This is a genomic window from Rubripirellula tenax, from assembly GCF_007860125.1.
Classification (GTDB): Bacteria; Planctomycetota; Planctomycetia; order Pirellulales; family Pirellulaceae; genus Rubripirellula; species Rubripirellula tenax.
This window is the reverse complement of record NZ_SJPW01000003.1, coordinates 982,136-1,039,806: the sequence shown is the minus strand read 5'-3', so window position 1 is coordinate 1,039,806 and position 57,671 is coordinate 982,136. Positions and strand designations below refer to the sequence as shown.

The following is a 57,671-nucleotide window of genomic DNA, read 5'->3' as shown; positions in this document are numbered from 1 at the left end:
AGTCCAGGTGCCCCGACGAGTCAACGCGGTCGGTGAGGTCAACGATCGAGTCTTGTTGAATCCATGCAGCGGCGGACTGCTCGGGCGGCGCGGCGCGTTCCAGACTGCGAAGCGCGTAACCGGCTTGACCTCGCCAATCCTGCAAGCGCGCGGCGGTGGAAAGGCGAAGCTGCGAAAGCTCCATTGGCCGGCGGTTGTGAAAAGCGATTCGGTATCGAACGGACTTCGCATCGGGAACCGCCAACACAAGCGGCACATCACTCTGGCGGTCTTGCCAGTTGCCGCGTGGGACCACGTGCGTGATCAATTCTTTCCAACCGCCGTCATTGGAAACGGAAATCGTGATGGTTGCATCGGGATCGAAATTGAATCGTTTCATCATCAGTTCGATCGGCGGCAACTCGATCGATCGAAGCGTGATTGGATTTGCAAACGTGAAATCCACCCAAGTCGGCTCGTCGCGGGCGACCGGGATCTGAACAGCGACCTCGTTTCCGGTAAGCAGTTCGTTCCAGGGTTCATCGTTCACGCTGCTCTGGACTGCATCTGGAACAATCCACGTCCCCGTATCATTCGCAGGTGTTGGGAACGCCAGCACGGCAACGTCTTGATAGTCACGCCAGTCTTCGTTGCTGGGCTGTGGGACTTCTAGGTCGATTGAAACCTGGCGGCCACCAGCAATGTCTTGGCGACTGGTTACCAGGTGCCGCATCGCATTGTCCGGCGTGATCCACGGTCCACCCGACATCGCCCAGCCCGGACAGTTCTGCATCGTGAACTTCAGTCCCAGCCGATCGGTTTCGCCAGCCACATGGCTTATCAACGAATCCCAAGTCGGGCTGAGTGTTTGAATCTGTGGCTCCACTCCGGGCCACGCACGGCCTTTGCCGTGGAACAACTGAATCCCACTGATTCCCGCACCGGCAACCGCTTCCAAATCAGTGCTCAGCGCTTCACGATCGACATTCCCACCAATCAAGTGGAACCAAGTTTCGGGGTACGCTTGCCTGGGCGGTGCCCGAAACTCGTCCGCCAACTTATCGGTCGACGCCGTTTGAGCGAGGGCATGACTTTGCACCAACGCCCAAATCAAGATTGCAGCGAGTGACAACAAACGGAAACACAGTGACTTCATGGATAAACGTCTTCGTCAGAATGGAGTTGCTGCTTCATTTCGCTTTCGGTCGAGCCACCCAAGTTTCGGGCGCGTCGAGCATCAGCGGTTCATGGAATACCGTAAGCCCGTCACCCTGATCGCGAATCCACTGTTTCAACTCTGTCGCTAGGGCCTGCTCGACGGACGCTAGCTCCGCGTGACCGGCCAAGTTGTTCAGTTCGTGCGGGTCTTGTTCAAGATCGAACAGTTCGTATTCCGGTCGCCCGTGGTGGTGAGCCAGCACGTCGGCGGCGTGCGAGTCCGTCTTCGCCGCTGTCATCCACTCTTTGAAATAGTCACCCGACGTCTCCCGTAACAACAGATCGATGTGTGTCGTGAACGCGAACTCAGGGTGCGGGTTCCAAATCAGCTTGTATCGATTCGTCCTGACGCTGCGACTCAGATACACATTCATCATCCGGTCGCCGCTATGCGTCGTAAAGATTCGATCGCGATGCAAATCGGTTTCACCGCGAAGAACCGGCGCAAACGAACGACCGTCCAAGTCGTCGGGCACATCGCCTCCACCGATGTCAATCAGCGTTGGAAAAACATCGACCCAACTGACCATCGCATCCGTCCGCGATCCCGCTTGGATCTTGCCCGGTCGAGAAACGATCAGCGGCACGCGAATCCCTTCGTCATACAGAGTCCACTTGCCGAAGGGAAACTGCGCGCCGTGGTCGCTGGACAGCACAAACAACTTGTCATCCGACATGTGCTTGTCGGTCAATTCACGCAGTTCTGCCAAGTAGGCATCCAGATTCTTGACCTCTTGCAGGTAACGCGATCGCTGGACTCGCGTGCGTGGCGTATCAAGCAATTGGGGCGGCATCGTCATCGATTGCGGATCGACCGTTGATTCGCTGGGCCAAGGTACGTGCGGATCCGAGACACCGACGAACAACGCTAGAGGGCGATCATCGGTGCGATTCTCGAGAAACTTTCTTACGGTCCCTCGCAAATCGGAAATATCTGACTTCAGATCGAAAGTATCGAAGTGATAGTCGACTGCGCTTCGCAGGTGAGCAACTTTCCCGAAGGCGGCCGTTTCATAGCCAAGCTCACCAAGCACCTTCGGCAAACGCGGAACGTCCTCGCGAGGATAGCTGTGGTTCTCTTCAGCACCGTTGCGGGCCGGCATCAATCCAGTAAGTAACGCCGCGCGGCTGACCGCACAGGAAGGGCTGGCAACAAAGGCACGGTCGAACGACATTCCCTCCTCAGCCAATTGATCAATCGCCGGCGTCATGATGTTTGTTCCGCCATACGACGAAACATCCGCCGCCGACAGGTCGTCAGCGAGGTAGACAACGATGTCGGGCTGACGCCGTGGTTCGACGGCATAGGCCGCCGTGGCAAAAACGAATCCACACGACCACAGAAACAAAAGTACTCTCGAACGTTTCATTTGCGACTCGAACTTACCCGATTGAAAATTTACGACGCCATCCGGCTCAGCGCACTCAGGTCGTTTCCGCGGCCGTCGCGACCATTCGCTTCCACTGGATTTACAGCCTGTTGAAAAAGGGGTCTGACCCTTTGGAGACGTTGCAGAAACATTGTGAATTCGAAACGTCGGAGAGGGTCAGACCCCTTTCCCCCCTTTTTCAACAGGCTGTTAAACCAATTCAGGAACTTCAAAACCTTTGCGGTATTCTCGTTTCAAGAACGGATTGCCGACATCGGCATGGTCACCGACGAAACGTTCGGTCGCTGGATCCAGTTCCAGCATCGGGCTCAGCCGAATGCTGTCACTGTCCAGTCCCAGACCGTAAGACTTCAGGTGTTCGCCCATCGCTGAAAGCACATTCTGCCACTCGTCCACTGCGATGCTATTGGCGGTGTCCTTGTCGAACGATCCGCTAGCGCGGAAGGCAACGTTGGCGAGATTGCACCAACCCGTGCTGTCGTTCCCAACCGATACTTCCGCGTTCAAAATTGACCGGTCGTGGCTCCGCACCGCGTCGATGAAGTTTTGTTGATGCAGCACGTCACCGCTATTACCCTTGAACTCTTTGATGACCTTACCATCGGCGTCTTTGGCAACCGCACGTTTCCGCTGACCTTCAAGTCGCCCGCCTTCACAGTAGGCAATGTAGCCGCTGCCAGGCCCCAAATGTTCTGGGCTCTTCTTTGCACCGGGTTGGTCCGGCAGATTTGTCAGCCCGATCACCACCGGAATCGAACCGGTGTCAAAGTAAGCGAAATGTAGGTTTGGAGTTTGGCCCGCATCGTCAAAAGCAACGCGTCCGCCGCCCGCCAAAACTCGCTTCGGTAACGCGACGGAATCTTGGAAAAGATTGTTGCGAACGTCATCCAAAACATGCACGCCCCAGTTGCCCATGTCTCCGGAACCGGTATTCCAATCCCAGTGCCAATCGTAGTGCAAGTTATCACGAAACAGTGGTGACTTCTGAGCGGGGCCGCACCACATGTCGTACGCCAGGGTCTTGTCGATCGGAAGCGGCGTGTCACGTTTGCCGATCGGCCTCCGAATGAAATAGTGATTCACTCGCGCAGTTTGAATTTCGCCGAGAGTCTTATCGTCGTGCAAGAACTTTTTGATTTCTGCTTGCATCGGGTCGCTACGCTGCTGTGTTCCGACCTGACAGATACGATCGTACTTTCGCACCGCGGCCACGACCTGCCGTCCTTCCCACTGGGTATGGGAAAGGGGCTTTTCAACATAAACATGGTTGCCGGCCTCCATCGCCCAAATCGCGGCCAGACAATGCCAATGATTGCATGTCGCAATCACGACCGCATCGATGCTTTTGTCGGCAATCAGTTGGCGCATGTCTTGATAACTCTTCGCCGCCGGGAAGCGTTGCTTCACCGATCCCAAACGGTTTGCATCGACATCGCAGAGCGCGGCGATGTTGACGCCCGGAATAGTCTCGAACTGGCTCAACAGCTTTTCAGCACGACCGCCACAACCGATGAATCCGAGGCTGACTTCTTCATTCGCATTTGCCGCTCGCAGCGTTCGCGCCGCCAGTGAAGTGGTTACCCCGGCAGCAACAACGGTGGAAAAGAACTGTCGTCGAGTAGATTGGAACATGGTCATTGCTTCAAAGGGAGGGATTGGCTGGCTGTAATGCTTCAGCAAAGGCATCAGCGCATTGGTCTTACTTGACTTCGATTTTGACGGAACCGGTCATGAGCTTGTCGAGAACCCAACGATCACCCACCTTTGTCGCATCCACGTCTTTTCCGTCAACGAAAACGCCTTTCGATGCATCCGTTGCGGGCAAGTCCACTTTGGCGGTCATGCCATCGGGAAGTGCGAGAGAAATCGTAAACGTCGATTCCTTTTTCCAATCGATTTCAACGGGCCCAAGCGGCGTCGGAACCCGGCCACGAGCGTGCTTTAGACCGCCGGGGCACGGACGGATCATCGCGGTCGACCAGCCAGGGGCAATTGGCTGAACGCCCAGCACGCATCGTGGCAACAGGTTTGCGGGCGCGGCGCCCCACGCATGGTTCCAGTCTTGATTCGGTTTGTACTTCAAATCCCACGCTTCCCAACTGATGGTTGTTCCGCTGTTGAGCATATGCTTCCAACTTCGATCACCGTCGGCGATCATCAACTCGATTGCCTTGCGATCGCTTCCGTTATCAAAGAGTCCATCTAGGAAGTACTGTGCCGCGTAGGGGCTACACTGCATGTCTTTCGCTTCCAGCCACGCAAGCACGCCGGCGACCTTGTCCGCTGGGACAAGCCCGAACGCCAAGGGAAAGAAGTTCGCATGGATACTGCTGTGATCGGTACCCACGCCATCGCGATAGATCCCTGCGGCGGCGTCAAACAACGTTTCTTGGAACGCCGCTTTCGCAAGCTCCACTCGATCGCCAAACGCTTTCGCGTCGTCATCTTTCCCGACCGCCCGCGCCATCTGGGCCATTCGTTCAAGTGCCTCGATATGAAACGCGTTGACGACCGTGTTGATCTCGGTGAACACGAACTTGTCACGTTCCTTTTGCGGCCAGTCAACGATGTCGGTCCGCTTCTGATCCACTTCGGAACTGCGTACCAAACCGTCCTCACCACTGCGGTGCATCAACGTCTTGGCCTTTAGCGATTCGTAGCGATGTGCCAGCCAGTCGACGTCACCCGAGTACATCCACTCGGCATGCGCCATGAACACCATGTGCGGCGCCCACTCGGTTGGCCACGTGCCATTTTCCATCAGCCAATCGAAAGACCTTGCCGCCATCTTCACGTTGTCATCGGTGGTGTAGTGGCTGAGTTGATTCAAGTAAGCATCAGCTTCGTACGGGATGCGTTCACGGTCGCCGTCGACGTACACGCCGGCAAACGTTGTGGCCTTGATACTGTACTTACACAGATCCCAAATCTTGTTCAGTGATTCGTCCGAGCACTCGAACGAACTCGCGTCGTCATTCCAAGTTGCCGAAAACGCCGCTCGCCGACGAATCAGTTCAAACGGAAAGTCATCATCGAGCCCTTCAATCTCGATCCAGCGAAACGGCATGACGGAACCCCAACTCGAAGGCGTCAAGACCGCTGGCGGATTCGCGTTCATCAGCCCGGCTTGTTCGACGTTTCGAGCGTCAACGGGCGCTGGCACAACCCAGTTCCCAAGCTGCTGCCCATTGCGAATCGGAGTGGTTCCATACCGAACGGTCCCGGGCGGACTGCGATCGATGCGACCCTCTTTTAGCTTCTCGCCGAAATGCACGCTGCCTGTTCCGCTGCCGGTGGCGATCGGCATGGCAAGGTTTCCGAAAGCGACCTTGCCGAAATCAAGCTGAGTGACTTTGTCGCTGATCCGCTTGATCGAAACAGGCTCCTGCTGTACCAGCGAAACATGTTGTTCCGCCGGAATCTGTGGCAGTTCCTTGATGAACAGATTGCGGAATCGATAGGTCTGGCCTTTTTCACCGTGATGTTGAATTCCGATGAATCCGCTTGCGTCCGTGGCGTCGCGAAAGCGAACGGTTTGAACGCCATTGAGCTCGATCGTGATCACATCCTTCACACAGGTAACGACGTAGCGATTCCAGCCGTTTCGATTCAGCGCATTGGCGACCGCTGGTTCTGCAAAAGAGGCCTTTGATTCCTGTTCGTGATTCAGGAATTGATCTTCCGATCGCCCCTTCGTGCTTGGCCAGATCCAACCTCGTCGCGACTCGTCATAGAAACCGCCCGACCAGCGCCGATCCGATCCGTCACACTCGGCTTGATAGCCGTAAACTTTTTTCGCCGCGTCGTCGTCGACATGACATCGAAACATGACACCCGAGTTGGCATCACCTTCGGGCAGATGAATCTCCACACTGACGCGAAAATCAGCGTACTTCTTGTCGGTGACCAGAAAAAACTTCTGATCCGCAAGCAGATGGATTTCTCCGCCAACGACCTTGGCTTCACCGTACGGGTACGGGTTCCGCCAACCGCCCAAGTCCTTGCCGTTGAACAAAGGCGTGTACCCGCGGCTGACCATCGATGCGAATCCGGCGGAGCCATCTTGTTCGAATGCCGGCTTAGCGATTGAGAGCGATATTGATTCCTGAGCCCAGCAATGCGACAGAAGCAAAAGTGGAAGCCATGCCAAGGCTGCGAATTTTTCGAAACGGAATTGAAATGTCATGATATGGGTCCAGCAACGGGCGGAAACACAAAAGAGGCCGACGCATCGCGCACGTCAGCCACAAAGTGATCTGATTCGTCAAACGATGCAAACGTACCCTACTCGACGAGTTCCCGATCAACGACCGTTGCCTGCCAAACAGGGAACTGCGAAGCCACATCAAGGCCGCTCGCAGATCCGTTGCGGAAGCGATCCGCTGACCTTGGTAAGACGCGGAACGAGAAGATTGCTCGCGACTTGCCAGATTCGTTGAAAAACGAAAAACCCTGCGGCGACGCTTCACCGTCTCGCAGGGCTTCGGTATGGCTTTGCGACGAAACTATTTTTTCGGCTTCTCAGCCGACTCGGCTTCGGAGGACGAATCGGCTTCGTCCAGAATCATACGATTATATTCGGCAATCTTATCTTCATCGGCGTTGTCCATGACGTTCCGGTTTGGCGCGTCGCCACCGCAACCGACAAATGCGGCGGTCAGCAGGAGGGCCATCAGCAGAAAGCGAGCTTGCATGGTAAAAATACTTTTTAAGCGTGGAAACGTTCGGGTTGAAAAAGAAAAGACTGCCCCGGAAACGTTTCCGAGGCAGTCGAAGTCAACTTGAAAGTGATCGTGAACTTAGAGCTCTTCTTGAATCACTTCCTTCGATGCGCGTGTGCCGAGCGAACCCCACAAACCGTAGGGGCTTGCCGATCCAGGCGATGAAGTGCCTGTCGAGCCGTTGCGAACCATCGGGGCCCGCGAATTGCCGGCTTCGATCGAATCGGTGATGAACTTGACGGCTCCGTCACCCAACAACACGTGAGCACCGCCTTGGTGACGGCTCGAGTTTGACGCCACCAAGTCACGGTCGAGACTTCCCATCGAACACAACTCGGTGTTCGGCGGCAGAATCGTCGTCATCATCGTGAACAGTGGGAACGAATCGGCCCAGCGGTAACCACGTCCGCTCGCTGCGCTGCGGACGTTGGTGGTCGCGTCCCAGAATCGCGGACGAAGTGGGTCGATGAAAGCACCCGGCCCGGCCGTTTGCTCGCGACACCACGACGGGTTGTTCCGCAAATTATTCCGATTGTTGGAGGTCCCGTCGGTAACCATTGTCGTAATGTCTCGGTCGCCAAGGTCGGTCGAGATCTCGCCCATGGCGATGGTGTTGGACAGTCCATCCAGAATGTCACGGAATTTCATCCCACGGCCGGCAACGAACACGCCACGGTGCGCCGCGTTCGAGTTTGCCGCCGAACCGGTCGTCGCCACATACGGCAATGGCTGACCCGCACGAACCCAGTGATAACCGTCGCGAATCCAGTCCGTGGAATCTCCCGCACACGCGGCGTAGTTCGTCCGACCAAGTGCAGGCAGACCAAAGCCAGGGTCGCTTGGGCAGCGAAGCGTGGTGACTTCGGTCGACCACGGTGTGTACGCGATCTGGTCAGGCGTCGGACCGAATGCGTTCCAAATCGCCGGCGTCCCACCATTGTTATCCAGCGGGTTGGAAATTTGTTCCCAAAGTGCTTGCTGCTCCATGAATGGCAACATCCCCACCAACAGGCTCAATCGCATGTTGTTGGCGTGGGTGTTCGCAGACCAATTACCCGAGTTCGACGGAATCCAGATATTAACGGGCTGGTCCGGATGGGTACCGGTCCCGTGCTGGGGCAGGCGTTTGAACGCCGAATGGTAGTTGTGCATCGCCAAGCCAAGCTGCTTGAAATTGTTGCTGCAGCTCATGCGGCGTGCGGCTTCACGTGCGGCCTGAACGGCGGGCAGCAATAGCCCCACCAAAACGCCGATGATGGCAATCACCACCAAAAGCTCGACCAACGTGAACGCGGATTGCTTACGCTTCATTTGAAAACTCCGAAACGAACGAAAAAGAAAAGACAGAGATTTGGGATGCCGCACCGACACAGTGGCACCTCTACGGGTATTTACCCGCCGCCGTCACGCTCTTTTGCGCTAAAACTCCTGATTTTCTCCGAAACTTCCTGGATATCTCCATTTTTTGACAATCCGTCCAGAAAGCGCGCGAAATAAGTTGCCGCCGCTGGGTTGTCTTCTGCACGACGGTGTCATGATCGTGCTAGAACTTGGCATATTTGTGCTAGTCCCAGCGAGCCTTTTTGGACTCAATCATCGAAGACAAACTCTCACAAGACGAATTTGTTCGGCTTTTGGCTGCACACTCAAGTCAGATCATGTCTTTCGTGCGGGTCATTGCGATGAATCGCCATGACGATGCGGAGGAAGTGTTTCAACGAACGTGCATGGTCCTATGGCAAAAGTTCGCTCAGTTCGATGGGGGGGGGAACTTTACGGCGTGGGCCTGCCGGATCGCGCACTTCGAACTTTTGAAGCTTCGAGAATCCAAGAACAAAATCCAGATCCTCAGCGACGAGGCCATCGAGCAGTTGGCCTTCGCTGCCGAGCCGATCTCGGCAGAAATCAGCGAGCGTCGAACGGCGTTAGCAAATTGCATGAAGAAACTGTCGACGGCGGATCACGACCTGATTCGCCAAAGATATTTTGAGTCGGTGAGCGTTAGCGAGATTGCCCGTCGCGTTGGCCGTTCGTCCCATGCGATTTACCGAGAACTGAGTCGTGTCCACGGTTCATTGTCCAAATGTGTCGACCGGTCCGTGCGAGAGGAAGCCTGATGAGAATCGATACGAAAGAAATGCTAGACCTGCGAACATTGATCCTCAAGTCGTGTTCGGAATCTCTGGATGAAACGGAGACTGCCCAGCTCAATTCGCTGATCCTGATGGATGGCGGGGCGCACGAAGCTGCAGCTTTGATTGATCAACTTGGCGCCTTTACCGATTCTGGAAATCTAGACTCGATGGCGATGGCGGAAGTCTTCGCTGAGGCACTGGGCAGGGCCCCAGAGCGGACGCTTGCTCGAAGTGCCGATTCGCAATCAACGCTGGCTCGCCAAAATGGCGACGCGCCCGAAGACCGGTTCGCTGGATGGATGAAGAACCCGTGGTTGTTGGCGCTGGTCGCTAGCAATTTGCTGATCGCGTCGTTGGCTTGGTCCACCGCAAATCAATGGCGTTCTCAGCGCCCTCCCGTCGACATCGCGTCGGTGGCAGTATCGCCACATTTGGTCTCGATGACCGCGTGTGTTTGGAGCCCTTCGATTGAATCGGATCCCACGGTGGGGCACCCCATTCAGCAGGGCGAAAACTTGGAATTGATGGAAGGCATTGCTGAGATCAGAATCGGCGAAGGGACCGCGGGCGAAGCCTTGGTGCGAATCGAAGGGCCAGCGGGCATTTACATTGGTGCCGATGGCCAACTCCAACTCCGTCATGGCATCCTGACGGCGAAATCGCTTGGGACCGGCAGCGGGAACGTGATGGTCGATGGCCCGATCGGCGAAGTCTCCATCGATGGCCTCAGTTCGATCGGGCTGGTTTCCAACGGCATGCAAAGTGAGCTGCACGTTTTCTCGGGCCGTGCATTGGTGAGGCCCGCTACCATGGCGGCCTTTAGCGAACTTTGCTTGGTGGATGGCGAAGCCGTTCGCTTTTCGTCTCAGCCCAACGGTGACCACCTTGCCGTCATGTTTGAAGCGTCGATGTCCAGCTTCGTGTCGGCTCGCTCCTCTGCATTTGACCCGCTGAGGTTGAGTGACCAATACGCTCAAGTCGTACGCGAGTCCAAACCGAGCGTTTACTGGCGGTTTGAAGGGCTCAGCGGTGAATCGCCGTATCATGTCGCGAACGAGGGCAGCGCCGCGAACATGGACGCGGCATTGATCGGTGAACCGGGCTGGCGTCAGTACGGCAACAATCAAGTGTGTGAACTGGGACGACTGGGGAGCTCGTCCGGTTTTCGCAGCACGGGCCTTTGGCCGCCCAAACCGCTGGATGAATACACCATCGAAATGTGGGTGAAGCCGGAACTCTTTCATCACGGCGAACTGCTTTGCATGCACGAACAGCTTCGAGAAGATGATGGGCGATACCCTCACTCGGTGATCCTAGAAACGCTAGCGCAGCACTGGAAAAATGATCTAGAAGGTCTTCGCCCCAACACCCTTCGATTTGTCCATCGGACACCCGCATCGGGAGTCGTTCTTGAAGGCAGCAACGTCGTCGCGGACCGACCCTACCAAGTTCGCGTTTGGCAGCACGTTGCAGCGGTCAAGAAAGGGGATCGGATTTCAGTTTGGCTAGACGGGGTTTTGACCGCGCAGCATTCCGATGCCAGCGTGCTAGAAAACAACATGCAGATTGTGATTGGCCAACTTTATCTATCCCGAGCCGAACGTCGCTTCGTCGGCCAGATTGACGAAGTCGCGATCTACGATCGATGTCTAACGCCGAAAGAACTGCGAAGCCACATCAAGGCCGCCGGTCGATCGGTTGCACCGGAGTCGTTCGTCGACTCGAAGTCCGAGTAAGGACCGAGCGGTTTTTTAGTGTCGTCTTTCGCTCCGCGAAAGCAACGCTTTACGCAACTTTTGCGGAGCGAAAGGCGACTATTATTTCCCGCTCGATCCTAACTAGACAGCGCCACTTCGGATGGATTGTCTCGTGATTTGCGGCGTTTGCGAACGCATTAGCCGTTTTGGCGTTAGCCACGGTTCTTATCGCAAAAACCGTGGCTAACGCCAAAACGGCTAATCCAAAGTAGCGCTGTCCAGCTAAGCAGCCTGCGAAAGTCTAGGAATGAGCCGAAGGACGCAAGTAGCGCCAACAGACCCGACCGCTGACGCGCCGGCGGCTCGCAAAATCGGCCGACCCGTTGCGAACAAACGCATCATCGTTCCCGATACGAACGTCGACGACGTGCGTACTTGTAACCCGGAACAAAGAAGCATGCCCAGGCGACCAATCCGAACCAAAAGTGCGCAAACCCGGGCTGCAGCGCCATCAAGGCCGATACTGCCAACAGCGCCGCTGCCTGCAAGTAAAAGGTGCCGTTGAACATCCCCGCCTTCACGATGAAGACCATCGCGCTGACGATACCAAGCATCGGCGATAAACTGAGCACGGGCATCTTCAGCCACCATTCCAGCGGGAACAGCAAACCGATCGCGATCATGCTGGCACCCCACACGTGCGCGACTTGGCGTTCGATGAACGTGACCGGCCCCATCCGTTGTCGCATCGACCAAAACACGGTCGCCCAGGCACCCAAACCGACGGTCCAAACTGCCGCATAGATCCAACGTTGTTCGATGCCGTTGTAGTCCAATTGCCATGTCAACATGCACGCGACCAACAACACGATCGAATGCCAAATCCACAAGATGCCCCAGTTTTCTAAGACGGCTGCATGATGGGTTTCGCGAAACAGACGTGCGACGACCTGGCCGAACCGACCGCTGCGGGCGGCCACTTTTTCGTCGGCAAGGTAGGCGTCCAGGTCATTTGCCAGCGCATCGGCCGACTCGTATCGCAGGTCAATCGGTTTTTGCAGACACCGAATCGCGATCATTTCCAAGTCGCGATCCAAATTGGGCCGAATCGCTCGCGGCGGCGCCGGTTCTTGCTCGATCACCAACATCACCAACTCCATTGGCGACTCGGCAACGAACGGCGGACGTCCGGTCAGCGCGAAATACAGCACGCAACCGAGGCTGTACACGTCGCTGGCCGGCCCCATCAACCCGCGGCGTCCGCTCGCTTGCTCGGGTGACATATAGGCAGGCGTACCCAACAACATTCCGCTGCGAGTCAGTTCGTCGCTATCGGTGATCTGCTTGGCCAAACCGAAGTCCGTCACCATCGCCGTGCCGTCGCCCGTGATCAAAATATTGCTGGGCTTTAAGTCGCGATGCAACACGCCGTGGCGATGTGCGAATCCGATCGCCCGGGCGATCTCGGCGACAATCTGAGCGGCTCGCCGTTGGGGCAACGGTCCGTCGGCGACCAGCTCGGCCAACGTGGCGCCGTCGACCAACTGCATGCTGAAGAACGGTCGACCATCGACGTCGCCGACTTCATAGACCGGCACGATCCCGCTGTGTTCTAACTTTGCCGTGGCCGACGCTTCCGCCATGAAACGATTCAAGTCGGATTCGCTGGCCAACCGCCCGCGCAGGATCATCTTCACCGCGACTTCGCGATTGAGGCTGATTTGTCGCGCGCGAAAGACGACACCCATGCCACCCCGTCCGAGTTCTTCGATCAGTTCATAGTCGCCGACCGTGGTTGGCAATTGCAAACTTCGCCACCGCTGTGATGCCGCCGAGTCGTCGACGATGCCCTCGTCGCGAGCCGAGCCGGCCGTGTCGGTCACCAACACAGCGCCGAGCAAACGCTTCAGTTCGCCCGATAGATCCGGGTGTTCGACGTAGACTTTCTGGATATCGATGATCTCGCCGCGACAGATCGCATCGGTGACTTCCGACAAGATATCGGCTAGCCGCTGATCGCGATCATCACTCACGCGTCACTCTCGTCATCCGCAGGATTGATCTGCTGTTCTTCCAACAATTCGCGAAGTCGCCGAACGGCACGCAGATATCGCATGCTGGCCGCGGGCGGATTCAGGTTCAAGACCTGGGCGATTTCCAAATTCGTTAAATGTTCGTAGTGCCGCATCAAAATGATCTCGCGATCTTGATCGGGCAACTGCTCGATCACGGCTTCGACCTGGCCGGTAATCTCTCGCTGGGTCGCCGCCGCCGCGGGCGTCAGCGCGGGGTCGCAAAGTTGGATCGCAAGCTCCATCGTCGAATGATCTGCACCGGCCGGAACCGACATCGGTTGTTCGCGATCCATGTTCCGTTTGGCGCTGACCCGGTGTCGACGGTACGTGTCGATGATTCGATCCCACGCGATTTGCCGCAGCCACAAGTGAAAAGCCATGACGGGGTCGTCGAGATACTTTTCCAAACGATTGTTGGCCTCGATCATCACGTCTTGGACCACGTCGCTCACGTCGACACGGCGTTGGACCTTGCGGTCCAGGCGCATTTCGACCAACCGACGAATCGGTGCCCGATGTCGCTCAAGTAGTGTATTGACGGCGTTGACGTCACCCTGGCGTGCGGATTCCAGCAGGGTTTCAGTACGGTCGTCGCTAGGCCAAATCGATTTTGCCACGTTGTTCTCCTGACATCATGTTAGATGCCAGTAAAGGAAGATGCGATGGCGGGCCGTTCCACCAGCGGGTTAGAGCTTGCGAATCTTGATGTTTTTGAAACGAACCGTCATCGCCGGGCCTTTATGCAACTGCAACGCGATGATGCCCGACTTGGCCGCTTTATCGGATTGCTCGTCGATCACTTCGCTGGTCATGGCACCGTTGATGAAGTGTTGAAGATGGTTTCCAGCGGCAACGACGCGGAAGTCGTTCCACTTGCCGGGGTGGATTCCGTTGCCAAGTTTTTCGGCATCGCCGAAACGAACCTTCGTCTTTTCGCCGTCGGCGCCGATCGTCACCGTTTCGCCACGCAGCGCCAAAATCCCTCGCGCCTTTTCTTCATACAGAATGCCCGCGAACTTATTCGCGTCGTCAATGTCGGCTTGGTATCCCGACACGACAAACTTGTCCTCGTCGATGACGCGACTGCGGTACTGGATGCCCGAGTTGCCGCCTTCGATTTTGAACTCGGCGGTCAGTTCGAAGTTGCCGAACTCTTCCTTTTCGTAAATCAGGAACGTGTTTCCATCGATCGGTTTCTCGTCGGTGGTACGGCCGACGATTTGCCCATCCTCGGCCGACCACAGGTCATCGCGACCGACCCAACCAGCAAGATCTCCACCGGCATACAGCACGACGGTGTCGGCGGATTGGGCCGTTGCGGTCTCCTGAGCACACGCCGTGGCACCGAAGATCAAACAGTTCAATAGCGATAGCGTCAACAGAATCTTCATGGCAGGGAAACTCGAGAGGGAGATTTGTGGGGAAGCAAATAGTGTAGTCAATCGGTGCGTTGGTAACGTCAACACTTATTCAGCCGGACCGATCCCGTTCATCGTGTTCCAAAAACCGCCACGGGAATGGTCGAACTTAAGTTTGGCGCCGCGGAACGTTTCGTCGAAGCCGGCTTGATCACTCCACGCGACGACTCCGCCGACGTACGTTGCCACCGGCCACCCGGTCAACGTTTCGCCATGCCAGGGACTCCATTTTGTTTTGGTGTGTTGTTCTTCATCGCGAATCGTTCGCTGTTTTTTCAAATCGACCAGAACCAAGTCAGCGTCATAACCGGTTTCGATGCGGCCTTTGCCGACGATGCCCCAGACACGGGCCGGCGCGTCACACATCCATGATGCCACTTGGTTGATGGTGCAAGCGCCGGACGCCACTCGGTTCAACATCAGCGCCAACGAGTTTTCCACGGCGGGCAACCCCGAGGGGCTGTCGGGGTAAGGCTGTGCCTTTTCTTCCAACGTGTGGGGCGCGTGATCGGTCGCGATGACCTGAATCGTTCCGTCCAGCAGCGCTTGCCAAAGCCCGTCGTTGTCGGCCTTGGTCTTGATCGACGGATTCATTTGGATCCGGCTGCCCAAACGCGGATAGTCGTCGACGTTGAAGAAGATGTGGTGCAAACAAATTTCGGCCGTCAAATTGGGCGATGGGTCGGCCAAGATCGACAACTCGGCCGCGGTCGAAACGTGCAACACGTGAAAGCGGTGCTTGTGCCGTCGCGCCAAATCCGTCGCCCGTCGAGTTGCGATCATGGCGGCCGCTTCATCACGAATTCGCGAATGGTCCGCGATATTGTGAGTACCCGCCAACCGGGCCGCGTTCGCTTGCACCGTGGTTTCGTCTTCACAGTGCGCGCAAATCGGCAACGTCGTTTCGCCGAAGATACGTTCGAGCGCCGCTTGATCATCGACCAACAGATTGCCTGTGCTGCTGCCGATGAAGATCTTGATGCCGGGAACTTCCGTTGCCGCTTTCAACTGTTCCACATTGTCCGGCGTTGCACCGATATAGAAGCCATAGTTGACACGCGATTTGGTGGCGGCGATCGCATCCTTGGCTCGCACGCCCTCGACGGTCACCGCAGGCGGTTTGGTGTTGGGCATTTCCAAGAACGAAGTCACGCCGCCGGCCGCGCAGGCTCGCGAAGCGGTTTCGAGGTCTTCTTTGTGAGTCAGACCGGGCTCGCGGAAGTGAACTTGGTCATCGATCACGCCGGGCATCAAATGCAACCCCGAACAATCGATCACTTCATCAGCTTGGATGTTGGGTGTGCCGGCGACGTCGACGATGCGTCCATCTTCGACCACGATGGTTGCAGTTCGGACGGCATCAGGAAAAACGACTTCGGCGTTTCGAAACACGGTACGGGTCATCGATGGATTCCGGTGGGCAAAGGAAGGGTCGCTATTCCGTTTAACCTAACCTACTTTTGCGATCCCATCGACCGACGGAATGCGTCAAAAGCGTCGCGGTACGCAGCCGGTGGCGGCTTACGATTTCCCGAGTCGCGAATGCCTCGCATCGTGTCGGCTTGGTCCTTGGTTGTGGCCCCACGATCGGTCGACGGTTGCCGTAGCCCCAGGCTTCGCAGAGACTCTTCCAGCTCTCGACCGGTCGCCCCATCGCGTTGGCCTGCGGGATCCATGTCGCGAACGTCTTTCCATCGATCGCGGAAATGTTGCAAGTCGGCTTCGGTCCAATTCAAACGCTTCAGCAGGTCGGCGTCTGGCCGATCTCGGGTCTGTTCCAAGTAGTCCAGCACCAAGTCTGTCGCCTTTTTGGCATAGTCGGTGTTGATCGGATCGGGCGGTAGAGTCGCATCGCCATCCTCCCCTTTTCCATCACCGCCGGACCCCGTGCCCGGCATCGCCTCACTGCCCGGTTTACCGCTATCCACAGCGGCGTCGCCTTGAGGTTGTGCCGCGCCGCCGGCCGACGAAGGCTTGGGTTCGCCGCCACCCGATTTTCCGTCGTTGGCCTCCTCACCCGCTTCCCTGCCGGGTTCGCCGGACTCAGGATTTGAATCACCAGCTTGATCGCCACCGGCTTCTCCGCTTGATCCATCACCGGATTTATCATTGGACGAATCGCTCATCCCTTCGCCAGCGTCGCCTTCCGCAGAACCGTCCTGTTCCGGTGCATCGCCTTGTTTTCCACTTTCGCCACTCCCTTGCTGACCCGCTTCCGGATTTCCCTTGTTTGAACCGTCTTGACCGGATGATGGATCCGCGTCGCTTCCGCCAGCACCCTGTTCGCCGTCGCCCTGTTCACCGGCCCGCCGTTCTTCGGAACCTTTTTCACCTGAACCAGATTCGCCTTGCCCCTTTTCGCCAGCGCCCTTCTCGTCTGATCCGTTTTCGTCGCCCTGGTCGCCCTGCTGTGACGAAGCATCATTTTGGCCAGCCGACGATTGCCCTTGGTTTTGTTTTTGGTCCAGATACTCTTTGATTCGTTCGAACGCTTCGCCATCGTGTTCGGGCGACGAACCATCGGGCGAACCTTCACCAGCTTCTTCGCCTGACTTACCACCGGTGGAGTCGTCACCGACGGATTCTCCTTGATCAGTCGAACCATCCGTCGACGATGCGTCTCCTTCCGAGTTCGAGTCTTGGGGTTTTGACGTCGATTCGGGACGATCACCCGCGTCTTGCTGACCACCTTCGGGCGATCCGCCATCCTGCGGTTGACCGCCGCCTTCTTGCCCTGGATCGGACTGTCCGGGCTTGCCGCCCGCTTCGTCACTTGCGTCACCACCCATTGCACCTGAGCCCGGATCGTCGCCACCATCGTTGCCGCTCTCGCCGCCTTGATCGCCCGACGAACCGCCATTGGGATTGGGGTTCTCACCCGCGTTCTCACCCGATTCGGATTCGCCGCTGCCGGAACCGCCCTCGCCCGAAGACTCGCCTTCGTTGCCGCCGCTGTCGCCGGACGATTCGCCACCGGATTGGCCTTCGCCGGGCTGTTGCTTCGATGCGCCTTCGCCACCACTTCCGCCACCGCCAGATTGCGGATCGCTGTCGCCGAATGAACCGTCTTTGTCGTTCGCATCCGTCGTCGGTTTATCGTCGGGCGCCGACATGCCTTCGTTCTGTGGGTCACCAGCAGGCGGCAACGCGTCGGAGGCGACAATCTTCAGCGTGATCGGATCGGTTCGAGTCACATTCGGTTCGACGGTCGCGTCGCCTTCAATCACTCGACTGTCTGTTGCGATCGCTACCACTTCCACGGTGTCACCAACACTGAGCCCCAATCCATCGATGGCTTTGTGCCCCGGTCGAAAACGGTACTCGGCGATTTTATTGCCCGAGCCACCCGTTTCGTCGACAGAGATCCGCCACAACACAGGCTGGTCGATCATGTCGATACCGCTGCGGACTTCCAAACGAATGTCTTGCAAGGCGAAATCTGGATCCGCAGCGTGAACTTCGATGATCTGCTGCGCATTGATGGGAACGTTCTTCGGCGTACTCACCGGCATCACGATGGCGACTTCCGGTGGCAAATCGGCGATCACCCGAATGGGATAGATGATCGGATCAGGATTGGATTGCCCCGATTCATCCCAGACTTCGATGCGATAGCTATCCAGTTCGACCGCCGACGATCGACCTCGAGCGCCCTTGATTTGAAACGACGACGTCAACATCGAACCGTCTTCGCCGATCTGCATTTCGGCAACCCCGGCGGTCGCACGAACGACTTCGCCGAGCGGGCGGGGATTGAATTGGATCGTCGCACGAGCGACCGGTCGATTGACGCCGGCGCGAATGGTGATGCGGGTTCCATCGATAGCGGTGATCGCGCCGGCGCTGCGAGTGTAGTCAGACTGGCCGGTGTACTTCGGCGGCGAGTAGGCGACCGATTGGAGTGCGACGACCGGAATATCGCGAACCTTCAAACGAAAGGGGCCCACCGTCGCATCACCCGCGACGACGCGGTACTCGACAACTCCCGACGCGGAATGGGGAAGCGGGATCGATCCGACGTGACGTAGGAAACCGCCTTCGGTATCGGGTTGTAAATCGACACCGTTACTGACGCCGTTCACGTCCCACTGAATCGTTGCCGTTTCGTCGGATCGCATCCCGCGGATATTCGCGGCAACGTCCGTCGAACGTCCGGCGATCGCTTCCGCGTCGCCGGGCACCACGTCGGTGATGGATACTCGCCGTGGCGGATCAATCGACGCCAACGGCATCACCAATCGGGCCGCGGACTGCAACGTGTTCTTCGGTGACACGACGGCATACACCACGATCACAAGCGACATGATCGCTGTTGCGACCCACCAACGCAGCGTCCCCGTCGCCTCGATCGGCAACGCGTCGTGCTTTTTCAATCGACTTGCCGTAGCGACACCGATCGAGCGAACGACGCGGTCGGAAAGCGCAGGTGGCGACGCCGATTTCGAGTCGCCTGGTTTGGGGCTCAGCATCACGTAACTGGTCAACGATTGACGCAGATCCGGCAGATCGTGTTCCAACGATCGCGCGGCGTACTGAGGCGAAATTTCGCATCCGATCAGCGGATAGATTCGGTAGTACACATATGCGACTGCGGCGATCATGAAAGCCGCGCCGACAACCATTCGGGCAGTCGTCCCCAACGTGAACAACCACTGGTCCGCCACCGCCCAACACAAAGCCAACCCCAAACCGGTGATCACAGCCACCAACGATCGCCGTGTCAGCTCGGCCCACCACAAGGACGCAGCCGCCTCCGCGATTCGGGTTCGAATCAGAGAATCGGCCGAGGGGGCCGAGGCGCCCGCTGTCGTTTTACGTTTCGACGTCGCTACCGACGTGGGGTTGGGAGGCGACGGGGGCGAAGCGGTCGACATTGTGCTTCCAAGCGAATAAGGACGGGCCAAGCACCCAAGTATAGATCAGCGGGTTCGATTCGCCGCCAAGGCCAGCCCGCAATTCGATCGCTTTCAGTGCGGAAACGGCGATTGCACCGGCAACAAAGGCGTATTATTTCACTTTATTTGGAATTGGGTTCAAAAACCTGGACCTAAAGAAATACACTGCTAACATCGAAAGTCGTGGATAGCAAACGGTTTACCCAGGCGGGTTGCGGTCAAAAACGGCAACGGGAACCCGAATCCCAACATGACAGCCTGCTACACTACAGGCATCTCGTTACCCTTAGCCCTTTTCCCCCACCCATTTAGCGGCCTTCCATGAGATACGCATTCCGTTTGGCGGAACTTCTCGGGCACACACCCGATCGACGCAAACGACCTGGCACGATCAAGTCGATCGTCGAACATACGGGGCTGGACCGACACCAAGTCGCGTCACTTTTGAAAAACGAAGCCAAGTACATTCCGCTGGATGCATTGTCCCGCATTTGCGACTACTTGATCGACCACGGATACGCCCCGGCCGACCAATTGCCCGGTGCCTTGTTCGCCGTCAATGCAGAAAACTTTTGGGAATTGCTGGCTCGCCGTGGGGAGATCGAAATCGTCCTGGGTGTTCGCGAGAACTCGGACACCGCGTCGCCCGACAATGCGACGGTCGTGGCCAGCGACGCCGTGCTGTTCGGCGAACTGCTCAACGGCGTCTCGACGCTTGGTGGTGCTGCCAAGCACCACGGGTCGGCCGATGGTGAAGAGAGCACTGCCCAAGCAGTTCCCATGCCCGACCGATTGCAACAAACATTGGTGTGGAGCCCCGGCCAAGTCTCGCTCGAAGATGCTCGCAACCGAGCCACCGAAGTCTTCGAAGGCTTTGTCGAAGCCCAAGGCGACCGCGGCATGGTCTGTATCGGCAGTGTGAAAAGTAATCCCGTCGTCGAACTGTTGTTCGCCGACGCGTTCGGATGCACACCGTTCGTCACCGAAGACGACGTCGACGACGTTTCGGCCCGGTCATGTCCGTTCTTTTTGCGTTACCGTGACACCGACCCGCAACCGGGTGGCGCCTCGGCAGGGCTCCGACTCAGCAAGAACGAAGACGCGCCCGAGCCCGGTTTCTATTACGAAAAAGACGACGGCACATGGGCCTACGTCGGCGGCAAGAACAAAGACACTGCGTTGGTTTTCTATCTGTTCCGCGAAGCCCTCGGTCGCTTGGACATGGTGCTTAGCGGATTCTCGGGACGAGCAACACGATTGTTGGCCAAGACGCTTGCGATTCGCGGCGAAGAATTCTGGCCACCGGTTTACGAAGAAGCCGGTTTGCAGATCGGTGCGTACTTGGTCCAGTACGACAACACCGACGCCAAGCCGACTCGCGAAGACTTGCTCTTCAACTCCGGTGGTGCAGCCACGATCATGCCGCTGTCGCGTGAAGCGATCGCTAAGCGTATCGCCCGGCGATAACCTCGGCTACGAAATTTCGTAGGCCTTGCGCCAATCACGGCAGCCCTTGCTGCCGACTTCAAAATCGCGGCACACGCTCGGCCGCGCGTCGTGGTGCTTGCAGCGTCGGCTTTCTAAGTCGAACCAAACGCACGGACCATCCAATTCGCCCTCGGCAACCTGGTAGTTCTCGACGTACTCCAACCACTCGCGTTTCAGTTCGGGTGGCATGCGAGTCCAATAGACTTCGACGCGGCCACCATCTTCGCCTCGCAGGTAGGGCGGGTATCCCATGTGCATGCAGCACACGCCGCATCCTTCGCAGTCGTCGACCGTTGGCAAGCGAGTCATCTGAGTACGGTCTTTCATTCTTTGAGCTTCCATTGTTCATCGAAGAATCCGTCGGCCGCAATGTGACCGGCAAAAATCGTGTCGTCTTCGGCAGTGACGTCGATGACAGCCCAGTCCGGCAACATCGCAATTTGGCGTGAGTTGCTGGTGTTCGAAAACTCACGGAACGTCATGCCGCTGTTGACGACCACGTAACGATGGGGATTTTTCGGATTCGGAAAGCACATCGCCACCGCATGATTCACCGGATCAAAACTCTTGCCGCCGACGGCGATCGTTTCCTTATTCCACTGGATTGGCAAACCACCAGCGATCCCGGCCAAGTATCGGTTGCTGGTGAAGTCGCCAAAGCAAACCAAGTGACAGCTGGCGATCATTTCTTCGGTCACGTCGGTGTCTTTCACAAACCTCGCTTCGCCACGCATCAACGTTTGCCATCGCTGCGATGCGTAGGCCATCTCGCGATCAATCCATCGTTGGACATTTCCGTGCACGGCCGGACGACTGGGCGACACGAACACGAACCGACCGCAAAACGCGTCGTCGATCGGTCCTTGCACGCCCGGTCGTTTGCGAAGCGTCTTCGCGAAATCGCGTTCCAATTTCCAATCGCCATCGCGATAGAGTTCGCACTGTAACCCCTTCGCTTTTCCGCCATCGACGGCCTCCACCGACTGACCATCAATGTCAACGCGAACCGGAACCGCATCACCCGGCCAACCCGATTTGGCAAAGTTCAATCGCAAACGAGTGACGCCGTCGGTGGTGATCTTGACGGAGTGATCGTCGACCAATTCCGCACCGACGCGTCCCGGCGAGAACTGTTCGGCCAACCCCTCGACCGACAACCAATCGGCCTGGTGATAGCGTAAGTGGTAGGTCACAAAATCGATTTTTCTTCGCGGGGACGGCGGATCGGATTTCGCCAACCGCTGCAGCAATCCATCAATTTTCTTGGCCGACGGTGGATCAATTTTGTGGCCCATATCTTTGCCAATGATGTGTTCGTATTCGATGCCTGCCGCCTTGGCCGCGGCAGTAACCCGCTCGGCAGCTTCACGCTGCTTGTCGACTTCGCCGCTGTACGCGACCAGTGATGTATTGCGAAGATTCGTGACCCAAGGCAGTACGTCGTACCAATTCAACAGCTTCGTTCGCGTCGGTGTCCACTCGACCGGCGATTTTTCGGTCCAACCTTGATAGACGATCGTGTCGACGAATCCGGCACCCGGGTTGGCCGCGAACCACCGTGTCGGATCGTGAACGGCCATGTGCCACACGCCGGCGCCGCCCATCGAAAATCCTCGCATCGCCACGCGGTCACGATCGACGGATACCAATTCGGCGACATGGTCGATCGCTTCGTAAACATCCGTTTCACCCGCGAACTTGAACGCCACACAGTGTCGACCGAACGGATGCAAAACAAACGTCCCAGCGGGCGCGTACTCGCCCACCTTCGTCATGCGTTCTTTCAAAAACGGAATCTCCGTCTTCGTGTCACCGCGGCCGTGAAGCCAAACGTCCAACCGATGCGGACCTCGACCGCCTGAAAAATTTTCCGAAAACGTTGCTGGAACAACCAATCCGTAAGGCTGGACCGAATCATCGATGTCGGACGTAAAACCACCGACCAACAACGTCGGTTCTTTCGATGCCTTTCCGTTCCAACCCAGCAACTTCAAACCGCGGTCGCCCGACTTCGCTGCCTTCAGTCGCCGCTCGGCTTCGTCCAACAAACGCGACGCATCCTTGACCTCTGATTCTTTGAAGAACAAGTTTTGCTGCAGCGCCAATCGCACCGCCCGCACCAGCACTTCAACGTCGGGCGTCCAATCGCTGGCATCCGTCGCATCGCTTTTTTGCGAAGCGATTTCAAGATCCAAGTCCGCGACTCGCGTCTTCAGTTTCTGGGCAACGGCTGCATCGATTTCAATGCCGGTCGGCGGCAGCGACTTGTACACTTCGGCCACCGCCCAGGGCGAAGCAACCAGGCAAGCCAGCAACAATAATAGACGCACCTTGGCATACTCCTAAAGTCACACATCCGATAACGCCGCGCGTCGCAACGATGCCACGGCCAACTCTTCGCTATCTGAATGCACGTGAACACACTCCGCAACCTCGTCCTGGTTTTGGGCGACCAACTCAATCACGATTCGGCCGCGCTGGAGGATTTCGACGAGCAACGCGATCGAGTTTGGATGGCTGAAAACCAGGACGAATCGACCCACGTTTGGTGCCACAAAACCCGATTGGTCGCCTTCTTTTCGCCCATGAGGCATTTTCGCGATGAGCTTCGTGGTTCGGGAAAGACGGTGCTGTACCACGAGTTGCCCATCGATGGCCGGAAAGCTCGATCCACCAGTTTTGCGAGCTTGCTTGCCGAAACGCTCGCCGAACAGGCCTTCGAAAAAATCATCCTCGTCCAACCGGGTGACCATCGCGTTCTGGCGGCGTTGGAAACGACCACACGCGAAGCCGACGTCGCGATGGAAGTACGCGAGGATCGACACTTCTATTGCTCGATCGATCGGTTTGCCCAGTGGTCGGACGGTCGCAAGTCGATGGTCCTGGAAAATTTTTACCGCGTGATGCGAGAAGAGCATCGAGTGCTGCTGGACAGCGATGGCGCCCCCGAAGGCGGCCAATGGAATTTCGACAAAGACAACCGCGGCAAGTTCGGCAAAGGTGGCCCCGGTGACGTCCCCTCTCCGCCGACATTCCGACCCGATGCGATCACGCGCGACGTCATCACGATGGTCGAAGCCCGGTTCAACGATCACCCTGGCAAGTGCGACCAGTTCGACTTACCCGTCAATCGCAAACAGGCACTCCGATACCTCGCCGACTTCATCGAACACCGGCTGGCGAATTTCGGAAAGTACCAAGACGCGATGTGGACGGGCGAAACGTTCCTGTACCATTCGCGATTGTCCAATGCGATCAACTTGCACTTGCTCAGCCCCCGCGAAGTTGTCGACGCCGCCGTCGCGGCCTACCGAAATGGAACCGCGCCGCTGGCTGCAACGGAAGGATTCGTTCGACAAATTTTGGGATGGCGTGAATATGTTCGCGGCGTTTACTGGACGCGTATGCCCGAATACGCGACGCTCAATTCGCTCGATTGTGATCTCGATCAAGACGTGCCGAGCTCCTATTGGGATGGGCGAACCAACATGGCATGCGTCGCTGATGCAATGCGGTTGCTGATCGATACTGCGTACGCCCACCACATCCAGCGGTTGATGGTGCTGGGCTTATTCGCCCAGTTGATGGGCGTCCATCCCGCCAAATTCAATGAATGGCATATGGCGATGTACGCCGACGCAGTCGATTGGGTCAGTTTGCCCAACGCATTGGGAATGAGCCAGCACGGTGATGGTGGTGTGATGGCGACGAAGCCGTATTGTGCGAGCGGCAATTACATCAACAAAATGAGCAATCACTGCAAAACGTGCCGATACAAGTACAACGAAGCCATCGGCGACGACGCATGTCCCGTCACGACGCTGTACTGGGACTTTCTGGATCGAAACCGAGAGCGATTCACCAAGAACCATCGCATGGTGATGCAGATCAAAAACCTGGAGCGAAAGTCACCGTCCGAGATGGACGAAATTCGTGATCGCGCAAACAAGATTCGACGCGGCGACATCTCGGTCTAGACTCATTCGAGCACCATCTACGTTTTGCCCTCGGTGTCCAACTGCGTGCATCTGTAGCTGCGTTTCTTCAAACGCAAGCGACTCGCTTGCAATGTCTGCGAATTCGATTCTCAATACTCCGCAGTCGTTTTTCCCAAGGAATCGACCTTTCTGCACCCAGAAATTGGTGGAAACGGGACATTGCTGCAACTATGATCCCACCGCTGGTCAATGTTTATCGTCGGGGAATCAATATGCGAATGTTCTTAGCTGCTTTTGTGTTTTTGATCTGCCTCGATACGGCATCGACGCAAGCTGCGATTCTGATTCAGATGCAGGAAACGGCGGGAAATGTCGTGTTCGCCTATAGTGGGAGCCTGGACGTCAGCGGAGTTGGCTCACCTGGCCTTTCGTTCAGCTTTGGCGGCATCACTCCGTCTGGTGGCGACATTAGTTTGGCGTCACCAGGTGGCACGGCAACGGAGATCTATAGTGCCGCAATTGCGACATCTCAGATATTCGGCAGCGGGGGGAGAGCGCCGGGAAGCCAGTTTCTAGGTGATCCATTAAGTGTCTCTAGCTCTGCGATTACGATGCCGCGAAACTACGTCAACAATTCGCAAATTTCGGGCTCGCTGACATTTCAAGGACAGACTTTTAACAGTCTCGGCGTGGACAACGTTTCGGCTCCGTATGTTTGGACCGTCAATGGCAGTGGAGACACGATTACTCTGTCGGCAGTACCAGAACCTTCTTCGATAGCAGCGTGCTTCTTGTTGATCGGTTGGTTCGCAGTCCGGCATAAGCGTCGCCATCGGTCGCTCGGAACGATGGTGCGTTAGAGTCTCAAACAATCGCTCGACCGAGAAGAGCGAACGTTGTGGCTGATTGCCGCGGTTCGATGTTTCCGGATATCTTTTCAAGGTCTTGAATCGAGCTAGTTGCGGAGCAATGATTTTCACGAGAATCGCTACCGGTGTCTCCGACCGAAAATTCCTCGCGCGTCTCGCAACTTCTGTTCGAACACTGCTTTGCAGTATCCATCCCGCGAGCGGAGCCGCGGTGCCACATCGGGCCACCGGTTACCGATGGAACTCTTCGATCAAATTCGCATCGACATTCGCCTTTGAATCGACACTTTTAGATGCGCCGGCGGCCTTAAAAACTTGCTCGACGAGCACCGGCAAATCTCTTTCGCCGATGACCGTCAAACGGTGCGGGGCGCGAAGCGCGAGAATGGCTGGCATGTCTCCGTACTTGACTGCGCCGGGGACAAAGTTTGCGTCTTGCCAATCGTCGATCGCTGCAAAACGAAACCCCTGCGTATCGATGATTGCATGATCGACGACGTTACCGGCAATCGCAGCCGCCAACGCCGCGTAAGAGGCTGAACCGCCGGTGGCGATCATCACGACTTGGTCGGCACCGACTTGCTTGGCGTACTTGATGATGGCCAGCAAGTCACTACTTCGATGGGCAACCAGCGTCGGGTTGTAGCCCAACGTGAAAGCCGAATAGGCTCGTGCATCGTCGACGCGGCGCTGTCGATCCAGAGGCACGCCGTCGTCGCGAAATTCGCCTTGTTCGAACAAGTCCGGCAACAAAACGGTGTCACCCTTGGCAACGATCTGGCGAAGCAACGAACGCGAGTCAGTCAACTGTTTTAAAATCGCCGACTTGCCAAGCCCGTCTGTCCACACGACCACTCGACCGGTTGCCGATGCCCCCGATTCGCTTCGGATAATGACCACCGGCAACTCGACGCCCCGAGCGGGAGCGGTCACCAACCCCATCGAAAAATTCAAACCGCCACGCTGCTGCGAACGGACTTCACGATAGCGAACGTCGATCGGCAGTTCACCATCGATCATCGTTTGCCATGCGGCGCCGACGACCGATCGAAACTCGCTCAAGTTGTCACCCGCTATCGACATCCCAATTCCCGGCATGGTTCTGGATTGCTGATCCCACCATCGACAAATGGCTCGTTCGTGCTGGGGCCCAACGGATGTGGGCGCCCGATGTTCGTCGTCCCAAACCGTCGTCTCGGCGACGCTTAGCGGAGTGAAGTCGCCCTCGACGATCGGTTCATCCAAGCCCAGCGACAAGTGTCGATTGAACCACGAATACATCGTCGCACGAGTGACGTAGTTATAGTTGTGGGGAAACTGCAGCAGCGGTCGACAATGAACATCGTCAGCGTTACCGACCATCGCGTACAACCATTTCAATTGCGGATAGCCGTCTGTCATCATCGCCGATGTCCAATCGTTGGCGGCCGTCATCGCTTGGGGACGAGGCGCCATCAGCGCGGCTAGCTCAACGTTCCCCGTTCCGATCCGCAGCAGGTTGCAATTCTCGCAGTAACACCCGCCCTGCATCGATGTGGAAACCATGCCGTTGGGGAACGAGACTTTGATTCGATCATCGATCGCACCCAACAGGATCGATTGGGTGCCACCGCCGCTGCCGCCGGTGACGGCCAACCGATCGGCGTCGACGTCCGGCAGCGATGCTAGAAAATCGAGGGAACGGATCGCGTTGAAAGTTTGCAGCCCCATGACGGATTGCAATCGCAGATCCGCTTGAGGACTGTAGAAGACCCACGCGTCGTCAGTGCTTTCGGTTTCCACCGGCCGCACGTCCGCGTGACGATGGGCGACCTCGAATGGGATCTGCACCGAATCGCAATAGCCAAGCATGTCGAAGATGAAGGTCACGCACCCCATCCGAGCCAACTGTGCGCAGCGAGCCAATTTGGGCGTTCGGCCCGATGCGGCGAAGTGCTCACCGCCGCTGTTCAATTGCGTGGCCAGTTCATCGTCAGTGAATGCTTGATTGCGTCCGCCATGGCCATGAGGCGACAAGACCCCTGGGCGTTTCGCGAGACTGGAATCCGATGGACGAAACAACAGACCCGTTACGAAATGGCCGGGCAGGCTTTCGAAGGAAACTTTCTCGACTGTGAATCCGTCGCGTTGGACCTTGCCGTAGATGGTCGCGTGAATCGGTGCTCGCTCCGGCATCGGCCACAACCCCGTCGCCACCAAAACCCGGCGACGAAGTGACTCGGCCCGCGAATACCACTGGGCGGGGTTGGCCGGTACGGCGAAAGGAAAATGCCCATTGAGCGTTTTCAGTTCGCCCAGCCGAGCATCATGGGGACGCTTTCCCGATGGCAAGACTCGGATCATTCCGCCGACACTTTCAGCGGCATCCGAATGGGGTTCATCCGCACAAAGCGTCGCAAGCGAACACCATCCCAATGCGAAAACTATTAAGATCTGACGACTCATGCTTCACCTATTTCCGTACGATTCCACCACATCGAATGACCTGACATGCAAACGATTTTAACGAGCAACCGGGACACGATGGGGCGTATCGTGGCAAGTCGCGCAGCGGAAGACCTGCGATCCGCAATCCAACGCTATGGATCGGCGAATCTGATCGTCGCCACCGGAGCCTCGCAGTTCGAAGTGCTTTCGAACTTGGTTCAAGCCACAGACATCGACTGGACACGCGTGTACGGATTCCACTTGGACGAATACGCGGGTCTCTCGCCCGACCACCCGGCTTCGTTCTGTCGCTATCTGAAGGAACGATTCGTTGACCTCGTCAAGCTTGCCGATTTTCAGTTTCTCTACGGCGACCAAGACCCCGCGGCAACGATCGCAAGAGTCAGTCCATTGATCGCAAAAACTCGTATCGATGTTGCCCTTGTTGGCATCGGTGAAAACGGGCACCTAGCGTTCAACGATCCGCCCGCCGATTTCGAGACGACGGAACCCTACCTCTGCGTCGAACTGGACCAACCGTGCCGAATGCAACAGGTCGGTGAAGGTTGGTTCGCTTCATTGGAAGACGTTCCGACGCATGCGATCAGCATGTCCGTGTCACAGATTCTAAAGTCAGCAAAGATCTACTGCAGCGTCCCCGATTCGCAAAAGGCCGTCGCCGTCGCAGCCACAATCGAAGGCCCGATCACACCGGATGTCCCCGCGAGTGTCCTGAAACGGCACGCAAACACGATACTGGTGATTGACGAAGCGTCTTCGGCGAGTCTCCGCTCCGACACCCGATCCGAATTGGAACGTGTCGCATGACCGGCTATTTCGATCTTCAAGTCAACGGGTACGCGGGCGTCGATTTCAATGCCGATTCGTTGGACGATGCCGATTTTGTGCGGGTCTGCCGACGACTCGCCAACGACGGCGTCGACCAAATTTTAGCGACCATCATCACCGCGCCGATCGACACGATGATTGCCAGGATCGACCGCATCGCGCGAGCGATGGATGAAGTCGATGAAGTCAGACGTATTATCGCGGGCATTCACATCGAAGGTCCCTTCATCAGCCCCGTCGATGGTTATGTCGGTGCTCACCCGAAGTCCGCTGTCGTCCCCGCCAACGCGGACGTTGCCGATCGACTTGTCGGGGCCGGCCGTGGCCACATCAAAATGCTAACGCTTGCACCGGAGTCCGACCCGGGCGGCGGCGTCACGGGGCACTTGACCGATCAAGGCATCGTTGTTGCTGGCGGTCACTCCGACGCATCCGCTGAGGAACTTGATGCGGCCATCGATGCTGGATTGGCGTTGTACACACATTTGGGCAACGGATGCCCGGCATCGCTGCCCCGCCACGACAACATCATCCAACGGGTCCTCGCTCGCAGCGATCGCTTGTTCATCTCGTTCATCGCTGACGGACATCACGTCCCCGACTTTGCCCTGGGAAACTATTTCAAGTGCGTTCCGGACGACCGGATCATCATTGTCACCGACGCCATCAGTGCGGCCGGACTCGGCCCTGGAAACTACTCACTGGGCGACCAAACGGTTGAAGTCACCGACGACGGCGCCGCATGGTCGGCCGACCGCACCCATTTTGCAGGCTGTGCGACAACGATGCCCAAGATGGGGCAGATCCTGATGCACCGAATCGGCGCTTCAGAGACACAGGTGAAACGATGGACGCAGGACAATCCGCACCGCCTGCTTTTCACCAGATAACATCATACAAACTGCCCCCGATTCCCATAGCAACCTGTTGAAAAGGGGCCTGACCTTTGGAGACATTGCTGAAACGTTGTGAATTCGAAACGTCGGAGAGGGTCAAGCCCCTTTTTCAACAGGCTGATAGACTCGAATGCCCAGTGCCGAACGGGGCATCCGAGTTGTACAGGGACGCTTTCTATCGAGCCGTCACAATCAAACGCCGGCCAGTTTGTTGATCATCGATTTGTCGGTCAACGAAGGTTGCATCGGGTCGGCGCCCAGGGTGCCGACGAGCGACTCCTGATATCCCGGGGACGAGACTTCGTTGATGCGGTCACGGACGAACTGCAATCGTTCACTCATTTCCGCCGTCTCTGCTTTCTCCGCCGCTGACATTGCACCGTCGGACAATTCGGCGATCACCGCCGTCAGGCGTTGCTCGAACGACTTCCAATGGCTGAGGTCGCGATCCTGTTTGGTGACGAGCCGACGTTTGTACCAATCACTCTGCAGCATTGCGTCTCGCGAGAAAAGGCTACGAACTTCGGGGTCCGTGATCGATTTTCCTTCGTATTCGCCATACGCCATGATGCTCAAAACAGCCTGCAGCGGCGGGCACGCCAATTCGTATCCACCGTCGGACATGTATTGCAGTGCCACGCGTTTTTGAGCCTCGGCGATGTGCAGGATTCCGTCCGCGAACGATGCGGGATCTTGCAGTTCGGGTTTCAACAATTCATCGGGGAACACTTTGGCAGGATTGTCAAAGATCCGCCCCAAATAGGTTCGCACGAACTTGCGAGTGATTCGGTAACCCAATCGGCTGGCAGGGATCGCGACGCCGTCGACTTCAAAGTCTTCGACCTTTTCCATCATTTTGGATTTGATCAAGGCTTTGGGATCGCGTTCCTCGGGTCCCATTCGACACCACACTTCGGGAATCAAAAGCGAGATGTCGTGTCCGATGGCGAACTTGGGTCCGATGTGACCGGCCGGCGTGCTGAAACCGGCAAGCTCGGTCAAGATCATCGACACAACCATCGAGTTCAAATCGATCGATGGCATCAACGCGTTGAACGGCCCCTTGGTCAACGCTCCTTCGCTGCCCGCACCCGTTGTGCTGGGGCTTTTGCCGGTCAGCGAACAGACATAATCCATCACCAATTCGGGAAGTTCCTGATAGTGCAGCGGCGAGTAAACCGCCAGCGAACGAATTCCTTTTTCCGCTTCGGGCGGATTGTTGCGACGACCGCTCAAGACCGATCCGACGGGCGCATGAACCGGGGCGCCTTCGGCTAACTTCCGGTGCAACTGCATACCACGCATCGCGACATAGGTATCGCGGGCGTTGACCATGTCGGGGCGGTTTTGCAAATAACGTGGATTGGTCGTGCGCGAACCGTCGGGCAAAAGGCGTGGGTGCGCGGTGCTGACGACGAAACCGTCTTTTTGTTTGGCAGCACGAAGCAGCAAGTCTTTCATCGGCGGACTGTATTTGTCGAACTCGATCGCGTCTTCGACCAAGTCGCGAGCCATTTCCGTCGGCAGTGCTTGGAAGTTGCTAATGAAGCTGCCCGGTTGAGACAAGTCCCATTCGGTCTGTTTGTCCAAACCGCGGTGGATGGCATCATCGGGACGCTGGAACAAACGAAATTCGCAGTTCTCGACAAACTTGTAGCTGCCCGCGACGGGCACGCCCGCACCGACTTGATCGACCCGACTGGCCGGCACGACGACGCTGCAGCTGATGTCGTCTTCGCGTTGGACTTTGTCGGCCGCGATAAAGTCCTGACGCAATTTGAACGTTCGCCATCGTTGATCATCCAAGCCGATCCGTAGGTAAGTACCCACAAGCGTACGGTCACCGATTTTCAACTCGTGGCCCGGCGAGCCGTTGACGATATCGACACCAAAATAACTACGCCAATCCTTTTCCATTCCGGGCCTGATGAACCGCTTGATGATCAGCGCCAACGCATAGACGTTGTCCGGGATGGTCGCCAACCAAGCGTTGTATTCGGGGCTGAAGTTGGGCTGTGGTGTCAGCAATTGAATCATGCTGCCGAGGCTGCGCTCGGGGCCCAGCACGCTACGGCTTGGTCGATCTTTATAGACCGGCTTGTCGTCGGTATTGGGGTCCCATCGATCTTGGTAATTGCGATCGAAGATCTCGTCCAGTTTAGCGAAATCCTTTTCGTGATCGGCGACAAAAATCGGACCGTACAACATGTAGTCGCGGAGACTCTTGCTGATCTCGCTTTTTCCGCCGCCGCTGACGGTACAGGGCTTGTGGCAAAAGATGCCCTCGCCGACGGTCCCGATCAATCGCCATGACGGAGCGTTGGGGTGTTTTTCGAGTTGGATTTTGTAACCGCTTGGCGCGATGTAAATATTGCGAGGCAACAGCGGAATGCGATGCTCTTCACCGTCTCGTGTCCATTGGATGCACTTATCAGCCAGTGAAGCTTTCGCGGATTCGGGAATGTAGATCACCGACGGATCGTTGCGATCGATGCCGTAGCCGTTCGCTTGAACATCGATGAATGAAGGGTACTCGGCCGCCATCTCGTCGAACGTGCGACCGTTGTAGCGTCGGCTATTGACCTGGAATTCCTCACCAAGTGAATAAGACGCGAACGCGAGAGCGCCACCGGCGTGCTCTTCTTCGGTGTTTCCCATCAGATTGGTGGCGAAGCTGATCTGTGTCTTCACCTCTTTCTTGCAGTACCCGTAGTAGTTGTCCGCGATCAGCGTCAACATCGTGCCCGATGCATCGCGGCACGTGATCTTGAACGCGCCGCCGTCGTTGTACTTTTCGCTTTCATCTTTCCAGCACATCGAATCACGGCGTTGTCGATCAGTGGCTTCGTCATAGTGCGGCAGACCGAGTTCTTTCTTGGTCAGCGACGTCAAGTGAGTCGCCAAAATCACGCATCCGGTATGGCCGCTCCAGCCGTGGACGTCGACGCTGGCGTCGTTGGCGGCGATCAACGGGTCCCCGGCATTGCCAAAGATCGATTCGACGAAGTCCAGGTTGCTGACCAGGGTACCGGGGGCAAAGAAACGAACTTCTAGCGACTTCGATTCACAGTAACCCAGTACTTCGGGGCATACCGACGGACGCAAGAGCAATGACACCCAGGTGTGGGCGGGCTGATTGGTCTGCGACGCGTACGGTAATTCCATCAATGAGTCTGGTGGATTCATCGCGGCGCGGAACAGATTCACGAAAACGTTTTTCGGAACGGCTCGCTTGTCACCCGGGATCGGCAACCCGCCCTCGGCGACGTGGAACGTACCCGCCGTCGTGCGACGATCGGCGCGAGGGTTGTTGAGCACCCCGTTGAGACAACGATGTGACTCGACCAATTCGTTTTCGTAGTGGTTGGCGCCCAGTGGCAAACTCAATTCTCGCGCCATGCCGTGACGATCGAGCGTCAACGACCGACTTGGCAAACGCAACGGTTCGTCACCGACTTCGTCGCGGAAATAGTCCTGCAGGAAAGATTCGATACGACCATCGACGGGAGCCCTGTGCTCGGCCAGCAAGCGGTTCTTTTCCTTCAGCGAGTCCAAAATACCCGCCGAGAACGCGGCCATGGAGTCCGAGTTCGAGTCGTCCGGCGGCGTCAATCCCGCGGATGCCATCTGGAAAGCGATATAGCTGTGCAAACGTTCCAGTTCGGCCGGATCGGACGAAAGTTGCGCGTCCCAACCGACGCGTCGTTGCAGGTTTGCCGAATCTTGAACCAAAGATGACGATGACATAGCTAGAAGCTCCCCGTGCCGCATGAATTGGACGCTTTTTGACCCCGACAACATAACAAATCGTGACGCGATCGCAGCTACGGCAGAAAGTCGCTCGCGTTTTATGTTTTTGAATTCAACAGCGTTGGAGCAGACGCCCGTATGCGGTTATCATCGGGACGCATCCCTCCTGTGAACCCACCCCCTGAAACGTAAAGGCCTATCGCAGATGCGATTTTTCTTGTCTCTGTTTTTACTTGCCACGGCATCCGTCGCGGCCTGCACCGCCATCGCCGGTGGATTGGGCGTCACGCCCGCCGATCAATTCAGCTTGCCCGAGGGCTTCCAAATCGAATTGGTTTACGAAGTCCCCGGTGAGCAACAAGGATCTTGGGTCAGCTTGACCGTCGACCCGCAGGGCCGTTTGGTGGCATGCGACCAGTACGGTGGCTTGTACCGAATCGATGTCAGTGGCGAGACGCCTCAGGTCGAAAAGCTGGCGATCGAGTTCGAGGGCGCTCAGGGTCTGTTGTGCGCGTTCGGCTCCCTTTATGCGAACGTCAACTCGCGTGATTTCCCATCGGGCGTCTGGCGATTGACCGACACCGATGGCGACGACCAGTACGACAAGAAGGAACATATCATTCCGCTCAACGGCGGAACCGAACACGGACCGCACGCGATGATCCTGTCGCCCGATGGTCAGCGGATCATCATGTGTGCCGGCAACAACACGACACTTCCCGAAAACATCACGCGCAGCCGAGTGCCTCGCAATTGGGACGAAGATCACTTGCTCGGCCGGATGCCCGACGCGCGAGGTCACAACGCAGACCGTTTGGCGCCGGGCGGATTCATCGTTTCGTTCAACGAGGACGCGACCGACACGGAACTGATCGCGACCGGGTTTCGCAACGAATACGACATCGCCCTCAATCGTCAAGGCGAACTGTTCGCTTATGACGCCGACATGGAATGGGACGTCGGCACACCCTGGTATCGCCCCACACGCGTCAACCACGTGATCAGCGGTGCCGAGTTCGGATGGCGTAACGGCACCGGAAAATGGCCCGCCTATTACCCCGATTCGTTTGGCGCCGCGGTCGAGATAGGCCCGGGATCGCCGACGGGAATCTGTTTTGGCTACGGAGCAAAGTTCCCGGCCAAGTATCAAAACAGTCTGTTCATTTGCGATTGGAGCTACGGCAACATTCACGCTGTCGAATTGACACCCGACGGCAGCTCGTACACCGGTTCGTACGAAACGTTCACGACTGCAGCGCCGCTTCCAGTGACCGACATTTTGATTCACCCCACCGACGGCGCGATGTACTTCACGATCGGTGGCCGACAAACGCAAAGCGGCTTGTACCGTGTCAGCTACACCGGAACACCAGACGCTGCGGCGGCACCCGTGGTCGATCAGGAAGCCGCGAAACTTCGCGACATCCGGCACCAACTCGAAGCGATGCACGTCGGTGAAACGTCGGCGGATTCCGTTCCCATGGTCTTGGAACACTTGTCGCACACCGATCGAGCCATTCGTTTCGCCGCTCGGATTGCGCTGGAACATCAACCTGTCGAACGATGGCGGGATCGGATCGCCACCATGACGGAACCTGACGGCAAGATTTTGGCGGTCATCGCGCTGGCTCGCTCAGGCAAAGCTGACGACAAGGCAAACGCATTGACCGCACTCAATTCGATCGATTGGGAATCACTGGCACCGAGCCAGAAAATCGATCTGCTGCGTGCCTACGGATTGGTTGGAATGCGGTTGGGGAAAATCAAGGACGACGACGCAAACCAGATTCTGGCGAAGATCGAAAACCGATTCCCAACCGGCGTCAACGAACTGGATCGCGAACTGGCTCAAATGCTGATTTATTTGAACGCTGGTGACGCGACGGCGAAGATCGTGGCCGAAATGAAAGCCTCGCCCAGCCAAGAAAACCAGATCTACTACGCGATGGCGCTGCGAGGAGTCAAAAAAGGCTGGACGGGGAAACTTCATCGCGATTACTTCACTTGGTTCAGCGACATTCAATCGGCGCGAGGCGGAATGTCTTTCGGCGGTTTCATCGACAACATTAAAAAGGAGGCTTTGGAGCGGTTGCCCGAAAAGGCACAGAAAAGGCTTGCCTCGGTGATCAATCCACCGCAAAAAGCTGGCGATGAACCCGAGGCTGCTGCGCGACCGTTCGTCAAGCAATGGACCGTCGACGACTTGCTCGCGTCGTCAACCGATGACTCGCATGTGCCCAACTTTGAACGCGGCAAGGAAATTTTCGCGTCGGCACAGTGCTACAAGTGCCACCGCATGGGATCGCAGGGCGGCATCCTGGGCCCTGATCTGACCGCGGCAGGCGGCCGTTTCAATGTTCACGACTTGCTGGTTTCCATGATCGAGCCCAGCAAGGTGATCAGCGACCAGTATGGCGCCACGCAATTCTTGACCGACGACGGTCGCGTCATCATCGGACGCGTGGTCAATATGCGCGAGGACAGCTTGGCGGTGATGACCAATATGCTTGATCCGTCGTCGCAAACGCAAGTCAAACGCGACACGATCGAGGAAACTCGCCCGGCCGAAACCAGCATGATGCCGGCCGGATTGCTAGATACATTCCAGCCCGATGAAATCGCCGACCTGATTGCCTACCTTCGTGCTGGTGGCCGTTCGTCGCACGCTGTCTACCAAACGTTGACGTCGACGGAGTCGATGGACGATCGATGGCTGACGTTCCCGGGCGGCGATGGGCCGGGTGCCGGGAAGCACATCGTTTTGGTTTCGGGTGATCACGAATACCGCAGCGAAGAAGCGATGCCACAGTTGGCAAAAATCCTGTCCCAGAACCTTGGTTTCCGGTGCACCGTCTTGTTTGCCATCGATCCAGCGACGGGCGAAATCAATCCAGACGATGTCACGAACATCCCAGGGCTCGAATCGCTGGCGTCGGCAGACTTGGCGATTTTGGGACTGCGGTTCCGCAACCTAGCCGACGATCAAATGCAAATGATCCTCGATTACGTGGAAGCCGGTCGCCCGCTGATCGGCGTTCGCACGTCGACGCATCCATTCGACATTCCCGCCGATCGACAATACGCCAAGTATTCATGGAACAACAAAGAAGGTGAATTCGCCGGCGGTTTTGGCCGCCGGGTGTTTGGCGAGACCTGGGTTGCCCACCATGGCAACCACGGCCATGAATCGACTCGCGGCATCATCGCCGACGCGGATCATCCGATCGTCCGAGGCATCAAGCCAGGCGAAATCTGGGGACCGACGGATGTGTACGCGGTAACGTTGCCGCTATCCGGCGACGGCCACGCAGTCGTTCAAGGCCAGATTTTGACCGGAATGAACTCCGATGACGCTCCCGTCACCGACGAACGCAATTCACCGATGATGCCGATCGCGTGGACGCGCACCTACAACGGTGGTCGCGTCTTCACGACCACGATGGGTTCCGCCGACGACTTGCCTAGCGAAGGCGTGCGGCGAATGCTGATCAACGCGTCGTTCTGGTGCATGGGAATGGAGAATCAAATCAAACCCGACTTGAATGTCTCCATCGTCGGCGACTATCAACCGACACCGTTTGGGTTTGGAAAGTTCATTCCCGGGAAGCGGCCGAGCGACTATGCGATCGGTGAACTGACCGAAGCACAATGACGCGTCGTCGTGACACCTTTTCGATGCCTCTATGAGACATCATCGACCAATGCGAAGGCGGTCTTCATCGCCTTCGCCGTTGCCGCCGCAGCGGGCTCGTCGTCCATCGCGGCGAGTTCTTGATTGAATGGTTCGGCGCGGATCGGCCCGTCGTATCCGATGGCAACAAGCGATTTCAAGAACGACTTCAAGTCGATCACGCCGGTGGCCAGCGGCAACTCGCGTTGGTTGTCGATTTGTTGATCGACTTCAAGGCCGGTCGGTGCGTCATTCAAGTCGCATGCCACGACATCGTCGTTGGACAGTGCCAAAATAACCGCCGCGGTTTCGCCGGCGGTGTACCAGTGCCAGCTATCAAGGACCAATCCGACATTGTCCAAACCGATCGCCGATATCAGATCTTTGGTTTCGGCCATGGTGTGAAGGAACGGATATCGCTTGGACGTCCATAGCGTCTTTGGCCCGACGTATTCCATTCCGAAACGTTGGCCGTGATCGCCCAAGATCTTCGAGCACTCGCGCAGCCGATCGGCATGAACGCGGAAGTTTTCGGTGTAAGTCAGGTCGTCGCTGCACGGCATCAAATACGTTCCGACGCGAGTCACGCCGGCTACCTGCATCGCAGCGGCAAGCCGGGGCAGTTCCTTCAAGTCGTTTTGATAGGTCGTCTCGTCTTTGCGAAATTCGACGGGCAATCCGGCGGCGCCCCACCTGAGGTTCGCTTGCTTCATTCGACCGAGTCGCTGGTCACGTTCGTCCGTCGACCACTTCGCCAAATCATGAGATTCGGGCGTGACCGCCTCGAATCCATTTCGAATCGCCAAATCGATCGCCGTGGCTTGGTTCACGTTCACGCCCACCGATCCACACCGCAGCGACATCGTAAACTTTCGTTTCGTAGGCGACCGGGCAGATGCGGGCCGAGGCGTGACCGCGGCCGCGATCGTGGCGACAGACGCGGCGAGAGCGGCGCGACGATTCAGAAGCATGGTGGTATCCGCAAAGGAGGGAAGTTGATAGTCGACCCATCAGCATAGCTGGTAAGCGGAGTCGCAGCGTCACGAAACGGGCAACCCTATGTGGACCCGCGACTCAGCTCGCGGGACGTGAACTGCAAAGCAGTTCAGCAAACACACCGTACACCCCGCGAGCGGAGTCGCAGGGCCACGAAGGGTGGTCCGAAACGGGCAACCCTATGTTGAACTGTGACGCTGCTCACGTGGATAAGCCAGCAATCGTTCCTTCATTCGATCAAGTTGCTGATCACGTTCGTCCTTGAACTACTCACTTGGCACTTGTTGCTTGAGGTACACGTAGTCCAGACCAAACATGAATCCGGGCGAAGCTTGCGGGTTCTTCCCCTCGATCGAAACGTGCAGCATGTTGTCGCCTGATGCCCATTCGAACGTGCCCAATGAGATCGGCACGGTCGAGACGACCACGGGGCCGTTGAACAGATCGAATTTCTCAGCCACTTGCGAATCGTTCACACCGAAACGGATGATTCCATAGTCGTGTGCTTGCGTCATCGCGACGAACACTTCGTAACGCCCGGCCTGCTTCACCGGAATGGTCAAACTCAGTCGGTCGCCCACCTTCCCGCCAGTCCACCACAGTTGCGAATTACCGCTCCACGTGCCAGCCTTGAAACTGCTCATTTCCTGCGGCTTGGCGCGGCCGCCGGTGATCTTCGCGACGACCAGCGACTCACCCTCGATCGCACCTTCGACGCGTCCCGTTGCGTCGCTGAAGTAGGGGCCGTCGCCGGGCAGTGGCACTTGCGTTCGGCTGGCCAAGTAGGCGATCAAGTCGACCACTTCATCCGGTTTCAGTTGATCGAGTTGCCCGTCGGGCATCATCGAAACTTCGGTCAACTTCTGGGCCTCGATGTCGTCGCGATCGATCACCAAGCGTTCGTTTGCCGTCTGAATCACGATCGCAGTCTCGTTCGTTTCCCGCACCAGCCCGTTGATCGTCCGGCCATCGACCGTCAAGACCGTGGTGGTTTGATAATCGCGACCCACCAACGCACTGGGGTCCAAGATGTTCTGCAGCGTGTATTCCAAGTCGCCACGGTTGCTGCCGGTGATGTCGGGACCGATTTTTTCGCCCTGCCCAAACAACTGGTGACACTTACCGCAAGTTTGATTGTACAGCAGACGGCCGTGCGATCGATTTGCCGATCGAAGTGCTTCGGCGTTTAGCTTCTGTTTCCAAAACCCGATCTGTCGTTTTTTTTCATCCGACGTTGCACGAATCGATCCCCAAGTCTTGTTGATCCGTTCGGAAAGTGCTGCGTCATCGAGCAGTTGCATTTGCCGGATGTTGAATGCGGATAAGTCTTTGCGGTCGACGATGCCCCCTTCCAATGCGCCCAGTAACCGAAGTGCCCACGCCGTTCGAGATGCCAGCGTTGCCACCGCATCCGCTCGCTCGGCCGGTGCAAAGGTTTGATAACGAGTAAGAATCGCATCGGGTATCGCTGCGTCATCAAAGCCTGCCGAAGCACGGATCGCCGCTGCCCGCATCGCATCATCGTCTAGCAGCGAAATCAACGTCGGCGCAAGCGCGCTGTCCTTGCCGGCGATCAATGCTTGCAACGCACTGGTGCGTTGATCGGCAGGCGCCGAAGTGTCACTTGCAATCGCCCGCAACGCCGGAAAGATCGACGCGTCGCCGAACTTGACCGTAACCAGTTGAGCTTGCTGGCGGATTTTCGCGTCCTCGCTTGCTGACAGCATGGCGTAGACATCCGGCCACGCCTCGGGCATCGTCAGCTTGCCTTGATCCTTGATCGCCGCAACGACTTCACCCAACATGATCGACTGCGTTTCCACTTTGTCGGTCTTTCCGAGCGACGTTAGCAGCGGACCAATGCTGCCCGCATCGGCCGCGGCACGACGAAAAATGAACTGACTAACTTTTGGAATTCGGCAACCGGATGCTAACGCGAGTGCCCGGTCCGTGTCGGCCGGTACAAGCGGTTCGATGCCGTACCAATCCATCAAAGGCAAATTCGGATCGTCCGCGTCGTCAGCGTGGCTGAGCAAACCCGCTGCGATCTCCCATCGTGATTCCAGCGGCAGTCGCTGCAGCGCCGAGGCCAAATAGAGTCGGACCAACGGCGACGGATCGCGCCGTGACATCTCGGCGAAACTCGCCAGCAGTGACTCGCCCGCGACAGAGTCTTCCATGGCAAGCTGGATCGCCCAAGCTCGCAGGTATTCCGACTTGTGACCGCGTTCCTGCAGCAGCGTTTCAAGGTCCGCTTCGGCGAGTTCATTGATACAGTGCAGCGTCCAAATCGCTCGCAGTCGCAGCGATACTTCTTCGTCGCCCATCGCGATTTCTCGCAGCAACTTGGTTGCCGCCACGCGATCTTCGACGCCAACGGAATCGCCATCCAACAACATCTTCTCTTGCATCAACCGGCGTGCGGTTCGTACGTGGTTTTCGTTGGTGCTGCGATGCATCGACGCCAGTTCGTTCAGTGTCACGTCGTCAAGAGACAGTCCCGGTAACTCGGTGGTACCGAACGATACTCGGTAAACTCGCCCGTTACTTCGATCCCAAATTTCCTTGTCCGCGCGGTGACAGGCATTCTTGTCGTACCAATCGATCATGTAGACACTGCCGTCGGGCCCGTACTTCATGTTGATCGCGCGAAACCAACGGTCGTTCGCAAATAGCAAGTCGGCGCCGTGCGATGCGACGTAGCCGCTGCCTTGGCGACTGAGAATGTCGTTGTTGATCCGGTTGCCATGGATATTCGCCATGAAGATAGATCCGCGATACTGGTGCGGCCAATTGTCGGCCAAGTAGATCATTGCCCCACAATGGGCATGGCCACCGCCGGCTGCATGCGTATCGTCAGCACCGACGGGCTGATCACGTCCCCACCAAGCATGGTCGCGAATGTTGCCGGCATAATGCGCGTGGTCCGCGATCGTTTGAATGTCTTCGTAGATATGCGGATTGAAATGTCGTCCGCCTTGGCGATGGTATCGGCCGCCCTGAATCATGTGGAACATGTGCGGAATCACACAAGCGGTGATGAAAGCTTGGCCGTGTTCGTTGAAATCCACGCCCCACGGATTGCTGGTTCCGCGCGCGAACACGTCGAATTCATGCCGCACGGGATGGTATCGCCAAACGCCACAATTCAGCGGAGTACGGTCGCCTTTTGCCGTCCCCGGTTTTCCCACCGACGAATGTGTGAACACACCGTGACAACCATATAACCATCCGTCGGGGCCCCAGATGAACGCATTCAAAGTTTCGTGAGTGTCTTGATAGCCGAAGCCATCCAGCAAAATTTGCGGCGCACTGTCGGGGACGTCGTCACCGTCGGCGTCGGGAATGAACATCAAGTACGGTGCCGCACCGACCCACACGCCGCCGAACCCGACTTCCAATCCGCTGACCAAGTTCAATCCGTCGACGAACACGGTTCGTTTGTCAAACACTCCATCGTGGTCCACGTCTTCCAAGATGATGATCTTGTCATCACCTTCGCCCTCGGGCGCGCGAACCGGATAGGTGTGCGCTTCGGCAATCCACAGCCGTCCTCGTTCGTCAAAGGTCATCGCAACCGGTTGATGGACCAACGGTTCGCCGGCCGCCAACTGCACGCGAAAGCCTTCGGGAACCGTCATCGCTTTCGCTGCATCGGTCGGCGACAAGCCGTCGTTATTAGGCAGCCCATCGGTCCGGCTGCTCGCGTTCATGTCGGTCGATCGTGGTCGGAATCGACCGCTACCGATCGCATCCGGTTTCAACCGTTTCTGTACGCTGACGAAGGTTCCCTTCTTATTGCCAACGATCACATCGGGCGCCTGATCGCCGTTGATGTCTGCCACGCAAACGTCGGTACCGACGCCAGATGCATCGTCAATTCGATGAGGAATCCAAGTCGCGATTCCTTCGGCGGACCGATCGAGTTGGAACCAATACAGCACCGCCGGATCATTCGGATCAGCGTCACCGTGAGGACCGTGCGCCCACCAACGTTTGCCCGTGACGATGTCTTTCAATCCGTCGCCGTTGATGTCGACCAGATCGACGGCATGCAACTGTGAAAACAGAACGCCATACGGATTATCGCCGGCCTTCGACCCCAAGATCAGATGCTTTGAGAATTCCGAAGGCGATTCTTCACCGCCGGTTTGTTCGTACCACGCCAGCCCGCAACCATGGGCATCCAGTGAAGTGATCACGTCATTGTCGCCATCCCCGTCGACATCGTAGGCAAACATTTGCGCCGATCCACGACCGGGCGCAAACTCGAACGCATGTTTCGTCCAAACCGGATCACCATCCAGCGACACGGGCTGCTGCCACCAACCGCTTTTTTCGATCAAGTCCATTCGCCCGTCACCGTCGATATCGCCGACGCCCAAGCCGTGCATGAACTTGCCACCGGCGGACTGGTCACTCACCCGGCGAAAGGTCCATTTTGCCGCCGGCTCATCGCCTCGAATTTCGGCGAAACCAAAGTATCCGTCGCTGCTGCAGACGATGTCTCGCGATCCATCGCCGTTGATGTCCACGAACGTTGGCGATTCGTTGTCAACGTTATCCAGCACTTGATGTCGCGGCCAAAAACGATCTTGCCTCTTAGGATTTTCAAACCACGAAGCATCTTTGCCCGGAAAACCATACACCAGGATGTCGTCCCAGCCGTCACCATTGAAGTCGTCGGTGAAGGCAAAGAAATTGTCAGAGTATCCATGCGGATCGAACGCGTCGCCCGCATAGAATCGGTTTGCCGCTTGTAAGTCTGGGCCCTCATACCAAAATGGCCCCGACGCAACGTCCGCGATCCCATCGCGATTGAAGTCGCCCGTCGTCGCCGACTCGCTAAAGAACTGTGACGAGAGTTGCCGTGTCTCCCACGTCACCAAATCCGGCTCGGCTGCATCCAACAACCCGGACCAAACGCACGAAAAAACGACCCAAGCCAGCGAGAAAAGTTGGCGCATTGAAATACAGTGGTTGAAGGAACGGAATCCCATAGTCTATCTGACACAACATGGGGCTGCAGCAAGATGTTCGCATCAACACGTCCGACCGACGGTGCTGTCCCTTTCGCTCAGTCCTGTTCTTCTGGCAAACGTTTCACTTTCAAATTGCGATACGTCAACACGGTACGATCATGCTCGATCACTGCACCCAGTGCGATCGACAGCTCGGCCTCGGGATCGTAGTCGTGTAGGGTGGGTCGAGAGTGCCGGCAGGCCGCGATGACCCACCGCCTTTCGCGTGTTTGCCGCATCGGTGGGTCTGCATCGCTATCGCGATTTGACCCACTCTACAAAAGATCGACAAGAATCGCTGACGCTCAGGCCGCATTGAAAAGGGAGGACGAAGCGAAGCCGGACGTTACCGTGAACGGGCGGGTCTTGCTGCTGTACCCGAGGCCTTACCGCCAGCGGCTCACCAAATCGATGAGTCGCTTGCCATGCTTTTCATTTCATCTAGCAAAGCCCCAACCGGCAGGTGCTCCTGTTCCAACCGCCGGTTGGTGCGGCAAAGGTTTTCGTAACACTCGCGTTCTGCGTCGTGCAAATGGGTCAATTCTCGGGGCCCCGATCCGTTGCCAGTTGTGGCAAGTTCTTCAAACTTGTCGAACGTCGTTTGGTTCATCAAAACACTTTGCACCTGTTCGATCGAATGACGCAAGCGATCTAGAATCACGAACCCGTCGGCATCCAGATCGCCCCAATACACGACCGGATTCTCATGAAGCCAGCCTACGTCGTCGAGCTGCGTCACGCCGTTACCGAGTCCGCCCAACGCGACCGTTCGCTTCATCGGCGGCAGCGTTAGTAGATTGACCTTGTTCTCGACGATCAACACTTGCGTCTTGACGACGGGCAACTGCGAGAGTGATTCGGCCGGTAACGAGAGCTCGTCAAACGGCAAGCCGAGTTCGGATTGCAGCTCGAGGTCAAGCACTCGCAACAAGAAATGCGGCCGCGTGTAACGCAACCCGTAACGAGGCTCAAACGCGTCGTATCCGTAACGCGGGTCGATCGCATCGGCTGGCAACACGATGTCTAACCAACCGGCGATCCGGCGACGGTTTGATTCCAGCAGCTTTGTCGACACAGCAATCGGCAATTCGCGAGCGAAACAATCTGGTCGTGGGTGAGATCGAAAGTAATCCACAATGTCCAGCAACCCAGGCAAGTCGTCGGCAACGTCCAACAGCTTCCGCCAATTTGATTGACGTTCCAACCATGGCAACAACTCGACCGCGCGATCACGAAAGATACCGACCGCAACTTGAAGACGCTGCCAATCCACAGACACATCCGCCAAACGCACCAGGTCGTTCATCGTGTCGATCCAAATGGCCGCTGGGAATTGGTTCAACCCAAACGTGCGACTGCGACGCGATTCATACTCGACCGTATAGCCGTGACCACGAACTTCTTTGGATGATTGACGAAGCCGTTCGACCTCTGTAATCGCCGCGGCATAGTTCTTGGCGAGCGAAAGGTTGACGGGAACGCGGTGTGGAAAAAACACCGCTTGCTCGTTCGCCAGCCATGCCTTGACCGCCTTCGGATAAATCCGTTTCGCCTTTTCGATGATCGCTTCGGGTGTGATCATCAGCTCGGTTCTTCGGCCTGAACATCACGATACTGCTGGGCGGTCAAACTGATCAGCTCGCTGCGGTTCGTGTCGGGGTCTTTGATGATATGGCCGTACATGCCGACATAGCTTTCGGTGATCTTTGCTTTTGCATCCAGCGGCGCGACGATCGCTAGTTGTAACCCGAAGCGGGCGAACAGATTCAGCGCGTACTTGGCTCGCGTGTCATCGCTGCGTGAGAACATTTCGTCGACCATTACGAAATGCAATCGTTCGCTGTCCGGTTCGTCCGGTCGCAAGTCATACTGATACGCAATCGCGGCGACCAAAACCAAGAACGCAAGTTTCCCCTTTTCGCCGCCGGATTGCCCGGTGCCGCCATCGTAGTAGCTGCCCGGATCGCCGGTCGCGGCGTCGTATTCGCGAGCAGCAAACTTGAACCAGTTGCGAACGTCAATCACTTTCTCGCGCCAGCGCAAATTGGCGTCGTCACGCAGACGCCCGACAAGCTTTTCGATACGTCCGAACGTGGCTTCGTTCGCGTCATCGGTACCGTCCAGCGTGCCTTCGAGACAGCCGGCCAAGTCACGCCGAAAGTCGCGGATCTCGGCGTCACTGGTATCGCTCGGTTCCAAACGCATGAACGTGCCCGGTCGCCAATCAAGCCGCCGCAGTGCTTCGTTGAGAACCTCGATCTTGCTTCGAATCTCTTCACGTTCGTCTTCCAACGACCCATGCAGCAAACCGATCTCTTGCAACACTTTTTCCTTCAGCCGTTGTCGAAACCGTCGTTCATGACGCGGCAAATCGTCTTTCAAAATCCGATCATGCAACGACTCGAAACTGACCAGCGACTGCGGCGTGGGATCCAGTTCAGACTCAAACACGGGAAACTTCGTCAACAGGCGTCCCATCGCCGTCGTCAAACGATTTCGAATCGGTTCGATACTCTGTTCCGATTCACTGACGCGAATCGATAACTCGTGGGCAACTTGAGTCGGTAATCGCCCCATGTTTTCGATTGATAGGGTCCGATTTCCCATCTGTGTGGCGATCCCGGCAAAGTGATCCCCAGCGGTGGCAAGCGTTCCATCGGCGTCCGCATCCGCTAGCGTCTTGTCAACAGCCGCGAGCGTTCCAGATCCGTCGTCGAGCTGTTTCTTCGTTCGCGAGCGTTCATCAAAATAGGAATCACGATCCGAATCCAGCCCGGTAATTTCGGAATTGATCGCCGCCAACTTTGATTTCAATTCGATGACGCGATCATTCGACGCTTCCAGTTTCTGTTTTTCCAATCGCAACTGTGACACTTCGAAATCGTGACGATGATCGTCGATCGCGTCAAAGTCGGTTGTTAGTTTTATTTCGTCGATGACGGTCAGTAGCGAAGTGGCCCGGTCGCTGGTTTGACGCAGCGCGGCGATCGCCGTTTTGCAATCTTCGAGCGCGGCTTGTTGACGGCGGATCGATTGCTCCAGAGCTTCACGTTTGGCACGGTTGTCCCATCCCAGCACAAAGCTGCGACGATCGCCTTCGTGGTTTCGGTCGTCCTTGGCGTGTTGGCGATGGTTTTGCTTGACGTGCCGATGGATCGTCATGGCCCGCCGCGATGCCATCTGGAACTCGCTGATCGTTTCACACGCCAAGTGATCAAAACGGTGCCGGATTTCACCGCGAACATAAACGGCCAACGGATGATCGTCGCGGTACTGCAACATTTCGGGCAACGACAACTCACCCGAAACCGCATCCGTTGCCGTCGATGCCTGTGACACTCGGTCGTACGTCAATCGAACGCCGCGGCCACGCGAGTCGGTCAACCGGCGACCGTCGACGTACCCCGAAACACGCGCGTACATGTCATCGGGCACCATCAACGTGCGTGCAAAGGAATGCAGCACCTGTTCAATCGACGCTTCCCAACGTGAATGATCTGGGTCGACCGCAATCAGCTCGGCGGCGAACGGCAAGTCGCTGGGCGACCACTGGAATGCTTCGCAGATCGCTGCTCGTACTTCGATGAACGCGTCGGGCAAGTTGCCTTTGCGTCGACGCAGCGATTCCAATTCGGCGGCGTCGTCGTCCAGTTGATGTTTTAGCTTGCCCAGTTCGTATTCACGCGCGCTCATCTGTTCGATAGCGGTGGCGCGTTTCGTTTGCAGATCGTCATGGACTCGCGAGACCTTTGCTTGGGCCTCTTCGAGCTTTTGAGAACTGTTGATCGAAATCGTGATGCCGGTTTGCTTCATTTTTGATTCAAAGATCAAACGTTTGTCACGCTTGGATTTTGCGAGCTGTTCTTCAGCGGCAATCAAATCCGGCAATCGTTGCAACCGTGCTCCGCCGCTATGCGCGATCTCGTGTTCCAGTCGCGCGGCGTCACTTCGCTTGGCCTTCAGCGCGACGTCGAGCACCTTGATTTCTTCGTCCAAATGGCTGACTCGCAATTGCCACTTCGCGCACAACGGTCGCAGCAGGTCGGCAGTGGCACTGTCAAAAAACAAGGCTGCGGCGGCGTGTTGGTCGCGGGCCAATTGCAGTTGTTCGTTTGCCTTTCGATAGCGTTTTCCGGTCTTCACGATCGGCAGCAGCAGTTCCGACTGTTGGCGTACTTGAACCAGCGCGCGGTGGGCTTCACTTAGCTCGGCGAAGTGTTGCAGCAGGCTGGCAACCTTGTCATTCCAGGGCTTCTTTTCCAGCATGTGGTCGCGAATGAACTGGTCCAAACGCTGCACGTCTTTAACCGCGACGGTTTGGTTGAAGATGTCCATCGCCTTGGGGCGAAACTTGGCTTGGCGTTGAAACCATCCGTGATACTGCTTGTAGCTCTCGGTGACTTGAAAGCCACGATCGGTCATTGCCGCCTTGATGTCGCTGCCCGATTTTAACTCCCCCAGATCGCCGGCAATGCTGCGTGGCTTGGTGTCGAAACCGTAGTAGATTTTCTTGTCACCTGAGGACGTCAGATACATCACTTGGCAAAGCGTGAACTGTTTTCCCGACGTCGCGCTAGCGAACGTTGCCAACAGCGCCGTGTAGTATCCGTTGCCGTCACGCAGGTATTGAATTTGCGGCTTTTCATCGCGCCCGGCCGTTCGGTCGTAGGCACCGCGGATGTAGGTCCGTTCGTCTCGCTCTTTCTTGGTGGCCCCCGCTGCGACGTTGTAGTTACGGACGCCGGGACGCACCAACAACGTCAACATCGCGTCGACGAGCGTCGACTTACCGGCCCCGTTTTCGCCCACCAACAACGACGTCGTCCCCAGCGGGTTGAAGCAATGCACTTGTCCGTCGAACGTGCCCCAGTTGAACACTTCGAAGGTCGACAGCCGAAACCCGGGCCGGCGATCAACATCGACAACGGCATCTTCATCACTGAACAGAGACATCGGTTGGGGGTGATGTCTGGGGTCATTCATTTGAATCCTCCTCATTGTCGTCCAGAACCTCCGTCGCCGACTCCGGTGCATCTGCACCATTGGAACGTCGCATCAATTCAGTTTCCAGATCTGCCCGCAAACGTTCCAAGTCCGCCAGCGGCAAGCGTGCTTTTAGGATGCGACGTACTTCCCAGCTTGGCGGTTGTTTTTCGAATTGGCGGACGAACTTCAGCTCTTCCAACTTTCGTAATTGCCCACCCAAGTTTCGATTCGCTCGCACCGCATCGTCCTCGCCGGGAACAAGGCTTTGCCAGATTTCCAACAGCGACGACTGTTCGATCACGCAGCGATCGTCGCGATGAATTTCTTCTTCGAACCGCCGCAACTCGTCACGCAGCAGCACACACAACAACGACGCTTCGAACGTCAATCGCACACTGCGAAACAGCCGCGGAATCGACGGATAATCCGGCGGCAAGACTTCGGGTTCAATCTGACGCAGGTAGGCCATTCCGTCTTCTTCGTTGACGATCAACATCAAACCGATGCGGGCAAAGTAGTCGCTAAGTGGCGTCACGCCGGCCAAGATTTGGTTCCAGTGATCACCGGCGTCATCGTGATAGACAATGCTTTGCAGCAAACGAACCGCCGCCGGTGCCCACGGGACGGGCGGCGGCAACGAGTCTGGTGACAACGTATCGTTCTGGTTTTCGTTCCCGTCCATCAACGTGGCCTTTTGGTGCGGATCGGGGCGTTGGCAACTTCGCTGGTCCGATGGAAAGTGACGACGGGCACACGGACGGCCAGAGTCGTCATCTTTCCGGTCACCGCATCTTGCGTCGTCACGTGGATTTCTTCTTCGGCATCACGATCGATCCGATGCCCGTCTTCGTGAGCGATTTGAATCCATCCCACCATTTCAATGATGCCGACTTTCAATGGGCGAAGCTTGATCAGTTCTGACAATCCGATCGATGGCCGCCGGCGAGTCTCGCGGGCGATCGCATCTCGCATTCGTTCCCATTCCAGTCGTTGTAAGCCGGCCAGCTTTCGTGCTTCACGCTGGGCCGTTGCCAGGTCAATGACTTGCATTTCGACTGCGACATCAAAAACTTGCGGCGGAGTCCAAAATGGGCGAGCAAACGGCGATGCCACGCCAATCGTGGTCTCGATTTCCATTCCGATATCTGGCGAGGCATCGGATGATTCCACTTGATGTTTCAGCCGTGACGCCATCGTGCGAATGTCTCGCAGCACCTCAGCGGTTCGCTTGCGGTGGCCGACCGATTGATCGTCCAGCAACCGGCGCAGCGTATGCGACAGACGACCGGTTTGCCGAAGCACGTTGTCCGCTTCGGCCAGCAACGACGGCACCATCGCACGGACGTGTTCGACTGCGGATCGCTGGTCACAGATCGCGTCGATCCGCGTGACCTCGGCAATCGTTTCACGAAGCTTGGCCTGTGCCTGGGGCGCGAACAAAAAATTGACGAAGGCGTTGAAGCTGACGCCTTCGTCCTGTTGCTTGATCAAGTCTTCGGCATCTAGCGCCGTCGCCAAAATCTGCCCGCGCCGACGATCATCCGTCAACGCATCGCGTTGCACTTGACGACCGATTTCTTCGAACCGGTCCTCGACGGCGCGGAAGTCACCCTGCAGTGTCTTCAGCAGATCGACCGCCGTGTGAAACCGTTCGCGAATTTGCGCCGGATGGTAAGTTTCGACTTTTCCGCCACCGCGAACCGATTCGATTTCGTCGTCGATTCGTTGTCGCTCGGCCAACAAGTCTTTCAAGCGTCGATCGGGATCTGACGACGCGCCCCGCACCAGATCGACCAACGTATCGATCACCAACCGCAACCGGCTCTCGGTGCCGACCAGCCGCGAGTCACGCGATAAGGCGTTATCAACAAAACGAATCGCGTCTTCGCTGTAACGCGTCAGTTGGTAGTGTGCCCCCGACGAATCGGCCGGCAAAAATCGCCGCAGCCAGCCCGCGTCGGACCACTCACGCAAATACCGATCGGCGGATCCGACCAAGGCCTGCTGGTCCTCGTCACGCAATTCGTCCTGGAAACACTGCAGCCGGTGGATCAAGTCATCGTGCGAAAAAGCGATCGCGGAATCTTCGTGGTTCGCTTTGAACGACTGACGCAAAAAGAAGACGACGTACGCGCCCAAGTCCGCCTTTAACAAGCGGATCGTCGGCGAGGAATCCAAGAACGCAGAGATGGCATCAAGGGTCATGTGTCAGATTCTAACCCGGCGCCGACGCCCCGTCGGGTCGGTGAAACCGGTGTTCTTACGGCCGCTTCGGTTGCGAAGCACCTACCGAGACCGGCTTGCGTTTTTTGACCGGACCATCCAGCGGGATCAGTGGAAATTCCGACGAAGGCGTGCGCACCGAAGACATCATGGCGGCCATTTCTTCGACCACTTTGGGGTGTTCGCTCGCAACGTTGTTGGATTCACCCACGTCATCGGAAAGGTTGTACAGTTCGACCTCCAAATTTCCCTTCGTCATGCTTTGACGAATGGCTTTCCAGTCACCGACGCGGATCGATTGTTGGCCACCGTAGCCTGCAAACTCACGATACAGATACGGTCGTTCGGGCTGCGACTTTCCCACCAATGTCGGCAGCATCGAAATACCGTCGATCGCGTTGGGGATCACCTCGGCACCCCCGACGACTTCTAGCAGCGTGGGAACCCAGTCTTCGAATCCGCTGACGTGATCACTGACCGAACCGGGCGTGACGTGACCGGGCCAACGGACGATGGTGGGAACGCGAACACCGCCTTCGTACAGCGAGCCCTTCAAACCGCGTAGTTCGCCGACGCTGTCAAAAAACTTGTAGTCCACCTCTTCGCCCAAGTGGGTCGTCCCATTGTCGCTGGTGAAAACGACGATCGTGTTGTCCGTCAAGTCGAGTTCATCAAGCAACGCCAACAGATTTCCGACGTAGCGATCCAGCCGTGAAATCATCGCGGCATAGGCGGCGCGCGGCGTGAAGTGCGGCGTGTACCCGCCGCCGTCGCGTGTGAACGGCGGATCGTTCCATCCAAGTTTCAAGTAGGGTTTTAGTTCTTCCTCGGGCACGTGCAGGGCAACGTGCGGGATCACGCTGGGATAGTACAAGAAGAACGGCGTGTCCTTGTTGGTGCGAACGAAATCGAGCGCGGCGGCATTGATTCGATCCGGTGCATAGTCTTGTCCTTTGAAGACGTCGTAGCTTTGCGGGTCGTTGGGATCGGCGTCCTTGGCCAGACCGGCGTGCCCGGGAATGGGCGGCGTGTTGGCCAGCGGCATCGGTTGGCCATCATCCCAAATCGAATCGGGGTAATAGGTGTGCGCTTTCGATTGACACAGATATCCCACGAACCGGTCGACGCCCTGGCTCAGCGGGACGCCGGTCGAACCGGGGCCGCCGAGTCCCCACTTGCCGAACGCGCCGGTCACGTAACCGACTCGCTTCATCAATTCGTGCAAGGTGACTTCGTCATCGGGAATTGGATATTGTCCCTCGGGCGGTGTGGAACGGTTGTCGCGAACGAACGCGTGTCCGGGGTGTTTGCCCGTCAACAACACGCAACGTGACGGAGCACAAACCGCGTTGCCGCTGTAGTGCTGGGTCAACCGCATTCCGCTGGCCGCCAACCGATCTAGATTTGGAGTTCGAATTTTGGCTTGCCCGAACGAACCAAGTTCGCGGTATCCCAAGTCGTCCGCCAAAATGAAGACGACGTTCGGCGACTCTGCTTGGGCGACACCAAATACGACGCTAACCAAGCACACCCAAAACAAAAACAGCATCTGACGCATGGCCCGCAACTCCAACAACTTTCACTGAAAACCGGAAGCCCATTTGGATCATGACGACCGAAGAAGTGCGTCTATGGTAATGACAAGAGCGAGCCCATGTGCCGCCGCCAAGCCCAAGTTGCTGGACAGAATTGAGGCGTCGCACGGCGATTTCAGCCATGAGCGAAACCCTCACAAGTTCCCTAAGGTTGGCGTTCAATCTCAAAGCCTCGGTAACAAAACTCAATATGCCCGTGTTTTTTTATCAAACACCGGGTGAGCCGCCCGATTTGCCTTGCTTCCCCCCGCCGCAAACCTGAGACTGAAAGCCGGAATCGTAGGGGTCTTCATGTTTAGTGGCCGTGATCGCGAATTTTCATGAAGCGAGAACGCACCTTATTCATGGAACTCCTACGACGTTTCAAAGTAGCGGCATCTTTCGTTTTTCGATGCCACTTTTTTCTTTTCTCATGGAGTAAATCGAATCATGCGATTCAAAAGAGCTGGTTTCACATTGGTGGAACTTTTGGTTGTCATTGCCATTATTGGAGTCCTAGTCGGACTTCTGTTGCCGGCTGTCCAGGCGGCACGCGAAGCGGCGCGGCGAATGAGCTGCAGCAACAATTTCAAGCAGATTGGCTTGGCCGTTCACAATTACCATTCGGCCTACAAGCAGTTGCCTATGCAGGGCTCGGGTACCAAGAGCCCGACCAACTCCGCCAACGCCGGTGTTGCCGGTGGCGGTGGCGGGAACAATCGGATCTTGTCCAGCTATTTGGTTGGTTTGCTTCCGTTCATCGAACAGCAGGCCGTTTGGGAGCAGATCTCGAATCCGAACAACTTCATGACCAACGGTAACACGCCGACCATTCCTTGGTCCGCGATGGGCCCGGTGTGTTGGCAGCGGAACTATATTCCGTGGTCGACCGAACTGCCGGCCCTTCGCTGCCCCAGCGACCCGGGTACGGGTCTGCCCGCATTCGGACGAACCAACTACGCCGCTTGTATCGGTGACGGAGTTGACTTTACCAACGACAGCTTCTGGAATTTCAACCAGGGTGCTTGGCGTAACAATCAGACTTGGCGACATCGCCGCATCCAAGCGGCTGCTCGTGGCATGTTTGTTTTGAACAAAGAATTGAAATTCCGAGATGTTCTGGACGGATTGTCAAACACGATCATGGGAGGCGAGATTGCGACCGATTTGGGCGACCGCGACGTGCGTACCGACGGAATCAACGCGCCGGGCGATAACGCAACCGTTCGAGACAATCCATTGACTTGCCGTCCGCTACGTGATCCGCTCCGCCCCAATTTTTGGGACCCAGTCCAGGTAGCCGTCTGGTCCGGCTCTACTGCGGATAACCAAAACCACAATGTCACGCAAAAGCGAGGTTATAACTGGTCGGACGGTCGGGCATTACGAACGTCGTTCAATACAATCCTGCCGCCAAACAATGAAATCTGCCAAGGTGGCGCCGACGGATCTGCTGGCGTTTTCACTGTGAGTAGTCGTCACCAGGGCGGAGCTCACGTATTGATGGGCGATGGCGCCGTCAAGTTCATCACCGATTCGATCGAAGCGGGTGCCAGTTCGGCCGCATCGGTTTGGCTGAACGGGACCAACAGCGCGCCACCGATTGCAAACGTACCGGGTTCAGCCAGCCCGTATGGGCTATGGGGCGCTTTGGGCACGCGAGCCAGTAGTGAAGTGATTGAAGAGGAGCTGTAGGTTTCTCAATCGTATGACGAAGCGGTCGCCCTTGGGTGACTCGCTTACGGTTCAAACAATTACGGGCAGCTTCCGATCTCGGAGGCTGCCCGTTTTTTTGGGACTCTCGTTTTATGACTTCGGGAGATTGCCCGCGACTATTCTTCAACAGCTTCGTCAACGGCATCATAGTCGGGGTTCGCGCCCGGGTTCAGATTCGGATCGGTAAACGCAGCATCATCGCCGGCGCCGATGACTGTGGGCTCTGGTTCGCCGCAACCGCTTACCAAACCCATTGCCAGTAATACCAAGCAAACGCAAATTGGATGTCTCATTGTTGATCCTGTCTAAAGAGAGCGGAGACGCCATCGGTGAAAAACCGAACCGGCGTTAAAACGAAAGAGGGATTCAGTCCCCATCCACTTTCTTTGAACTTAACCAACGGTTCCCCGCGAGAGTGAATTTGCATCACTTTGCTGGGCGTTTTTCCCGAAAATTCTCGGGAAAATGATCTTGAAGACTGGCTGGCGACCCGGTTCGGCTGTCTTTTTCGTCTTCGCAAAAGTATCTGGGATCGTAGCCTGCTGGCTTGGGACTTACCGACCGGGACGTGCTTCGGCTATTCAGCCGACATTTGCTTTCGCCGGACCATTACAATCGATCCCCTCGGGGGCTCTCCCATCGACACCACAGAGGGAACCGAAGCAAATGGTTCCGTCGGATTTTTCGACCTGGATTTTCCGACCTGGATTTTCCGCCTGGGGATGTTGCCTCCGATCGCGTTGTTTGCCCAATAGTAATACATCCAAGAGTTACATCATGCGTCATTGCGTACAAGGCTGGCTGGGCCGAACTGGCACCCCAACACTTCGACAAAAAGCCACCCGCCGTCGACGTGGTCGCAAACAATTGACGGTTCAGTCTTTGGAGCGACGCGATTTGTTGGCCGCCAATTTGTTGGCCGACTTTTCGGGTGTCGGTGGCATCGCGGATGCCGACGGGTTCACATCATCGGGGCCGGCTGATCTTTGGCACCTGTCCGATGGTCGCGCCGCCGACCTGGGACACTCGCCCGACCACAGTTTCTATTTCGGCGCCGGCGAAGGCCCCGACGGCGGTGGACTCTACACCAACTTTGCCGATGGCACGTTGACTTCGCCGCCGGTCGATTTGACGCGCGCGGCGTCTGCGAAATTGCTCTTCAACACGTTCTTGGAAACCGAACGCAACTTCGACTTTGCAACCGTCCGCGTCGTCGACTCGTTAGGTACATCGACATTGATCGCAACCAGCGGCGCGGAGATGCCGGTACGAACCAATGGCTTTGAACCGATCGAACTGGACCTATCGCCCTTTGTCGGCGACACGATCCGCATCGAGTTTCAATTGACGACCGACATCAGTGTGTTGCGTGAAGGATGGTACATCGACGACGTCGTTGTGAACTCGTCGAGCAATCGAACCTGGTCGCCGCAAGGTCCATTCTCGGCGACGAACGGGCAAGTCGAAGCGATCGCTCCCAATGGGCAAATCGTTGGGGCCATCCACACCGTGCTGGCCCATCCGACCGATGCTGACATCCTTTACATCGGGGCAACCAACGGCGGCGTTTGGCGAACCGACAATGCAACGGCAGCGACGCCCAATTGGACGCCGCTGACCGACGACTTGCCGTCGCTGTCCATCGGTGCGATGGCTTTTGACACTGCCGATCCGACCTTCCAAACGATCTACGTCGGCACGGGCCGATACAGCAGCTTTGGCCGCCGGGGCAACGACCGCGTCGGCATCTACAAGACGACCGATGGCGGCGCGTCATGGACGGTGCTGGACGACAACCTTGCCGGCGGCAACATCTCCGGCATCGCAGCCGATGGCGACAACGTCGTGGCGTCGGTGAACGTCGCCGATGGTGGCGGATTCAACAACACCGGCATCTTCCGAAGCGATGACGCCGGCGCGACCTTCACCCGAGTTTCCACGGGTGACGGAACGGCAACCGGACTGCCCAGCGGATTCAGCTACGACTTAGTCGTCGATCCCGTCAATCCGAACGTGATGTATACGTCGGTGGTGTTCGGCGACAACTCAGGTGGACTCAACGGAGCATATCGATCGATCGATTTCGGTGCTTCTTGGACAAAAGTTAGCAGTCCCGAAATGGATGCCCTGATCATCAGCGGCGAAACCACAAACTTGGAAATGGCAGTCGGGACTCAGAACAATGTCTATGCCGCCATCATCAACTTTGGTGACATGAAGGGATTGTTCCGCTCGGGCGATGGCGGACAAACGTGGGTCCAGATGGATTCGCCCAAGACGAACGAAAACGGCACCGACGTCGGGCTGAACCCGCGAGGCCAAAAAGGTCCCGGGCCGTTGGACAACGCAACGCCCGAAGAATTGGCCGGCGGACAAGGTAGCATCCACTTCTCGATCGTTGCCGACCCGAACAATCCGAACCTCGTCTATGTCGGTGGCGACCGCCAACCGCGCAGCGATGGCGACGCGGGAAGTTTCCCAAACTCGATCGGCGCTCGTGACTTTAGCGGTCGACTATTTCGCGGCGACGCAAGTTTGCCGGCGGGAACTCAATTCGTTCACCTGACGCACAGCAGTTCGCTTGGCGCGGCGGGCGGCGGCACCGCCAGCGGGTCGTCACCGCATGCCGATTCACGCGAGATGACATTTGACGCGGCTGGCAACTTGATCGAGACCGATGACGGCGGTGTGTATCGACGCACCAGCCCGCAGGACAACACGGGTGATTGGTTCGGCGTCATTGGCAACTTGCAAGTGACTGAGTCACACAACGTGGCCTACGACAACTTGTCCGATACGATCATGAGCGGCAATCAAGACACCGGTTCGACGTATCAAACTATCGTCGACGGAGCACCCTGGGTCAGCCTTTCAACGGCCGACGGTGGCGACATCGCGATCGACAATGTTTCGTTGGCGGCGAACAACCAATCGGTGCGTTATTCCAGTTTCCAGAATCTCGGCGCGTTTCGGAAAACGACTTGGGACGCTTCGGGCAACTTGGTCAACCAACGCTTTCCGTCGCTGGCAGGATTCAACAATGACGGCGTCTTCGTTACTCCGCTTGCGATCAACGCCATCGATCCGATGCGATTGGTGATCCAGGGTGGGTCGCAAACTTACGAGACGTTCGACCAAGCTGAAACGGTTGTTGGACTTGTCGAAGGCCCCAACGGCGGCAGCACTCAAAGTGCGTTGGCGTACGGTGGTCGCAAGGATGGCGTCGACAATGCCGACGTGCTGTGGGTCGGATCCGACGACGATATTTTTGTCCGCACCAATGGAACCGATCCGTTGGCTCTCACCGCGGCCGACCCGACCGGCCAAGACATCATCGATTTGGCGATTGATCCCGAGGATTGGGCCAGCGCATTCGTCATCGATACCAATTCGGTGTTTACGACCACCGACGTCGGCGCCAGCTGGAACGATGTGACCGGCGATCTGTTGTCGCTGGCGAGCCGCTTTTTCTCAGTCACTTACGTCAGCTCGGCCGTCGTCGATGCGGTCTTGGTCGGAACCAACGCCGGCGTGTTCGCGTCGCTATCCGATTCGCTGGGAACTTGGGAATTGGTCGGACTGGGCTTGCCCAACGTGATCACGTTCGACATGGATTACGACGCAGTCGACGACGTTCTGGTCGCGGGCACGCTGGGCCGCGGCAGTTGGTTGCTGGACAAAGTTACCGAACTGCTTAGCGCAACCGAGGGCGTCACGAACGTAATGCTTGATGCGTCAG

34 protein-coding genes (2 of these 34 running past the window's edge) are annotated in these 57,671 nt (G+C 57.1%); 10 read left to right on the top strand and 24 right to left on the bottom strand.

Features of this window, described 5'->3' with window-relative positions:
- From Poly51_RS14445 to Poly51_RS14420, 6 genes are all read right to left on the bottom strand, one after another.
- Positions 1 to 1,135, bottom strand: partial view of a glycosyl hydrolase gene (locus tag Poly51_RS14445; protein ID WP_146458456.1) — the beginning only. The gene continues 2,348 nt to the left of window position 1, outside the view; only the first 1,135 of its 3,483 coding nucleotides appear in the window; it begins with the start codon at positions 1,133 to 1,135; the stop codon falls past the left edge of the window.
- A gap of 34 nt (positions 1,136 to 1,169) precedes the next feature.
- The gene (locus Poly51_RS14440) at positions 1,170 to 2,567 is read right to left on the bottom strand and encodes a sulfatase family protein (protein WP_146458455.1); all 1,398 of its coding nucleotides are present in this window, start codon (positions 2,565 to 2,567) and stop codon (positions 1,170 to 1,172) included.
- Positions 2,568 to 2,777: 210 nt separating this feature from the next.
- Positions 2,778 to 4,220, bottom strand: a complete 1,443-nt coding sequence (locus Poly51_RS14435; RefSeq protein ID WP_146458454.1) for a Gfo/Idh/MocA family protein — start codon at positions 4,218 to 4,220, stop codon at positions 2,778 to 2,780.
- Positions 4,221 to 4,287: 67 nt separating this feature from the next.
- On the bottom strand, positions 4,288 to 6,774 hold the full coding sequence (locus Poly51_RS14430) for a family 78 glycoside hydrolase catalytic domain (RefSeq protein WP_246114497.1): 2,487 nt from the start codon (positions 6,772 to 6,774) through the stop codon (positions 4,288 to 4,290).
- Between the two features lie 319 nt (positions 6,775 to 7,093).
- Positions 7,094 to 7,282: a hypothetical protein gene (locus tag Poly51_RS14425; protein WP_146458453.1), complete on the bottom strand. Its 189-nt coding sequence runs from the start codon at positions 7,280 to 7,282 to the stop codon at positions 7,094 to 7,096.
- Between the two features lie 105 nt (positions 7,283 to 7,387).
- Complete coding sequence (locus Poly51_RS14420) at positions 7,388 to 8,620, bottom strand: DUF1559 domain-containing protein (RefSeq protein WP_146458452.1); 1,233 nt, start codon at positions 8,618 to 8,620, stop codon at positions 7,388 to 7,390.
- 272 nt (positions 8,621 to 8,892) lie between these two features.
- On the opposite strand from Poly51_RS14420, the gene Poly51_RS14415 reads away from it, so the two are divergent.
- Entirely contained in the window at positions 8,893 to 9,426 is a 534-nt protein-coding gene (locus Poly51_RS14415) for a sigma-70 family RNA polymerase sigma factor (protein ID WP_390621784.1), read from the top strand.
- Entirely contained in the window at positions 9,426 to 11,180 is a 1,755-nt protein-coding gene (locus Poly51_RS14410) for a LamG domain-containing protein (RefSeq protein WP_146458450.1), read from the top strand. The genes Poly51_RS14415 and Poly51_RS14410 overlap by 1 nt, the downstream gene beginning before the upstream one ends.
- A 359-nt stretch (positions 11,181 to 11,539) precedes the next feature.
- Here Poly51_RS14410 and Poly51_RS14405 read toward each other — a convergent pair whose 3' ends face one another.
- The 5 genes from Poly51_RS14405 to Poly51_RS14385 form a co-directional block, all read right to left on the bottom strand.
- Positions 11,540 to 13,174: a serine/threonine-protein kinase gene (locus tag Poly51_RS14405; RefSeq protein WP_146458449.1), complete on the bottom strand. Its 1,635-nt coding sequence runs from the start codon at positions 13,172 to 13,174 to the stop codon at positions 11,540 to 11,542.
- Complete coding sequence (locus Poly51_RS14400) at positions 13,171 to 13,833, bottom strand: sigma-70 family RNA polymerase sigma factor (protein ID WP_146458448.1); 663 nt, start codon at positions 13,831 to 13,833, stop codon at positions 13,171 to 13,173. The genes Poly51_RS14405 and Poly51_RS14400 overlap by 4 nt, the downstream gene beginning before the upstream one ends.
- A gap of 69 nt (positions 13,834 to 13,902) precedes the next feature.
- Positions 13,903 to 14,607, bottom strand: a complete 705-nt coding sequence (locus tag Poly51_RS14395; RefSeq protein ID WP_146458447.1) for a 3-keto-disaccharide hydrolase — start codon at positions 14,605 to 14,607, stop codon at positions 13,903 to 13,905.
- Positions 14,608 to 14,682: 75 nt separating this feature from the next.
- A complete protein-coding gene (locus tag Poly51_RS14390; RefSeq protein WP_146458446.1) occupies positions 14,683 to 16,038 on the bottom strand; it encodes a dihydroorotase in 1,356 nt (451 codons plus the stop codon).
- A 50-nt stretch (positions 16,039 to 16,088) separates the two neighbouring features.
- Positions 16,089 to 19,508 carry a hypothetical protein gene (locus Poly51_RS14385; RefSeq protein WP_146458445.1) on the bottom strand — a complete coding sequence of 1,140 codons (3,420 nt, stop codon included), beginning with the start codon at positions 19,506 to 19,508 and terminating at the stop codon, positions 16,089 to 16,091.
- A gap of 342 nt (positions 19,509 to 19,850) precedes the next feature.
- Between Poly51_RS14385 and Poly51_RS14380 the strand changes: the two genes are divergently transcribed.
- Positions 19,851 to 20,996 carry a helix-turn-helix domain-containing protein gene (locus tag Poly51_RS14380; protein WP_146458444.1) on the top strand — a complete coding sequence of 382 codons (1,146 nt, stop codon included), beginning with the start codon at positions 19,851 to 19,853 and terminating at the stop codon, positions 20,994 to 20,996.
- A 6-nt stretch (positions 20,997 to 21,002) separates the two neighbouring features.
- Here Poly51_RS14380 and Poly51_RS14375 read toward each other — a convergent pair whose 3' ends face one another.
- Positions 21,003 to 21,344 carry a YkgJ family cysteine cluster protein gene (locus Poly51_RS14375; RefSeq protein ID WP_186775552.1) on the bottom strand — a complete coding sequence of 114 codons (342 nt, stop codon included), beginning with the start codon at positions 21,342 to 21,344 and terminating at the stop codon, positions 21,003 to 21,005.
- Complete coding sequence (locus Poly51_RS14370; protein ID WP_146458442.1) at positions 21,341 to 23,347, bottom strand: prolyl oligopeptidase family serine peptidase; 2,007 nt, start codon at positions 23,345 to 23,347, stop codon at positions 21,341 to 21,343. The genes Poly51_RS14375 and Poly51_RS14370 overlap by 4 nt, the downstream gene beginning before the upstream one ends.
- 78 nt (positions 23,348 to 23,425) lie before the next feature.
- On the opposite strand from Poly51_RS14370, the gene Poly51_RS14365 reads away from it, so the two are divergent.
- Together Poly51_RS14365 and Poly51_RS14360 are read left to right on the top strand one after the other, a co-directional pair.
- The gene (locus tag Poly51_RS14365) at positions 23,426 to 24,994 is read left to right on the top strand and encodes a cryptochrome/photolyase family protein (RefSeq protein ID WP_246114496.1); all 1,569 of its coding nucleotides are present in this window, start codon (positions 23,426 to 23,428) and stop codon (positions 24,992 to 24,994) included.
- 191 nt (positions 24,995 to 25,185) lie between these two features.
- Positions 25,186 to 25,815: a PEP-CTERM sorting domain-containing protein gene (locus tag Poly51_RS14360; RefSeq protein WP_146458440.1), complete on the top strand. Its 630-nt coding sequence runs from the start codon at positions 25,186 to 25,188 to the stop codon at positions 25,813 to 25,815.
- A gap of 240 nt (positions 25,816 to 26,055) precedes the next feature.
- On the opposite strand, the gene Poly51_RS14355 is transcribed toward Poly51_RS14360, so the two are convergent.
- Positions 26,056 to 28,269, bottom strand: coding sequence for an alpha/beta hydrolase family protein (locus Poly51_RS14355; protein ID WP_146458439.1), 2,214 nt, complete (start codon positions 28,267 to 28,269; stop codon positions 26,056 to 26,058).
- A gap of 45 nt (positions 28,270 to 28,314) precedes the next feature.
- Between Poly51_RS14355 and Poly51_RS14350 the strand changes: the two genes are divergently transcribed.
- Both Poly51_RS14350 and Poly51_RS14345 read left to right on the top strand, forming a co-directional pair.
- Positions 28,315 to 29,079, top strand: a complete 765-nt coding sequence (locus tag Poly51_RS14350) for a glucosamine-6-phosphate deaminase (RefSeq protein ID WP_246114495.1) — start codon at positions 28,315 to 28,317, stop codon at positions 29,077 to 29,079.
- On the top strand, positions 29,076 to 29,990 hold the full coding sequence (locus Poly51_RS14345; protein ID WP_146458438.1) for an N-acetylglucosamine-6-phosphate deacetylase: 915 nt from the start codon (positions 29,076 to 29,078) through the stop codon (positions 29,988 to 29,990). Before Poly51_RS14350 ends, Poly51_RS14345 begins: the two co-directional genes overlap by 4 nt.
- A 198-nt stretch (positions 29,991 to 30,188) precedes the next feature.
- Here Poly51_RS14345 and Poly51_RS14340 read toward each other — a convergent pair whose 3' ends face one another.
- Positions 30,189 to 33,743, bottom strand: coding sequence for a hypothetical protein (locus Poly51_RS14340; protein WP_146458437.1), 3,555 nt, complete (start codon positions 33,741 to 33,743; stop codon positions 30,189 to 30,191).
- Between the two features lie 208 nt (positions 33,744 to 33,951).
- On the opposite strand from Poly51_RS14340, the gene Poly51_RS14335 reads away from it, so the two are divergent.
- Entirely contained in the window at positions 33,952 to 37,398 is a 3,447-nt protein-coding gene (locus Poly51_RS14335) for a ThuA domain-containing protein (RefSeq protein ID WP_146458436.1), read from the top strand.
- A 29-nt stretch (positions 37,399 to 37,427) separates the two neighbouring features.
- On the opposite strand, the gene Poly51_RS14330 is transcribed toward Poly51_RS14335, so the two are convergent.
- The 8 genes from Poly51_RS14330 to Poly51_RS14295 all read right to left on the bottom strand — a co-directional run bounded on the left by Poly51_RS14330 (position 37,428) and on the right by Poly51_RS14295 (position 52,200).
- The gene (locus Poly51_RS14330) at positions 37,428 to 38,387 is read right to left on the bottom strand and encodes a sugar phosphate isomerase/epimerase family protein (RefSeq protein ID WP_146458435.1); all 960 of its coding nucleotides are present in this window, start codon (positions 38,385 to 38,387) and stop codon (positions 37,428 to 37,430) included.
- A gap of 291 nt (positions 38,388 to 38,678) precedes the next feature.
- Positions 38,679 to 43,379, bottom strand: a complete 4,701-nt coding sequence (locus Poly51_RS14325) for a PVC-type heme-binding CxxCH protein (protein ID WP_146458434.1) — start codon at positions 43,377 to 43,379, stop codon at positions 38,679 to 38,681.
- A gap of 110 nt (positions 43,380 to 43,489) precedes the next feature.
- Positions 43,490 to 43,672 carry a hypothetical protein gene (locus Poly51_RS14320; protein WP_146458433.1) on the bottom strand — a complete coding sequence of 61 codons (183 nt, stop codon included), beginning with the start codon at positions 43,670 to 43,672 and terminating at the stop codon, positions 43,490 to 43,492.
- 161 nt (positions 43,673 to 43,833) lie between these two features.
- Positions 43,834 to 45,015, bottom strand: coding sequence for a Wadjet anti-phage system protein JetD domain-containing protein (locus tag Poly51_RS14315; protein ID WP_146458432.1), 1,182 nt, complete (start codon positions 45,013 to 45,015; stop codon positions 43,834 to 43,836).
- The gene (locus tag Poly51_RS14310; protein WP_186775550.1) at positions 45,015 to 48,416 is read right to left on the bottom strand and encodes an ATP-binding protein; all 3,402 of its coding nucleotides are present in this window, start codon (positions 48,414 to 48,416) and stop codon (positions 45,015 to 45,017) included. The genes Poly51_RS14315 and Poly51_RS14310 overlap by 1 nt, the downstream gene beginning before the upstream one ends.
- Positions 48,409 to 49,101: a DUF4194 domain-containing protein gene (locus Poly51_RS14305; RefSeq protein ID WP_146458430.1), complete on the bottom strand. Its 693-nt coding sequence runs from the start codon at positions 49,099 to 49,101 to the stop codon at positions 48,409 to 48,411. Before Poly51_RS14305 ends, Poly51_RS14310 begins: the two co-directional genes overlap by 8 nt.
- Entirely contained in the window at positions 49,101 to 50,624 is a 1,524-nt protein-coding gene (locus Poly51_RS14300; RefSeq protein ID WP_146458429.1) for a DUF3375 domain-containing protein, read from the bottom strand. The genes Poly51_RS14305 and Poly51_RS14300 overlap by 1 nt, the downstream gene beginning before the upstream one ends.
- A 55-nt stretch (positions 50,625 to 50,679) precedes the next feature.
- Positions 50,680 to 52,200, bottom strand: coding sequence for an arylsulfatase (locus tag Poly51_RS14295; protein ID WP_146458428.1), 1,521 nt, complete (start codon positions 52,198 to 52,200; stop codon positions 50,680 to 50,682).
- A 466-nt stretch (positions 52,201 to 52,666) separates the two neighbouring features.
- Here Poly51_RS14295 and Poly51_RS14290 point away from each other — a divergent pair, with 466 nt between their 5' ends.
- On the top strand, positions 52,667 to 53,911 hold the full coding sequence (locus tag Poly51_RS14290; protein WP_146458427.1) for a DUF1559 domain-containing protein: 1,245 nt from the start codon (positions 52,667 to 52,669) through the stop codon (positions 53,909 to 53,911).
- Positions 53,912 to 54,048: 137 nt separating this feature from the next.
- Here the strand turns inward: Poly51_RS14290 and Poly51_RS30440 are convergent, their stop codons facing one another.
- Positions 54,049 to 54,225 carry a hypothetical protein gene (locus Poly51_RS30440; RefSeq protein WP_186775549.1) on the bottom strand — a complete coding sequence of 59 codons (177 nt, stop codon included), beginning with the start codon at positions 54,223 to 54,225 and terminating at the stop codon, positions 54,049 to 54,051.
- Between the two features lie 484 nt (positions 54,226 to 54,709).
- Between Poly51_RS30440 and Poly51_RS14285 the strand changes: the two genes are divergently transcribed.
- Positions 54,710 to 57,671: the 5' end (the start) of an Ig-like domain-containing protein gene (locus Poly51_RS14285; protein WP_186775548.1), read on the top strand. It continues 7,145 nt past the right edge of the window; 2,962 of the gene's 10,107 nt are visible here — the first part of the coding sequence; the start codon lies at positions 54,710 to 54,712; its stop codon lies beyond the right edge, outside the window.

Excerpts from the sequence above, each read along its gene's own strand:
- Poly51_RS14440 (WP_146458455.1), bottom strand. The coding sequence starts at position 2,567 with ATGAAACGTTCGAGAGTACTTTTGTTTCTGTGGTCGTGTGGATTCGTT.
- Poly51_RS14435 (WP_146458454.1), bottom strand. The coding sequence starts at position 4,220 with ATGTTCCAATCTACTCGACGACAGTTCTTTTCCACCGTTGTTGCTGCC.
- Poly51_RS14430 (WP_246114497.1), bottom strand. The coding sequence starts at position 6,774 with ATGACATTTCAATTCCGTTTCGAAAAATTCGCAGCCTTGGCATGGCTT.
- Poly51_RS14425 (WP_146458453.1), bottom strand. The coding sequence starts at position 7,282 with ATGCAAGCTCGCTTTCTGCTGATGGCCCTCCTGCTGACCGCCGCATTT.
- Poly51_RS14420 (WP_146458452.1), bottom strand. The coding sequence starts at position 8,620 with ATGAAGCGTAAGCAATCCGCGTTCACGTTGGTCGAGCTTTTGGTGGTG.
- Poly51_RS14410 (WP_146458450.1), top strand. The coding sequence starts at position 9,426 with ATGAGAATCGATACGAAAGAAATGCTAGACCTGCGAACATTGATCCTC.
- Poly51_RS14395 (WP_146458447.1), bottom strand. The coding sequence starts at position 14,607 with ATGAAGATTCTGTTGACGCTATCGCTATTGAACTGTTTGATCTTCGGT.
- Poly51_RS14390 (WP_146458446.1), bottom strand. The coding sequence starts at position 16,038 with ATGACCCGTACCGTGTTTCGAAACGCCGAAGTCGTTTTTCCTGATGCC.
- Poly51_RS14385 (WP_146458445.1), bottom strand. The coding sequence starts at position 19,508 with ATGTCGACCGCTTCGCCCCCGTCGCCTCCCAACCCCACGTCGGTAGCG.
- Poly51_RS14380 (WP_146458444.1), top strand. The coding sequence starts at position 19,851 with ATGAGATACGCATTCCGTTTGGCGGAACTTCTCGGGCACACACCCGAT.
- Poly51_RS14375 (WP_186775552.1), bottom strand. The coding sequence starts at position 21,344 with ATGAAAGACCGTACTCAGATGACTCGCTTGCCAACGGTCGACGACTGC.
- Poly51_RS14365 (WP_246114496.1), top strand. The coding sequence starts at position 23,426 with ATGCACGTGAACACACTCCGCAACCTCGTCCTGGTTTTGGGCGACCAA.
- Poly51_RS14360 (WP_146458440.1), top strand. The coding sequence starts at position 25,186 with ATGATCCCACCGCTGGTCAATGTTTATCGTCGGGGAATCAATATGCGA.
- Poly51_RS14355 (WP_146458439.1), bottom strand. The coding sequence starts at position 28,269 with ATGAGTCGTCAGATCTTAATAGTTTTCGCATTGGGATGGTGTTCGCTT.
- Poly51_RS14350 (WP_246114495.1), top strand. The coding sequence starts at position 28,315 with ATGCAAACGATTTTAACGAGCAACCGGGACACGATGGGGCGTATCGTG.
- Poly51_RS14345 (WP_146458438.1), top strand. The coding sequence starts at position 29,076 with ATGACCGGCTATTTCGATCTTCAAGTCAACGGGTACGCGGGCGTCGAT.
- Poly51_RS14340 (WP_146458437.1), bottom strand. The coding sequence starts at position 33,743 with ATGTCATCGTCATCTTTGGTTCAAGATTCGGCAAACCTGCAACGACGC.
- Poly51_RS14335 (WP_146458436.1), top strand. The coding sequence starts at position 33,952 with ATGCGATTTTTCTTGTCTCTGTTTTTACTTGCCACGGCATCCGTCGCG.
- Poly51_RS14330 (WP_146458435.1), bottom strand. The coding sequence starts at position 38,387 with ATGCTTCTGAATCGTCGCGCCGCTCTCGCCGCGTCTGTCGCCACGATC.
- Poly51_RS14325 (WP_146458434.1), bottom strand. The coding sequence starts at position 43,379 with ATGCGCCAACTTTTCTCGCTGGCTTGGGTCGTTTTTTCGTGCGTTTGG.
- Poly51_RS14320 (WP_146458433.1), bottom strand. The coding sequence starts at position 43,672 with ATGCGGCAAACACGCGAAAGGCGGTGGGTCATCGCGGCCTGCCGGCAC.
- Poly51_RS14315 (WP_146458432.1), bottom strand. The coding sequence starts at position 45,015 with ATGATCACACCCGAAGCGATCATCGAAAAGGCGAAACGGATTTATCCG.
- Poly51_RS14310 (WP_186775550.1), bottom strand. The coding sequence starts at position 48,416 with ATGAATGACCCCAGACATCACCCCCAACCGATGTCTCTGTTCAGTGAT.
- Poly51_RS14305 (WP_146458430.1), bottom strand. The coding sequence starts at position 49,101 with ATGGACGGGAACGAAAACCAGAACGATACGTTGTCACCAGACTCGTTG.
- Poly51_RS14300 (WP_146458429.1), bottom strand. The coding sequence starts at position 50,624 with ATGACCCTTGATGCCATCTCTGCGTTCTTGGATTCCTCGCCGACGATC.
- Poly51_RS14295 (WP_146458428.1), bottom strand. The coding sequence starts at position 52,200 with ATGCGTCAGATGCTGTTTTTGTTTTGGGTGTGCTTGGTTAGCGTCGTA.
- Poly51_RS14290 (WP_146458427.1), top strand. The coding sequence starts at position 52,667 with ATGCGATTCAAAAGAGCTGGTTTCACATTGGTGGAACTTTTGGTTGTC.
- Poly51_RS30440 (WP_186775549.1), bottom strand. The coding sequence starts at position 54,225 with ATGAGACATCCAATTTGCGTTTGCTTGGTATTACTGGCAATGGGTTTG.